This is a genomic window from Pseudomonas japonica, from assembly GCF_900188455.1.
Taxonomy (GTDB): domain Bacteria; phylum Pseudomonadota; class Gammaproteobacteria; order Pseudomonadales; family Pseudomonadaceae; genus Aquipseudomonas; species Aquipseudomonas japonica.
The window spans coordinates 1-55485 of sequence record NZ_FZOL01000010.1 but is presented as its reverse complement, the minus strand read 5'-3'; the positions used below and the strand labels follow the sequence as shown (position 1 = coordinate 55485).

The 55485-nt window shown below is 62.2% G+C and carries 55 protein-coding genes and 2 tRNA genes (1 of these 57 only partly in view); 15 read left to right on the top strand and 42 right to left on the bottom strand.

What is annotated here, in order from left to right:
• Positions 1–410 carry the 3' end of a YceB family lipoprotein gene (locus CHB99_RS14050; RefSeq protein ID WP_042121826.1) on the top strand. The gene continues 544 nt to the left of window position 1, outside the view, so the window shows 410 of its 954 coding nt (coding positions 545–954); the start codon falls outside the window, past its left edge; it ends in the stop codon at positions 408–410.
• A gap of 40 nt (positions 411–450) precedes the next feature.
• Here the strand turns inward: CHB99_RS14050 and dinB are convergent, their stop codons facing one another.
• A complete protein-coding gene (gene dinB, locus CHB99_RS14045; protein WP_042121828.1) occupies positions 451–1515 on the bottom strand; it encodes a DNA polymerase IV in 1065 nt (354 codons plus the stop codon).
• A 216-nt stretch (positions 1516–1731) separates the two neighbouring features.
• Here dinB and CHB99_RS14040 point away from each other — a divergent pair.
• From CHB99_RS14040 to CHB99_RS14025, 4 genes are all read left to right on the top strand, one after another.
• Positions 1732–1808, top strand: a tRNA-Met gene (locus CHB99_RS14040).
• Positions 1809–1942: 134 nt separating this feature from the next.
• A tRNA-Met gene (locus CHB99_RS14035) sits at positions 1943–2019 on the top strand.
• Between the two features lie 220 nt (positions 2020–2239).
• A complete protein-coding gene (mprF, locus tag CHB99_RS14030; protein WP_042121830.1) occupies positions 2240–4879 on the top strand; it encodes a bifunctional lysylphosphatidylglycerol flippase/synthetase MprF in 2640 nt (879 codons plus the stop codon).
• Positions 4879–6174: a virulence factor family protein gene (locus CHB99_RS14025; RefSeq protein ID WP_042121832.1), complete on the top strand. Its 1296-nt coding sequence runs from the start codon at positions 4879–4881 to the stop codon at positions 6172–6174. The genes mprF and CHB99_RS14025 overlap by 1 nt, the downstream gene beginning before the upstream one ends.
• Before the next feature lie 52 nt (positions 6175–6226).
• On the opposite strand, the gene CHB99_RS14020 is transcribed toward CHB99_RS14025, so the two are convergent.
• The gene (locus CHB99_RS14020) at positions 6227–8125 is read right to left on the bottom strand and encodes a potassium transporter Kup (protein ID WP_042121834.1); all 1899 of its coding nucleotides are present in this window, start codon (positions 8123–8125) and stop codon (positions 6227–6229) included.
• Between the two features lie 268 nt (positions 8126–8393).
• Between CHB99_RS14020 and rimO the strand changes: the two genes are divergently transcribed.
• From rimO to tsaA, 4 genes are all read left to right on the top strand, one after another.
• Positions 8394–9731: a 30S ribosomal protein S12 methylthiotransferase RimO gene (gene rimO / locus CHB99_RS14015; RefSeq protein WP_042121836.1), complete on the top strand. Its 1338-nt coding sequence runs from the start codon at positions 8394–8396 to the stop codon at positions 9729–9731.
• Positions 9732–9858: 127 nt separating this feature from the next.
• A complete protein-coding gene (locus CHB99_RS14010) occupies positions 9859–10569 on the top strand; it encodes an rRNA pseudouridine synthase (protein ID WP_042121839.1) in 711 nt (236 codons plus the stop codon).
• Between the two features lie 41 nt (positions 10570–10610).
• Complete coding sequence (locus CHB99_RS14005) at positions 10611–11072, top strand: YehS family protein (protein ID WP_042121840.1); 462 nt, start codon at positions 10611–10613, stop codon at positions 11070–11072.
• Between the two features lie 5 nt (positions 11073–11077).
• Positions 11078–11770 (top strand): tRNA (N6-threonylcarbamoyladenosine(37)-N6)-methyltransferase TrmO, encoded by a 693-nt coding sequence (gene tsaA / locus CHB99_RS14000; RefSeq protein WP_042121842.1) that lies wholly within the window; start codon positions 11078–11080, stop codon positions 11768–11770.
• Between the two features lie 195 nt (positions 11771–11965).
• Here the strand turns inward: tsaA and fpr are convergent, their stop codons facing one another.
• Positions 11966–12745 (bottom strand): ferredoxin-NADP reductase, encoded by a 780-nt coding sequence (fpr, locus tag CHB99_RS13995; RefSeq protein WP_003222277.1) that lies wholly within the window; start codon positions 12743–12745, stop codon positions 11966–11968.
• Positions 12746–12865: 120 nt separating this feature from the next.
• Between fpr and CHB99_RS13990 the strand changes: the two genes are divergently transcribed.
• Complete coding sequence (locus tag CHB99_RS13990; RefSeq protein WP_042121845.1) at positions 12866–13792, top strand: LysR family transcriptional regulator; 927 nt, start codon at positions 12866–12868, stop codon at positions 13790–13792.
• On the opposite strand, the gene CHB99_RS13985 is transcribed toward CHB99_RS13990, so the two are convergent.
• The 3 genes from CHB99_RS13985 to CHB99_RS13975 all read right to left on the bottom strand — a co-directional run bounded on the left by CHB99_RS13985 (position 13789) and on the right by CHB99_RS13975 (position 15841).
• Positions 13789–14151 carry a diacylglycerol kinase gene (locus tag CHB99_RS13985; protein WP_042121847.1) on the bottom strand — a complete coding sequence of 121 codons (363 nt, stop codon included), beginning with the start codon at positions 14149–14151 and terminating at the stop codon, positions 13789–13791. The genes CHB99_RS13990 and CHB99_RS13985 overlap by 4 nt on opposite strands.
• 78 nt (positions 14152–14229) lie before the next feature.
• Positions 14230–14880: a response regulator transcription factor ErdR gene (erdR, locus tag CHB99_RS13980; protein ID WP_042121849.1), complete on the bottom strand. Its 651-nt coding sequence runs from the start codon at positions 14878–14880 to the stop codon at positions 14230–14232.
• A gap of 250 nt (positions 14881–15130) precedes the next feature.
• On the bottom strand, positions 15131–15841 hold the full coding sequence (locus CHB99_RS13975) for a tRNA-uridine aminocarboxypropyltransferase (protein WP_042121851.1): 711 nt from the start codon (positions 15839–15841) through the stop codon (positions 15131–15133).
• Between the two features lie 214 nt (positions 15842–16055).
• Here CHB99_RS13975 and CHB99_RS13970 point away from each other — a divergent pair, with 214 nt between their 5' ends.
• Positions 16056–16478, top strand: coding sequence for a quorum-sensing-regulated virulence factor family protein (locus tag CHB99_RS13970; protein WP_042121853.1), 423 nt, complete (start codon positions 16056–16058; stop codon positions 16476–16478).
• 10 nt (positions 16479–16488) lie between these two features.
• Here CHB99_RS13970 and CHB99_RS13965 read toward each other — a convergent pair whose 3' ends face one another.
• Complete coding sequence (locus tag CHB99_RS13965) at positions 16489–16689, bottom strand: hypothetical protein (RefSeq protein WP_084702539.1); 201 nt, start codon at positions 16687–16689, stop codon at positions 16489–16491.
• Between the two features lie 428 nt (positions 16690–17117).
• Between CHB99_RS13965 and CHB99_RS13960 the strand changes: the two genes are divergently transcribed.
• Positions 17118–18239: an LOG family protein gene (locus tag CHB99_RS13960; protein WP_042121857.1), complete on the top strand. Its 1122-nt coding sequence runs from the start codon at positions 17118–17120 to the stop codon at positions 18237–18239.
• A gap of 6 nt (positions 18240–18245) precedes the next feature.
• Here CHB99_RS13960 and recX read toward each other — a convergent pair whose 3' ends face one another.
• From recX to CHB99_RS13845, 22 genes are all read right to left on the bottom strand, one after another.
• The gene (gene recX / locus CHB99_RS13955; protein WP_042121859.1) at positions 18246–18713 is read right to left on the bottom strand and encodes a recombination regulator RecX; all 468 of its coding nucleotides are present in this window, start codon (positions 18711–18713) and stop codon (positions 18246–18248) included.
• A gap of 8 nt (positions 18714–18721) precedes the next feature.
• Positions 18722–19789 carry a recombinase RecA gene (gene recA, locus CHB99_RS13950; protein WP_042121862.1) on the bottom strand — a complete coding sequence of 356 codons (1068 nt, stop codon included), beginning with the start codon at positions 19787–19789 and terminating at the stop codon, positions 18722–18724.
• Between the two features lie 104 nt (positions 19790–19893).
• Entirely contained in the window at positions 19894–20376 is a 483-nt protein-coding gene (locus CHB99_RS13945) for a CinA family protein (protein ID WP_042121864.1), read from the bottom strand.
• A gap of 40 nt (positions 20377–20416) precedes the next feature.
• Positions 20417–20914: a lysis system i-spanin subunit Rz gene (locus CHB99_RS13940; protein WP_042121866.1), complete on the bottom strand. Its 498-nt coding sequence runs from the start codon at positions 20912–20914 to the stop codon at positions 20417–20419.
• On the bottom strand, positions 20911–21462 hold the full coding sequence (locus CHB99_RS13935; RefSeq protein WP_042121868.1) for a glycoside hydrolase family 19 protein: 552 nt from the start codon (positions 21460–21462) through the stop codon (positions 20911–20913). The genes CHB99_RS13940 and CHB99_RS13935 overlap by 4 nt, the downstream gene beginning before the upstream one ends.
• Positions 21459–22514: a phage late control D family protein gene (locus tag CHB99_RS13930; protein WP_042121870.1), complete on the bottom strand. Its 1056-nt coding sequence runs from the start codon at positions 22512–22514 to the stop codon at positions 21459–21461. The genes CHB99_RS13935 and CHB99_RS13930 overlap by 4 nt, the downstream gene beginning before the upstream one ends.
• Before the next feature lie 58 nt (positions 22515–22572).
• Positions 22573–22779 (bottom strand): tail protein X, encoded by a 207-nt coding sequence (locus CHB99_RS13925; RefSeq protein ID WP_042121872.1) that lies wholly within the window; start codon positions 22777–22779, stop codon positions 22573–22575.
• Positions 22754–23599: a phage tail protein gene (locus CHB99_RS13920; protein ID WP_042121874.1), complete on the bottom strand. Its 846-nt coding sequence runs from the start codon at positions 23597–23599 to the stop codon at positions 22754–22756. Before CHB99_RS13920 ends, CHB99_RS13925 begins: the two co-directional genes overlap by 26 nt.
• 9 nt (positions 23600–23608) lie before the next feature.
• Positions 23609–26500 carry a hypothetical protein gene (locus tag CHB99_RS13915; RefSeq protein ID WP_042121876.1) on the bottom strand — a complete coding sequence of 964 codons (2892 nt, stop codon included), beginning with the start codon at positions 26498–26500 and terminating at the stop codon, positions 23609–23611.
• Positions 26501–26639: 139 nt separating this feature from the next.
• Complete coding sequence (locus CHB99_RS13910; RefSeq protein WP_042121878.1) at positions 26640–26939, bottom strand: phage tail assembly protein; 300 nt, start codon at positions 26937–26939, stop codon at positions 26640–26642.
• Positions 26940–26957: 18 nt separating this feature from the next.
• Positions 26958–27467, bottom strand: a complete 510-nt coding sequence (locus CHB99_RS13905; RefSeq protein ID WP_042121880.1) for a phage major tail tube protein — start codon at positions 27465–27467, stop codon at positions 26958–26960.
• Between the two features lie 13 nt (positions 27468–27480).
• Positions 27481–28647 (bottom strand): phage tail sheath subtilisin-like domain-containing protein, encoded by a 1167-nt coding sequence (locus tag CHB99_RS13900; protein ID WP_042121882.1) that lies wholly within the window; start codon positions 28645–28647, stop codon positions 27481–27483.
• A 91-nt stretch (positions 28648–28738) separates the two neighbouring features.
• Complete coding sequence (locus tag CHB99_RS13895; RefSeq protein ID WP_052419371.1) at positions 28739–29335, bottom strand: tail fiber assembly protein; 597 nt, start codon at positions 29333–29335, stop codon at positions 28739–28741.
• 7 nt (positions 29336–29342) lie between these two features.
• A complete protein-coding gene (locus CHB99_RS29940) occupies positions 29343–32021 on the bottom strand; it encodes a phage tail protein (RefSeq protein WP_052419372.1) in 2679 nt (892 codons plus the stop codon).
• A complete protein-coding gene (locus tag CHB99_RS13880) occupies positions 32014–32622 on the bottom strand; it encodes a phage tail protein I (RefSeq protein WP_042121884.1) in 609 nt (202 codons plus the stop codon). The genes CHB99_RS29940 and CHB99_RS13880 overlap by 8 nt, the downstream gene beginning before the upstream one ends.
• 1 nt (position 32623) lies before the next feature.
• Positions 32624–33505: a baseplate assembly protein gene (locus CHB99_RS13875; protein WP_042121886.1), complete on the bottom strand. Its 882-nt coding sequence runs from the start codon at positions 33503–33505 to the stop codon at positions 32624–32626.
• The gene (locus tag CHB99_RS13870) at positions 33502–33828 is read right to left on the bottom strand and encodes a GPW/gp25 family protein (protein ID WP_042121888.1); all 327 of its coding nucleotides are present in this window, start codon (positions 33826–33828) and stop codon (positions 33502–33504) included. Before CHB99_RS13870 ends, CHB99_RS13875 begins: the two co-directional genes overlap by 4 nt.
• Positions 33829–34068: 240 nt before the next feature.
• A complete protein-coding gene (locus CHB99_RS13865) occupies positions 34069–35853 on the bottom strand; it encodes a tail fiber domain-containing protein (RefSeq protein WP_042121889.1) in 1785 nt (594 codons plus the stop codon).
• Between the two features lie 180 nt (positions 35854–36033).
• Positions 36034–36594 carry a phage baseplate assembly protein V gene (locus tag CHB99_RS13860; protein WP_042121890.1) on the bottom strand — a complete coding sequence of 187 codons (561 nt, stop codon included), beginning with the start codon at positions 36592–36594 and terminating at the stop codon, positions 36034–36036.
• Positions 36591–37097, bottom strand: coding sequence for a hypothetical protein (locus tag CHB99_RS13855; RefSeq protein ID WP_042121891.1), 507 nt, complete (start codon positions 37095–37097; stop codon positions 36591–36593). Before CHB99_RS13855 ends, CHB99_RS13860 begins: the two co-directional genes overlap by 4 nt.
• Positions 37094–37429, bottom strand: a complete 336-nt coding sequence (locus CHB99_RS13850; RefSeq protein ID WP_042121892.1) for a phage holin family protein — start codon at positions 37427–37429, stop codon at positions 37094–37096. The genes CHB99_RS13855 and CHB99_RS13850 overlap by 4 nt, the downstream gene beginning before the upstream one ends.
• 473 nt (positions 37430–37902) lie before the next feature.
• Positions 37903–38637 (bottom strand): LexA family transcriptional regulator, encoded by a 735-nt coding sequence (locus CHB99_RS13845; protein WP_042122174.1) that lies wholly within the window; start codon positions 38635–38637, stop codon positions 37903–37905.
• A gap of 183 nt (positions 38638–38820) precedes the next feature.
• Between CHB99_RS13845 and mutS the strand changes: the two genes are divergently transcribed.
• Together mutS and fdxA are read left to right on the top strand one after the other, a co-directional pair.
• Positions 38821–41397, top strand: coding sequence for a DNA mismatch repair protein MutS (gene mutS / locus CHB99_RS13840; protein WP_042121893.1), 2577 nt, complete (start codon positions 38821–38823; stop codon positions 41395–41397).
• A 140-nt stretch (positions 41398–41537) separates the two neighbouring features.
• Entirely contained in the window at positions 41538–41861 is a 324-nt protein-coding gene (gene fdxA / locus CHB99_RS13835; RefSeq protein ID WP_042121894.1) for a ferredoxin FdxA, read from the top strand.
• 490 nt (positions 41862–42351) lie between these two features.
• On the opposite strand, the gene rpoS is transcribed toward fdxA, so the two are convergent.
• From rpoS to CHB99_RS13795, 8 genes are all read right to left on the bottom strand, one after another.
• Positions 42352–43359, bottom strand: coding sequence for an RNA polymerase sigma factor RpoS (gene rpoS, locus CHB99_RS13830; protein ID WP_042121895.1), 1008 nt, complete (start codon positions 43357–43359; stop codon positions 42352–42354).
• Between the two features lie 105 nt (positions 43360–43464).
• Positions 43465–44325 (bottom strand): peptidoglycan DD-metalloendopeptidase family protein, encoded by an 861-nt coding sequence (locus CHB99_RS13825; protein ID WP_042121896.1) that lies wholly within the window; start codon positions 44323–44325, stop codon positions 43465–43467.
• Between the two features lie 186 nt (positions 44326–44511).
• Positions 44512–45150, bottom strand: a complete 639-nt coding sequence (locus tag CHB99_RS13820; RefSeq protein WP_167335840.1) for a protein-L-isoaspartate(D-aspartate) O-methyltransferase — start codon at positions 45148–45150, stop codon at positions 44512–44514.
• 38 nt (positions 45151–45188) lie between these two features.
• Positions 45189–45938: a 5'/3'-nucleotidase SurE gene (gene surE / locus CHB99_RS13815; RefSeq protein ID WP_042121898.1), complete on the bottom strand. Its 750-nt coding sequence runs from the start codon at positions 45936–45938 to the stop codon at positions 45189–45191.
• Positions 45926–46984, bottom strand: a complete 1059-nt coding sequence (gene truD, locus CHB99_RS13810) for a tRNA pseudouridine(13) synthase TruD (protein ID WP_042121899.1) — start codon at positions 46982–46984, stop codon at positions 45926–45928. Before truD ends, surE begins: the two co-directional genes overlap by 13 nt.
• Entirely contained in the window at positions 46981–47454 is a 474-nt protein-coding gene (ispF, locus tag CHB99_RS13805; RefSeq protein WP_042121900.1) for a 2-C-methyl-D-erythritol 2,4-cyclodiphosphate synthase, read from the bottom strand. The genes truD and ispF overlap by 4 nt, the downstream gene beginning before the upstream one ends.
• 71 nt (positions 47455–47525) lie before the next feature.
• Positions 47526–48380: an S-formylglutathione hydrolase gene (fghA, locus tag CHB99_RS13800; RefSeq protein WP_042121901.1), complete on the bottom strand. Its 855-nt coding sequence runs from the start codon at positions 48378–48380 to the stop codon at positions 47526–47528.
• Positions 48381–48388: 8 nt separating this feature from the next.
• Positions 48389–49501, bottom strand: coding sequence for an S-(hydroxymethyl)glutathione dehydrogenase/class III alcohol dehydrogenase (locus CHB99_RS13795; RefSeq protein WP_042121902.1), 1113 nt, complete (start codon positions 49499–49501; stop codon positions 48389–48391).
• Positions 49502–49607: 106 nt separating this feature from the next.
• Here CHB99_RS13795 and CHB99_RS13790 point away from each other — a divergent pair, with 106 nt between their 5' ends.
• On the top strand, positions 49608–50504 hold the full coding sequence (locus CHB99_RS13790; protein WP_042121903.1) for a LysR substrate-binding domain-containing protein: 897 nt from the start codon (positions 49608–49610) through the stop codon (positions 50502–50504).
• Between the two features lie 160 nt (positions 50505–50664).
• Here the strand turns inward: CHB99_RS13790 and ispD are convergent, their stop codons facing one another.
• The 5 genes from ispD to pyrG form a co-directional block, all read right to left on the bottom strand.
• Positions 50665–51369, bottom strand: coding sequence for a 2-C-methyl-D-erythritol 4-phosphate cytidylyltransferase (ispD, locus tag CHB99_RS13785; RefSeq protein ID WP_042121904.1), 705 nt, complete (start codon positions 51367–51369; stop codon positions 50665–50667).
• Positions 51366–51644 carry a cell division protein FtsB gene (gene ftsB / locus CHB99_RS13780; protein WP_042121905.1) on the bottom strand — a complete coding sequence of 93 codons (279 nt, stop codon included), beginning with the start codon at positions 51642–51644 and terminating at the stop codon, positions 51366–51368. Before ftsB ends, ispD begins: the two co-directional genes overlap by 4 nt.
• 157 nt (positions 51645–51801) lie before the next feature.
• The gene (gene eno, locus CHB99_RS13775; RefSeq protein ID WP_042121906.1) at positions 51802–53091 is read right to left on the bottom strand and encodes a phosphopyruvate hydratase; all 1290 of its coding nucleotides are present in this window, start codon (positions 53089–53091) and stop codon (positions 51802–51804) included.
• Between the two features lie 153 nt (positions 53092–53244).
• The gene (gene kdsA, locus CHB99_RS13770) at positions 53245–54090 is read right to left on the bottom strand and encodes a 3-deoxy-8-phosphooctulonate synthase (protein ID WP_042121907.1); all 846 of its coding nucleotides are present in this window, start codon (positions 54088–54090) and stop codon (positions 53245–53247) included.
• Positions 54091–54093: 3 nt separating this feature from the next.
• The coding region (gene pyrG / locus CHB99_RS13765; RefSeq protein WP_089266540.1) for a CTP synthase at positions 54094–55485 on the bottom strand (1392 nt) is incomplete at its 5' end.

Here is a 55485-nt window from a genome sequence, read left to right as displayed (position 1 = left end):
GCAAGATGGTTCATGAGCTGACCACCGACCGTAATGGCATCCTGCGCCTGAACCTGCTGGACAGCCCGTTCAGCGAGCAGAACCTGACTCATATCGGCACCCTGCACCTGTCGGTGGCCGACGAGGACAGCGCCGTTCGTGCCGACGCCAGCCTGCTGGTCAGCGGTACCCTGCGCAACAAGCTGGTGGAAGCCCATGACCTGATTTTCGACGACCTTGAGGACGACGATGTCAGTCAGTGGGTGCATCGGGTCAAGCGCCTGTCCGATCTGGGCCTGGAAGAGGAAGCCAGCGAACTGGAGCAGAGCCTGATCGAGCTGACCCGCAACGATCCGGAGCTGCAGCAGGAATTCCTGCAGTCACTGAGAAAGGACGCAGGCCGACTGGTTGCCGATCCCGGCGCGCACTAACGCTTACGAAATTGGGGCCGCAACGCGGCCCCAAGACCTTTCAGGACGCGGGAAACAGCTCAAGCTGCTCGTGAGCCCCACGCAGATCCTGCAACCGCACACCGATCCCCAGCAGCCGAACCGGTCGACCGCCCCGCGCGAACGCCTGGCTGAGCAACTGCTGATAGCTCTGCAGATCCCGCCCTGCCCCCGCCTGTTCCAGGGTGGTCTGGCTGAAGTCGTGGAATTTGACCTTCACGAAGGGTTTGCCGGGGCGATAACTGCTGTCGATGCGGGCCATGCGGCCATTGAGTGAGTCCAGCAGTTCCGGCAGTTTTTCCAGACAGCTGGCCAGGTCCGGCAGATCCTGATCGTAGGTATTTTCCACACTGACCGATTGGCGGCGACTGTCGTTCTGCACCGGCCGCTCATCGATGCCCCGGGCCAGATTGAACAGCCGTTCGCCGAAACCGCCGAATTCGCGGACCAGGGCCAGCCGCTCCCATTGGCGAAGGTCCAGGCAGGAGACGATACCCAAGCGATGCAACTTGTCCGCGGTCACCTTGCCGACCCCGTGCAGCTTGCTCACCGGCAGTTGCGCAACGAAATCCTCCACCTCTGCCGGGGTGATCACGAAACAGCCGTTGGGCTTGCGCCAGTCACTGGCGATCTTGGCGAGAAACTTGTTCGGCGCCACCCCGGCCGAGACGGTGATATGCAGGCGCTGAGCGATCTTGCGCCGGATATCCTGAGCGATCAGCGTACCGCTGCCGGAACAGCGCTGGCTCTCGCTGACGTCCAGATAGGCCTCGTCCAGCGACAACGGCTCGATCAGATCGGTGTATTCGCGAAAGACGTTGTGAATTTCCCGCGACGCTTCCTTATAGGCATCCATTCGCGGTTTGACGATCAACAGATCCGGACACAGCCCCAGGGCATGCCGCGATGACATCGCCGAGCGCACGCCAAACGCCCGCGCCTCGTAATTGCAGGTCGCTATCACCCCGCGGCGCTCCGCCGACCCGCCCACCGCCAGCGGTCGCCCGGCCAGACGCGGGTCGTCACGCATCTCGATGGCCGCGTAGAAGCAATCGCAGTCGATATGAATGATCTTGCGCTGGAGCATGGCTGACCGTTAATGCGGAAAATTCGTACGCGCAGTATCTCACCCGGCCTGAACGACCGCATCAAACCTCTGCACAGCCCCCGAATAGCGCGGTCCGCAGCCTGACGCTGACTGGCAGGTCACCCTTCAGGAATGCTAAGCATTTGAAGAAAAAAGGATTTTTTTAAGTTTTCGCTTGACAGGGAAAGGCATCCCTGTAGAATTCGATCTCACAGGCGCGGGATGGAGCAGCCTGGTAGCTCGTCGGGCTCATAACCCGAAGGTCGTCGGTTCAAATCCGGCTCCCGCAACCAGATACAGAAAAAGGCCAATCGAAAGATTGGCCTTTTTCGTTTGCCCGCGTTTTCATCGCGACAGGTTTTTCAGGAAAATCAACAATTAAGCATTGACAGTCAGATTCAAGGCTGTAGAATGCGCACCCATCAGACGCGGGATGGAGCAGCCTGGTAGCTCGTCGGGCTCATAACCCGAAGGTCGTCGGTTCAAATCCGGCTCCCGCAACCAGATCAGAAAAAGGCCAATCGAAAGATTGGCCTTTTTCGTATGCGCTCGAAAAATCTCGCCTCCCCCTCCGGCCCTCAGCGGCAATGTGAATATTGTTTAACTAACATGACCGGCACGGATTCGCCTGAACGCTAGTAATATTCAGACATTATTATTCCATAGGGATTGGTAAATTGACCGGATACTCCCGTCCTGTCGCGCACAATCCCCGAGGTGATTGATGCGCCCAACCGCTGAAACCGACATTCCCGTTACCGCCGCCCAGCCCATCGCTCCCAGCCGCCTGCGCTGGCTCGATCTGCTCAGCAAGTACCGTCAACCGATCGGCCTGGCCGTGACACTGCTGCTGTTCGGGATTGCCCTGATCGCCTGCCGCCATCTGCTCAGCGAGCTGGATATCTATGCCCTGCACGACCAGATCCTGAGCGTGCCCGGGCCCGCGCTGGGCGGTGCCTTGCTGGCGACCATCCTCGGTTTCATCACCCTGCTCGGCTACGAGTGGTCGGCCAGTCGCTACGCCGAGGTGAAGCTGCCCGCCGGCAGCCTGGTGATGGGCGGCTTCTGCGCCTTCGCGATCGGCAACGCCATTGGCCTGTCGCTGTTGTCCGGCGGTTCGGTGCGCTATCGCCTGTATGCCCGTCAGGGTGTCGGCGCCGCCGAAGTAGCGCGCATGACCCTGTTCGCCAGCCTGTCGCTGGGTTGCGCGCTCCCCCCGCTGGCCGCCCTGGCCACGCTGAGCGACCTTCCCGCCGCCGCCGTGGCCCTGCGCCTGCCGGAAGGCGTGCTGGCAACCATCGCCCTTGCGGTTCTGCTGCTCACCGCGGCCCTGGCCTACGGCCTCTACCGCCGCCGCCTGCCAGAGCAGCCGTTTGCCCATGCCCTGCTCAGTCGTGTCGGGCGCCGTACCCTGCGTCTGCCGGGCGCCAGACTGACCCTGCTGCAACTGCTGATCACCGCGCTGGACGTCGCCGCCGCCGCGACCGTGCTCTACCTCCTGCTGCCTGAAGCGCCGCCCTTTGGCGCCTTCCTCCTGGTGTACCTGCTGGCCCTGGCCGCCGGCGTACTCAGCCATGTGCCGGGCGGTGTCGGGGTGTTCGAAGCGATCCTCCTGGCCGCGTTCGCCAACCAGCTCGGTGCCGCTCCGCTGGCCGCCGCCCTGCTGCTGTATCGCCTGATCTACGTGGTGCTGCCGATGCTGGTGGCCTGCGTCATCCTGCTGGCCAGCGAAGCCCGACGCTTGCTGTTCGCCCAGCAGGCGATCAAGGTCGCTTCCGGACTCGCCGCGCCGGTCCTGGCGGTGCTGGTGTTCCTGTCCGGCGTGGTGCTGCTGTTTTCCGGTGCCACACCGGAAATCGACACTCGCCTCAAGCACCTCGGTTTCCTGATTCCCCACCGCCTGATCGACGCCTCGCACTTCGGTGCCAGCCTGATCGGCGTGCTCTGCCTGTTGCTGGCCCAAGGCCTGCGCCGGCGCCTGTCGGCGGCCTGGATCCTGACCACCATTCTTCTGCTGGTCGGTGCCCTGCTGTCGCTGCTCAAGGGCTTCGACTGGGAAGAGGCCAGCATCATGGTGTTCACCGCCAGCCTGCTGGCCGTGTTCCGGCGCTCCTTCTATCGCCCGAGCCGTCTGCTGGAACTGCCGTTCTCACCGATCTATCTGATGGCCAGTGCGTGTGTGGTCGGCGCCTCGATCTGGCTGCTGCTGTTCGCCTACCAGGATGTGCCCTACAGCCATCAGCTGTGGTGGCAGTTCACCCTCGATGCCGACGCCCCGCGCGGGCTGCGTTCAGCCCTGGGCAGCGCGGTGCTGCTGGTGGTCCTGGCGCTGACCTGGCTGCTGCGCACGGCGCGCCCGGTGATTCACCTGCCGACGCCCGACGAGCTGCAACGTGCCAACCGTATCCTGCTGGCCTCGGAGCAGCCCGACGGCGGCCTGGCCCTGACCGGCGACAAGGCCCTGCTGTTCCATCCCGACGATGATGCCTTCCTCATGTACGCCCGCCGCGGCCGCAGCCTGGTGGCGCTGTACGACCCGATCGGCCCGGCCCAGCGCCGTGCCGAGATGATCTGGCAGTTTCGCGATCTCTGCGACATCCATCATGCCCGCCCGGTGTTCTACCAGGTGCGCGCGGAGAACCTGCCGTTCTACATGGACATCGGCCTGACCGCGATCAAGCTGGGCGAGGAAGCCCGGGTCAACCTGCAGCGCTTCGACCTGGAAGCCAAAGGCAAGGAAATGAAAGACCTGCGTTACACCTGGAATCGAGGTGGACGCGATGGCCTGAGCCTGGAAATCCACGAACCGGGTCAGGCGCCACTGGCGGAACTGAAAGTGATCTCAGACGCCTGGCTGACCGGCAAGAACGTGCGCGAGAAAGGCTTCTCCCTCGGTCGCTTCAGCGAAGACTATCTGCAACACTTCCGCATCGCCCTGATCCGCTTCCAGGGCCAGCCGGTCGCCTTCGCCAATCTGCTGGAAACCCATGGTCGGGAACTGGCCAGCCTCGACCTGATGCGCGCCCATCCGGACGCGCCGAAGCTGACCATGGAATTCATGATGATCGGCCTGATCCAGCACTATAAACAGCACGGCTACGCCCGCTTCAGCCTGGGCATGGTACCGCTGTCGGGCCTGCAACCGCGGCGCGGTGCCCCGTTGACCCAGCGCCTGGGCTCGATGGTGTTCCAGCGCGGCGAGCAGCTCTACAACTTCCAGGGTCTGCGGCGCTTCAAAGACAAGTTCCAGCCTGACTGGGAACCCCGTTACATGGCCGTCCCCGCCGGACTCGATCCGCTGGTCGCTCTGGCCGATACCGCCGCCCTGATCGCGGGCGGTCTTACAGGATTGGTGAAACGCTGATGATTCGACGTTACTGGTACTACCTGCTCGGCACGCTGATCGTGGCACTGCTGGCAGCCGCTGTTGGTTTCTGGGCATGGACCCGTCCCGCGCCCGCAGCCCACCTGGAGCACATCACGCTCAGCGATGGCAGCAGCCTGACCCGCACCACCCCCGGCAGCCAGGCCAGAGCCCGGGTGGTCATTGCCTCACCGCAGGAACAACTGCTGAGCGACAAGCAACTGCTGGACCTGAGCCAGAGCGGCGCTGCGCAACTGGTCCAGGTGGCGCTGCCACCCAGCGACTGCGCCCTGCAACAGCAGGCCGTGCAACTGGCCACGCAACAGCTCGCGGGCGCGCCAACGCTGGTCGCCGGTATCGGCCCCGGCGCCAACCTGGCCTGGGACTGGCTGGCGGCACAGAAGGACGACAAGGCCCAGGCCATCTCCGTGGACTTCACCCTGGAGCGCCCGGGCTGCTCCATCGCCGCGGCCAAATCGGCAGCGCACGGCCACTGGAACGTGGCCTGGAACGACAACCCGGATGACGCCAGCGCCGCCTTCGTGCGCGACCAGGCCAATGCCGAAACCAGCATCGCCGACTACGACATCCATCTGCCGCAGGTGCTCAAGGCCCAACTGACCCACGCCCTGGTAGGCCAGGACGGCAATGCCATGAGCATTCCGGTAGTGGAAGTTCCCGCAGGCCAGACCACCGACACGGTCACCCTGTTCCTCTCCGGCGATGGCGGCTGGCGCGACCTCGACCGCGACGTCGCCGGGGAGATGGCCAAGCTCGGCTATCCGGTGGTCGGCATCGATACCCTGCGCTACTACTGGCAGCACAAGACCCCGGAACAGAGCGCCGTCGACCTGTCCGAGCTGATGCAGCACTACCGGCAGAAATGGGGCACCAAACGCTTCGTGCTGACCGGCTATTCGTTCGGTGCCGATGTCCTGCCGGCGATCTACAACCGCCTGCCGGAAGAAGACCAGAAACGCATCGATGCGGTGATCCTGCTGGCGTTCGCCCGCAGCGGCAGCTTCGAGATCGAGGTGGAAGGCTGGCTGGGCCAAGAGGGCAAGGAGGCACCGACCGGTCCGGAAATGGCCCGGATGCCGGCAGCCAAGGTGCTTTGCGTGTACGGCGTGGAAGAGACCGACGAAAGCGGCTGCACCGACACCACCGCGGTGGGCGAGAAGCTCAAGCTGCCGGGCGGGCACCACTTCGACGAGAACTATCCGGCGCTGGCGCGCAAGCTGATCAGCGAGATCGAGAGCCGCCAGGGCAAGAACAGCGTCGCGGAACAGAACTGAAGTTGGCCTGAGGGCCCTATCGCTGGCAAGCGATGAGGCCCTCGGCAGCAACCTAGATCTCGACCTGGGTCCCCAGCTCGATCACCCGATTCAACGGCAGATTGAAGAACCGCAGGTTGCCGTTGGCATTCTTCAGCAGGAAGGCGAACAGATTCCCCCGCCAGCGCGACATCCCTTCCAGCCGTGACGCAATCACCGTCTCCCGACTGAGGAAATAGGTCGTGCGCATCGGGCTGAAATCCAGCTCGTCCAGATGACACAGGCGCAACGCCGCCGGCACGTCCGGCTCATCCATGAAGCCGAAATGCAGGAGCACACGGAAGAAGCCATCACCATAGGCCTCCACTTCGAAGCGCTCGTGCTCCGGCACCCTCGGGCGATCCTCGCTGACCACGGTCAGCAGCACCACCTGGCTGTGCAGGACCTGGTTATGCAGCAGGTTGTGCAACAGCGCGTGCGGCACCGCATCGGGCCGTGCGGTGAGGAAGATCGCGGTACCCTCGACCCGGTGCGGCGGCTGCACGCGAATGCTGCCGATGAACACCGGCAACGGCAGCGCACCTTCGTCGATGCGGTCCACGAGGATCTGCTTGCCGCGCTTCCAGGTGCTCATCAGCACCAGCAGGACAGCACCCGCCAGGACCGGGAAGGCCCCGCCCTGCAGCACCTTGGGCAGGTTGGCGGCGAAGAACAGGCCGTCCACCATCAGGAACCCGAGCAGGATCGGTACCGCCAGCAGCGGTGGCCATTTCCACAGCAGCAGCATCACCGTGGCCACCAGCAGCGTGGTCATCAGCATGGTGCCGGTCACCGCCACGCCGTAGGCCGCGGCCAGGGCACCGGAGGATTCGAAACCGATCACCAGCAGCACCACCGCCACCATCAGCGACCAGTTCACCGCGCCGATATAGATCTGCCCCTGCTCGTCACTGGAGGTGTGCTGGATCTGCATGCGCGGGATATAGCCGAGCTGGATGGCCTGGCGGGTCAGGGAAAAGGCCCCGGAAATCACCGCCTGGGAAGCGATCACCGTGGCCAGGGTGGCCAGGGCGATCAGCGGCAGCAGCGCCCACCCCGGCGCCAGCAGATAGAACGGGTTGCGTGCCGCGTCCGGGTTCTGCAGGAGCAAGGCGCCCTGACCGAAGTAGTTGAGTACCAGCGCCGGCAGCACCAGGGCGAACCAGGCACGGGCGATCGGCTTGCGACCGAAATGGCCCATATCGGCGTACAGCGCCTCGGCACCGGTCAACGCCAGCACCACGGCACCGAGGATCGCCACGCCCATGCCCGGATGCACGATGAAGAAGCGCACCGCCCAGACCGGGTTGAAAGCCTTGAGCACTTCGGGGCTCTGCGAGATGCCATGCAGCCCCAGCAGCCCCAGCACCACGAACCAGGTGACCATCACCGGCCCGAAGAGAATGCCGATCTTCGCCGTGCCGTGCTTCTGTACCAGGAACAGCGCGACCAGCACGATCAGGGCAATCGGCACCACCCAGTGATCGATACCGTCGAAGGCCAGCTCCATCCCCTCCACCGCCGACAGTACCGAGACCGCCGGGGTGATCATGCTGTCGCCGTAGAACAGCGCCGCGCCGATCAGACCACAGACCACCATCATCGCCTTGAGCCTCGGCCGCGACGCCGCCGCGCGCGTGGCCAGCGCGGTCAGCGCCATGACCCCACCCTCGCCCTGGTTGTCGGCGCGCAGAATGAAGGTCACGTACTTGAACGACACCACCCAGATCAAGGACCAGGCGATCAACGAGAGAATGCCCAACACACCATCATGGTTGACCGGCACCCCATAACCGCCGGTAAAGACTTCCTTCAGGGTATACAAGGGACTGGTGCCGATATCGCCGTACACCACCCCGACAGCTGCCACCAGCAGGCCCAACGACCGCGTCGCCCCCTGCCCCGCCGAGGCTTCACTGCTTGCCTGACCCATCAACCACTCCCACGAACGAGAACCGGAAACCGGTGAATTTCGTGCCAGACGCTATGATTTTTGTCGTCGGCAGAACCCTGTCGCGCCTGTCTGAAAATGATCGGGGCGCAACGCCGCGAAGCATAGCGCAGCGTTCGTCGTTTTTCTGCTGGTCAAGCAGACGAACGCTCGCTAGAATTGCGCACTTTTTGATCAGAGGCGCCTGGAAGCGCCCAGCAGGGTTGCCTTTCGTCATGCACACGGCAACCCCTCTACACCGAGGTTAGCCATGTCCACCACCGCAACCCCCACCACGCCAAAGGTAGGATTCGTCTCGCTCGGATGCCCGAAGGCTCTGGTTGACTCCGAACGCATCCTCACCCAGCTGCGCATGGAAGGTTATGAAGTCGTGCCCACCTATCAGGACGCTGATGTGGTGGTGGTCAACACCTGTGGCTTCATCGACTCGGCCAAGGCCGAATCCCTGGAAGTGATCGGCGAAGCCATCAAGGAAAACGGCAAGGTCATCGTCACCGGCTGCATGGGCGTCGAAGAAGGCAATATCCGCGACGTGCACCCGAGCGTGCTGGCCGTCACCGGCCCGCAGCAGTACGAGCAGGTGGTCAACGCCGTGCACGAAGTGGTGCCACCGCGTCAGGACCACAACCCGCTGATCGACCTGGTACCGCCACAGGGCGTCAAGCTGACCCCGCGCCACTACGCCTACCTGAAGATTTCCGAAGGCTGCAACCACAGCTGCAGCTTCTGCATCATCCCGTCGATGCGCGGCAAGCTGGTCAGCCGCCCGGTCGGCGAAGTGCTGAGCGAGGCCGAGCGCCTGGTCAAGGCCGGCGTCAAGGAGATCCTGGTGATTTCCCAGGACACCAGCGCCTACGGTGTCGACGTCAAGTACAAGACCGACTTCTGGAACGGCCGCCCGGTCAAGACGCGCATGCTGGAGCTGTGCGAAGCCCTGAGCAGCCTCGGCGCCTGGGTTCGCCTGCACTATGTCTACCCGTACCCGAACGTGGACGACGTGATTCCGCTGATGGCCGCGGGCAAGATCCTGCCGTACCTGGACATCCCGTTCCAGCACGCCAGCCCGAAAGTGCTGAAGTCGATGAAGCGCCCGGCCTTCGAAGACAAGACCCTGGCGCGCATCAAGAAATGGCGCGAGCAGTGCCCGGACCTGATCATCCGTTCGACCTTCATCGTCGGCTTCCCTGGCGAAACCGAGGAAGACTTCCAGTACCTGCTGGACTGGCTCAGCGAAGCCCAGCTGGACCGCGTCGGCTGCTTCCAGTACTCGCCGGTCGAAGGCGCACCGGCCAATGACCTGGGCCTGGAAGAAGTCCCGGACGAGATCAAGCAGGATCGCTGGGATCGTTTCATGGCCCATCAACAGGCCATCAGCAGCGCCCGCCTGCAACTGCGCATCGGTCGCGAAATCGAAGTGCTGATCGACGAAGTCGAAGAACAGGGCTCGGTTGGCCGCAGCTTCTTCGACGCACCGGAAATCGACGGCAACGTGTTCATCGACGGCGACCACGGCTACAAGCCGGGCGACAAGGTGCGCTGCCGGGTGGTGGATGCCGACGAGTACGACCTCTGGGCCGAACCGATCTGAGATCGGTCGCGCTGAACAGCCCCGCCCTCTGGCGGGGCTTTGTTTTTATCCCCGCGCGAAATGTAGCCGGACCCGAGCCCGCCTCGGCGGTTACAATGGACGCCTTTCCCTGCACCACGGCCCTGTCATGTCCGAAACCACCCGCCTGTCCAAATGCCTTGTCGCCCAGCTCGGCTGTTCCCGCCGCGAGGCCGAACTGTATATCAGCGGAGGCTGGGTCACGGTGGACGGCCAGGTCGTCGATGAACCACAGTTTCCAGTCGGCCAGCAGACCGTCGCCCTGCTCCCTGGCGCCAAGACCGAACCGCTGGACCCCGTCACCCTGCTGCTGCACCAGGAGGCCGGCCAGACCGCCGAGAGCGGCCGTCTCGGCATGCACGCCGACAACCTCTCGGCAGCCCACGCCGAGGGCCGGCGCGTGCTGCGCGGACACTTCGCCCGCCTGACCTGCCTGGCCGAACTGCAGGCCGGCGCCAGCGGCTTGCAGGTGTTCAGCCAGGATTGGCGCACCGTGCGCAAGATCAACGCGGATATCCAGAAGCTCGAACAGGAGTACGTGGTCGAAGTCCGCGGGGAGATCATCGGTACTGGCCTCGAGCGACTCAACCGCGGCTTCACCTGGAAAGGCCACGAACTGCCGAAGGTCAAGGCCAGTTGGCAGAACGAAACCCGCCTGCGCCTGGTGCTGAAGAATCCTCCGGCGGGGCTGATCGAGCTGCTGTGCCGCAGCGTCGGCCTCGAAGTGGTCAGCATGCGCCGCATCCGCCTCGGCGGTGTTGCCATGAGCAAACTGCCAGCCGGCCAGTGGCGCTACCTGGAAAGCAAAGAAAAATTCTGAGCCGCGCCGTGCTGGCGAGGCTCCCGATCAGGACAATCTTGATGATTCACAACGACGTACTGCGCAGCGTGCGCTACATGCTGGACATTTCCGACACCAAGATGGCCCAGATCACTCGTGCCAACGGCTTCAGCGTCAATGACGCGGACATGGCCAGCTACCTGAAGAAGGATGATGACGCGGGCTTCCGCCATTGCCCGGACGAGGTCATGGCGCACTTCCTCGATGGCCTGGTGATCTTCCGCCGTGGCCGCGACGAGAGCCGTCCGCCGCTGCCGATCGAACTGCCGGTAAGCAACAACATCATCCTGAAGAAACTGCGAGTCGCCTTCGAACTGAAGGAAGACGACCTGCATGCCGTGCTCAAGGCCGCCAATTTCCCGGTGTCCAAGCCGGAACTGAGCGCCCTGTTCCGCAAGGCCGACCACCACAACTACCGCCCGTGCGGCGACCAGTTGCTGCGCAACTTCCTCAAGGGGCTGACCCTGCGTATCCGGGGCTGAGCCGGATGGAGCACAGCGTCTCGCCGGTCGGTTTCGTCCGCTCCTGCTTCAAGGAGAAGTTCGCCATCCCGCGGCAGCCGCAACTGGCACCGGCGGCGCGCGGCGTTCTGGAACTGGTCCCGCCGTTCGACACGGGCGAGGCGGTGGCCGGACTGGAGCAGAGCAGCCACGTCTGGCTGCTGTTTCTGTTCCACCAGGCACTGGAAGACAAGCCGCGCCTCAAGGTGCGCCCACCGCGCCTGGGCGGCAATGCCTCGGTAGGGGTGTTCGCCACCCGGGCGACCCACCGGCCGAACGGCATCGGCCAGTCCGTCGTGCGTCTGGAGAAGGTCGAACCGGGGCGCCTGCTGCTGTCGGGCATCGACCTGCTGGACGGAACACCGGTGCTGGATATCAAGCCTTACGTGCCGTATGCCGACAGCATCGCCGAGGCCAGCAACCAGATGGCCAGTGCGCCGCCTGAGTCGATCGCCGTGGAATGGGGCGAAAGCGCCCTGCCCCAGGCCCATGAGCATGCGCTGCGCCTGGGCGAGCCGCTGGTGGAACTGATCGAGCAGTGCCTGGCCCAGGACCCGCGCCCGGCCTATCAGGTGCCGCCACCGGAGCGGGTGTATGGGGTGAAGTTCTGGGATGTCCAGGTGCGCTGGCACTACCCGACCCCCGAGCGGATCCGGGTGCTGGAAGTAGTGGCTGAGTAACTGTAGGAGCTGGCTTGCCTGCGAAAGGAGCGCGCAGCGGTCCCAAAATGGTGAAGACCCAGAGTTTTTGGGAGCGCTGCGCGCTCCTTTCGCAGGCAAGCCAGCTCCTACAGCGTCCGAGCCAGAACAACTTTTTGAATTTCAGGCATAAAAAAACGCAGACCAAGGTCTGCGTTTTTTGTGCTTCGCCGAAACTTACTTCTCGACGAAAGCGCGCTCGATCAGGTAATCACCCGGCTCACGCATGCGTGCCGAGATCTTCAGGCCGAAGCTGTCCAGCACTTCGCTGGTTTCGTCCAGCATGCTCGGGCTGCCGCAGATCATGGCGCGGTCGTCCTGCGGGTTGATCGGTGGCAGGCCGATGTCGCTGAACAGCTTGCCGCTGCGCATCAGGTCGGTCAGACGGCCCTGGTTCTCGAACGGCTCGCGGGTCACGGTCGGGTAGTAGATCAGCTTGTCACGCAGCGCTTCGCCGAAGAATTCGTTCTGCGGCAGGTGCTCGGTGATGAATTCGCGGTAGGCAACTTCGTTCACGTAGCGAACGCCGTGGACCAGAATCACTTTCTCGAAACGCTCATAGGTTTCCGGATCCTGGATGACGCTCATGAACGGAGCCAGGCCGGTACCAGTGCTGAGCAGGTACAGATGCTTGCCCGGGTTCAGATCGTCGAGGACCAGGGTGCCGGTAGGCTTCTTGCTGATGATGATCTCGTCGCCTTCCTTCAGGTGCTGCAGCTGGGAGGTCAGCGGACCGTCCGGCACCTTGATGCTGAAGAACTCCAGATGCTCTTCCCAGTTCGGGCTGGCGATGGAATAAGCACGCATGAGCGGGCGGCCGTTGGGCTGTTGCAGGCCGATCATCACGAACTGACCGTTCTCGAAGCGCAGGCCCGGGTCGCGGGTGCACTTGAAGCTGAACAGGGTGTCGTTCCAGTGATGCACACTGAGGACACGTTCGTGGTTCATGTTGCTCATGTAAGGAGGCTCCTGAGAAAAACGCAGCGCTAACCGAGAGCGCGATTGCGCGGTAGTTTAATGCGGAGGACAATATCTGTTAAATGAATTATCAAGATATGTCTTATCGGTTATATAGATATGCGATTTACACTGCGTCAACTTCAAGTCTTCGTCGCCGTCGCCCAGCACCAGAGCGTGTCGCGCGCCGCCAGTGTGCTGGCCTTGTCGCAATCGGCGGCGAGCACCTCCATCACCGAGCTGGAGCGGCAATCCAGCTGCCAACTGTTCGACCGCGCCGGCAAGCGCCTGAGCCTCAATGCCCTGGGCCATCAGTTGCTACCCCAGGCGGTGGCCCTGCTCGATCAGGCCAAGGAAATCGAGGACCTGCTCAACGGCAAGTCCGGCTTCGGCTCACTGGCGGTGGGCGCCACGCTGACCATCGGCAATTACCTGGCGACCCTGCTGATCGGCAGCTTCATGCAGGTCCACCCGGAAAGCCAGATCAAGCTGCACGTGCAGAACACTGCGCATATCGTGCAACAAGTCGCTCACTACGAAATTGACCTGGGTCTAATCGAGGGCGACTGCAATCACCCGGATCTGGAAGTGCAGCCCTGGGTCGCCGACGAACTGGTGGTGTTCTGCGCGCCGCAACATCGCCTGGCCCAACGTGGCCAGGCCAGCCTGGAGGAACTGACCCGCGAGGCGTGGATTCTTCGCGAAGAAGGCTCCGGGACCCGCCTGACCTTCGACCAGGCGATGCGTCACCATCGTTCGGAGCTGAATATCCGCCTGGAGCTGGAACACACCGAAGCGATCAAGCGCGCGGTGGAATCCGGCCTCGGTATCGGCTGCATTTCCCGCCTGGCGCTGCGCGATGCCTTTCGGCGCGGCAGCCTGGTGCCCGTGGAGACGCCGGATCTGGATCTGGCACGACAGTTCTTCTTCATCTGGCACAAGCAGAAATACCAGACCTCGGCCATGCGCGAATTCCTCGAACTGTGTCGGACCTTCACCGCTGGCGTGCAGCGCAGCGATGAAATCGTCCTGCCCAGCATCGCTTAAAGCAGAATCACGCCCCAGACCAGTGCCACCATGGTCAGCGCCACGAACTGCGCGGCGCTGCCCATGTCCTTGGCATTCTTCGACAGCGGATGGCGATCCAGGGAGATGCGGTCGATCGCCGCCTCCACCGCGGAGTTCAGCAGTTCGACGATCAGGCCCAGCAGGCAGACCGCGATCAGGATCGCCCGCTCGGCGCGGCTGACGTCCAGCCAGAACGCCAGCGGAACCAGGATCACGTTGAGCAGTACCAACTGGCGAAACGCCGCTTCGCCATTGAATGCCGCGCGCAGGCCGTCAAGGGAATAACCCGCGGCATTGAGAACACGTTTGAAACCGGTCTGACCTTTGAAAGGTGACATAGGTAGCAGCCACTTCGACTCTGGAAAGCGGTGCAGACTAGTGCACCGCGGGTAAAAAAACCGTGAAGGCCAATGGCCTTATCCGGCACCAACCGATTCGAGCTGTTGCAGGAGCAGCGCGGCCTGGGTTCGGGTACGCACACCGAGCTTGCGGAAGATCGCCGTGACGTGCGCCTTGATGGTCGCCTCAGAGACGTTCAACTCATAAGCGATCTGCTTGTTCAGCAGGCCTTCGCAGACCATGGTCAGCACGCGGAACTGTTGCGGCGTGAGGCTGGCCAGGCCTTCGCTGGCAGCCTTGGCTTCAGGGGAGACATCGACTTTCTCGAAGGCCTGGGGCGGCCACCAGACTTCACCGTCGAGCACCTTGCGCACAGCGTCCTGGATTGCTTCCAGCGGACTCGACTTGGGAATGAAGCCACTCGCGCCGAACTCCCGCGACTTGACGACGACAGACGCCTCTTCCTGGGCCGATACCATCACCACCGGGATCTGCGGGTACTGTCCGCGCAGCAGCACGAGGCCGGAGAAGCCATAAGCCCCCGGCATGTTCAGATCGAGCAGCACCAGGTCCCAATCGGATTTTTCAGTGAGGCGGGTCTCCAGCTCGGCGATGCTGGCGGCTTCCACCAGACGCACGTCAGCGCCCAGCCCCAGGGTCACGGCCTGGCGCAGGGCGCTGCGGAAAAGCGGGTGGTCATCGGCAATCAGGATTTCGTATGTGGCCATCGATCTAATGATCCTGTTCTGTGCAGGTACCGGAAGCGGCCGGAACCTGGCGGAGCAACTCAAGGCGCCGGCGGCAGTGCCGAACGCCAAAAAGGCACAGCGGGGCCAGTAAATACCGCATTCAAGCCCTCGACGTGCCCGAATCGGCGCCAAGGATGCCGAGGCGGAACCGGGTGGTCAAGTTCGGTCCCGGCCCGTTCCGGCGCCGACGTCATCATTATGAAGCAAAGTGCAAGGCTTGCCCCTTGGACTATAGGAAGGGCTTCAGGCGCTGATGGACGGCATCGTCGACATCCAGCGGCAACTGGAACTTGGCGCCCAGGTAATGCGCGCTGAATACATCCAGATAAGCATCCAGTGCCTGCGCGGCGCGTTGATCACCGGCCAGCTCAAGACACATGGCCGCCACCTCCGCGGTGCAGAAGTGATCGTCGCGCTTGGAGCGACGCAGGCGATAGCGTGAGATCTGTTCCGGTTCCAGGCTCAACACCGGAAAGCGATCCAGGTACGGACTCTTGCGAAACATCTTGCGCGCTTCGGTCCAGGTCGCATCGAGCAGAATGAACAACGGGCGCTTGCCCGCTGCCGGCCTGACCTCGGTCACCACCCGCGAAGGCTCCACGAACTCGCCAGGAAACACGATGTAGGGTTGCCATTGCGGTTGGTCGAGCAGCGCCAGTAACGCTTGGTCCACCACCGTGCGCTGCCAGCCGAAGGCGCTGGTGTCGTCAACCAGATCGGCGATCAGCCAGCCGGTATTGGTCGGCTTGAGCGGCTCGGTGTCGTGCATCAGCAGGCACATGGCCGACTCGGTGCTGACCCTCGGACGCCAGGCGCACAGGCAATAGTCGAAGATCACCCGGCAATCCGGGCAACGTGGAGCCCGGGAGCCACGCGCGACGAAGGGTTTGACGCTGCGGGCCAGGCGCTCGGCGCGCAGGCGCGATACGGCGTGACTCATGAGGGATTACGGCGAGAAAGAAGGAAAAGAAGCACAGCGCAGGCTCGGCGGGCGGAAGGCGCGGGAGTTTACGGCACATCGCTTTGCCGTGCAGGGAAATATCCCGCTCCACTATAATCCCCGACTTGTAATGGTTGCGACTGACCGCGCCACGTGACGGAACACAGCGCGCGGATGCAGGTCAAAGCGCCAGTCATCGAATCTGGAGAAATGAATGCTGCGTTTCATCGCCCCCACCCTTGGCCTGCTGCTGGCCTTGCCTCTTGCCGCCAATGCCGCGTCCAAGCAGGAATACGAACTGACCCAGATGCTGGAAAAAGTCGCCAGGGACAGCAGTGCCGGTACTCCTCGCGCCATCAACGAGGACATTCTCGACCAGGGCTATACCGTTCAGGGGCCGCAGTTGATCAACCACCTGAGCGTACGCGCCAGCCACGCGGAACAGATGCGCGCCAACCCGGAGAAAGTCCGCGACCAGCTGGGTGCCAGTGTCTGCAGCAACAATGGCTATCGCCAACTGATGGCCCGCGGCGCGGTGCTGACCTACCAGTTCACCGAATACAAGACCAACCGCCCCGTGGCCGTTCAGAACTTCAACGCCCAGAGTTGTGGCATCAACGGCAAGAAGAAAAAGTGAGTCGGCCGACTTACATCAATTGACTGCTTTCGCGCCGTTGTTCCTCATCGGCGCGCAACTCGGCGACCAGCGCCTGCAGATAGCGCGAACGTCTCTCGCCGCCCTCAAGCCGACGCAGGCATTCCTCTTCAATGCTCAGGTTATTGGCCCGAGCCGCATTTTGCAGAAGTCGGAACAGCTGGCTATCGACCTCAAGATTGACACGTTGCATGAGCAACCTCCCTGTACCGGTATCGCTACCGTTCAGTTAACCAGACCGTCATGGCTATTGGATCCGATCTGACGAGCGGCATGCCAGAGCGTCCGAAAGCGAATAAAACGATCGATTGTCATGACGTTGTGCGCACATGCCGAACGAAGCGCAAATACACGGCAGGGTCTAGATTGATTACAAAGACCTTTCACTTTCCGGACAGAACTAAGGAGGCTGTCCGCGACCATTGCGTGTGATACGAATACATCCCGAAAGCAGAATACAAGGGATCCAGATCATCACTGCGACGAGACCTTCATCAGGTCTACTGCAACGTCCGGGGCTATCCTCCCGGGCCTGCGCAGCCAGCGACTCAAGCAGGGTCGCGGCCAGGTCTGCGATCCTGACCTGGTCTGAGGTTTTGCTGCAGAAAGGAGATGTCTTTAATGCCTTACCTACCCAATGAGCTACTCGCCAGCCATTTCAAGAACCAGGGAATCGACCTCGAACACATCGACCGGCAACTCGGCCTGGTCGCCGCCAACAGCCCCAACCTTCCGCTCTACCGGGACATGATGCTCACCGTCCTGCGCATGGCCCATGACGACAGCAACCGCTGGAATGCCAAGATCACCCTGCAGGCCTTGCGCGAACTCGATCACGCCTTTCGCGTGATGGAACAGTACAGAGGTCGGCGCAAGGTCACGGTGTTCGGCTCGGCACGAACGCCGGTCGAGCATCCGATGTATGCCCTCGCCCGCGAACTTGGCGCCACCCTCGCCCGCTCCGGACTGATGGTGATCACCGGTGCCGGCGGCGGCATCATGGCCGCCGCCCATGAGGGCGCCGGTGTCGACAATAGCCTGGGTTTCAACATCACCCTGCCGTTCGAGCAACACGCCAACGCCACCGTCGATGGCACCGACAAACTGTTGCCGTTCCACTTCTTCTTCATTCGCAAGCTGTTCTTCGTCAAGGAAGCCGACGCCCTGGTGCTCTGCCCGGGTGGCTTCGGCACCCTGGACGAAGCCCTGGAAGTCCTGACCCTGATCCAGACCGGCAAGAGCCCCCTGGTCCCGGTGGTGCTTCTGGACGCACCGGGTGGCAGCTTCTGGCAGGACGCATTGAACTTCATTACCCGGCAACTGGAAGAAAACCGCTACATCCTGCCCAGCGACATGAAGCTGCTGCGCCTGGTGCACAACGCCGATGAGGCCGTCGCGGAGATCAACCAGTTCTACAGCAACTACCACTCCAGCCGCTGGCTGAAAAACCAGTTCGTGATTCGCATGCAACACCCGTTGAACGACGCGGCATTGCTCGACATGCAGGATGCCTTCGCGGATCTGCGCCTGAGCGGCCACTTCGTCCAGCATGCCTATTCCGGTGAAGAACAGGACGATGTCCAGTTCAGCCATCTGCATCGACTGGTGTTTGCCTTCAATGGCCGTGATCAGGGTCGCCTGCGGGAGCTGGTGGACTTCATCAACCTGGTGGAGAACTGGACAACGACCCAGCCCTCCCCGCAAGCACCACAGCGCACACGGGAACCGCTCAAGGTCACCTGAGTGCGATCAGTCGTCCAGGCATCGGCCGCTCAACAGGCGGCCGACCTTGTCCATCGAATAACCGCGGTAGACCAGGAAACGGGTTTGCTTGGCGCGCTCGCGAGGATCGCCAGGCAATTGCCCGGCGAACTTTCGCCGCCAGACATCCGCCAGTTGCTCCTGCCAGTCGATATCGGCTTCGCGCAGGGCCTGTTCCACATCACCCCGGGGCAAGCCACGCTGGGTCAGTTCCTCGCGGATACGCGCAGGGCCATACCCTGAACGCGCGCGGGAGCTGATGTAGCTTTCCAGATAACGGGCTTCGCTCAGCAGCCCCTCGTCCGCCAGGCGGTCGAGTTCGTGCTCGATCATTTCAGGAGAGGCACCGCGCTGACGCAACTTGCGCGTCAGCTCGGCGCGACCGTGCTCGCGACGTGCAAGCAGGTCCATGGCTGTCCGCCTTACGGCGACGGGGGTGTCGAGTATGGCGGACATGGGCGGGATCAGAAGTCGGCGTCAGCGTCGGCCAGGTCTTCAGCGGACTCGTTCTGTGCGGCCGCTTTGCCGGCGGCGTCGACAGCACCAGCGCTAAGCAGCTTCTCGCGAATCTGCTTCTCCAGGGTCTCGGCGATTTCCGGATTCTCGGCGAGGAACTTGGCCGAGTTGGCCTTGCCCTGGCCGATCTTGCTGCCCTGGTAGCTGTACCAGGCGCCGGATTTTTCCAGCAGACCGTGCAGCACACCCAGGTCGATGATCTCGCCGTTGCGATAGATACCCTTGCCGTAGAGGATCTGGAACTCGGCCTGACGGAACGGAGGCGCGACCTTGTTCTTGACGATCTTGACGCGGGTTTCGCTGCCGACCACTTCGTCGCCTTCCTTCACCGCGCCAGTACGGCGGATGTCCAGACGGACCGAAGCGTAGAACTTCAGGGCGTTACCACCGGTGGTGGTTTCCGGGCTGCCGAACATCACGCCGATCTTCATGCGGATCTGGTTGATGAAGATGACCAGGCAGTTGGCGTTCTTGATGTTACCGGTGATCTTGCGCAGGGCCTGGGACATCAGACGGGCCTGCAGGCCCACGTGCATGTCGCCCATTTCGCCTTCGATCTCGGCCTTCGGTACCAGGGCAGCCACGGAGTCGACGATGATCACGTCGACGGCGTTGGAGCGCACCAGCATGTCGGTGATTTCCAGGGCCTGCTCACCGGTGTCCGGCTGCGAGACCAGCAGGTCGTCGACGTTCACGCCCAGCTTGCCGGCGTACTCGGGATCCAGCGCGTGCTCGGCGTCGACGAAGGCACAGGTGGCGCCCATTTTCTGCGCCTGGGCGATCACCGACAGGGTCAGGGTGGTTTTACCGGACGACTCCGGACCGTAGATTTCGACGATACGGCCCTTTGGCAGGCCGCCGATGCCGAGGGCGATGTCCAGGCCCAGCGAGCCGGTGGAGATGGCCGGGATAGCCTGGCGCTCATGGTCGCCCATGCGCATGACCGCACCTTTACCGAATTGACGTTCGATCTGACCCAGGGCCGCAGCCAAGGCACGCTTCTTGTTGTCGTCCATTGAAGTCCTCACGTAATCGATAGGGCCTGACGGCCAGAAACAACTGTATAAGTACCCAGTATTATTCCACAGGGAATTGCTTCCGCCTACCCCCGATTCGTGAATTACTCCGCACCAAGCTGTAACAAGCCCTCTAGCGCGGCGATCACCGTTTGTCGGCGCACGCTCTCGCGGTCGCCGTCGAAGTGCCGGCACTCGCTGCTGACCCTGACCCCGTCGCTCCAGGCCAGCCAGACGGTCCCCACCGGCTTGGCCGGCGAACCACCATCGGGCCCGGCGACGCCGCTCACCGCCACGGCGAAACGCGCCCCGCTGGCAACGTGAGCGCCGCGCACCATGGCCTCGACCACCTCCTGGCTGACCGCGCCGACCTGGCCGAACAACGCCTCCGGTACCTGCAACTGGCGGGTCTTCTGCGCGTTGGAATAGGTCACGTAGCCGGCCTCGAACCAGGCCGAGCTGCCGGGGATGCGGGTGATGGCCTCGGCGATGCCGCCGCCGGTACAGGACTCGGCGGTGGTCACTTGGGCATTGAAACGACGCAGATGTTCCCCCAGCCGGGCGGAAAGCGCAGTGATCGGGTCCATGGCAAGCTCCTTGGAAAAACTGCCGCCTACCCTACACCACTCAGAACCGCAGCGCGCGGACATAGGCCTGGCAGGCGCGCAAGGCGATCAGTCCCTGGTCGCCGTCGTTGACGATGGTGACAATTCGTCGAGCATGCGCCGGGTCAAGTCGGGCTCGCGGGGGGTCATGAACCACGCCGCCGGCGCCGGTGGCGGCAGGCATAACGGGGACGGGGGCGTCGCTGGCGAGGAGGACTGACAGCCGCAGGTCAGCAGTAGCCAGCCGGTCACGCAGACGGGCTTGAGCCTGTTGAGCATCGATAAGCTCCTGGTAGTGGGTCTGGTCGACGGCCTGCAGGCGCTGCTCCAGCGCCAGCCGCTGTTGTCGTTCGTCCTGCAACTGCGTCGTGGCGATCTCGGCCAGTCGCTGGCGCTCGCGGGCATACGCTTCTTCACGCAGCGCTACCTGACGGTCGTGACGCCATTCCTGCACCTGCCAGGTCAGCGCGCAGGTCGCCAGCACCAGCAGCGCCAGGGCGGCGATCCGCAGGCGGCTCAACACAGCACCTCGCGCGCCCGGGCCCAGAGTTTCAGCCGGTCTTCGAGACCATTCAGGCCGCCATTGATATGTCGGGTGATGCGATTGAACTCGCCGCGATCCGCCAGCTGGTTGAGCCCGCGCGAATGCCAGAACCAGGCCGCCGACTCGGTAGCCCACTGTGGTTCCTCCAGCATCTGCGGGCGCGCCAGCAGGCGCTCGTCGTCGAACAAGGCCATGCTGCAGGCGCGGTAGTTGTTGCGCCCGGTGACCTGGATCAGGCCGCGGCCGCAATAGCGCTGGCCATCACCGTCGGCTTCCGGGGTATTGCCCAGACGCACGGCGAGGTTGCCGGTGTCATAGCGCGCCAGGTACTGCGCGGAACCCAGTTCCTTCACATAGCGCAACTGCCCCGATTCGTGACCGATCTGGGCGAGGAAGGCCGCCACGCGCCGCGGCGTGTCGATCGACCAGTGGGCCATGGCGGCATTCAGCGGCATAACGAAAACGCCCGCGGTAGCGCGGGCGTCGGGATAGATGCGAAACAATTCGGCTTCTGTCAGATTCATTTCCGGCCCTCGCTCTGCTCGGCCTTGAGCGGTTTGGTTTGCTTGGCTTTGCGCGTCTTCGCCGTGGACTTGCCCTGGTTGGTGCCATTGCACTGCACGGTGGTGTCCCAGCCGCTGTTGGTGAAGGTCTGGGTGACACTCTCGATCAGGTAGTCGCCATCGAGACCATCCTTGAAGCCCTGCACGCGCAACATGCGCTCGGCGAACAGGTCGGTGCGTCCGGCCATCTCCAGGTACACCGTGGCGGTGCTGCGCTTGAACGCCTCCAGGCGTGCCGTGGCGGCCTGCTCGGCGGCGGACTTGTTGGGGTAGATGTGGCGGTCGGTGAACACTGCGCTGACATCGTCGGGCTTGTTCTGGTTTTCCTTCTCGACCGTTTTCTGCTGCCCCGTCGCCGGGTCTTGATGACGGGTCTGCACCGCCTTGACGGCGGCCCGGTCCTGCAGATGAAACTTCCAGCGCCGGACATCGCTGATGGCCACATTGACCACCCCCAGGTCCTTGCCACTGGCGCTCTTGCCGCCCTGGCGCGGCAGCACCAGCAGCGCGCCATCGCCGATCTTGGCGGTACAGCCGTACTGCTGGGCGATGCGGGTCAGAAAGTTGAAATCCGATTCGTCGCGCTGATCGACCCGCGCAATCACCGTGGTCACCGGACACTGCGGCTGCCAGCCATTGCGCGCGGCGATATCGCGCACGATCCGTTGCAGCGAAACGTTCTCCCAACTGCCGCTGCGGATGGTCTTGCCGGTACCGCGCATGTCCGCGGCCTTGCCACGAATCTCCAGGGTCGAGGCCGGCCCGGAGATATCGATCTGGTCGACCGTGTAGCGTCCCAGGCGCGTCAGCTCCTGCCCGGCGTAACCGAGGTAGACCTCCAGTTGCGCACCGCGTTTTGGCAAGGCCAGGGCACTGTCGCGATCGTCGAGCTTGAGCTCGAAATCATCGGACTCCATGCCGGTCTTGTCAGTCGTGCGCAACAGTAGCACGCGGTCGTTGATCAGCGCGGTGATGTCCTTGCTGTCTGCGACGATACGAAACACAGGTTGCATGTTCAGGCTCCAGAAAAGACAGGCCCCGCACTGGGCGGGGCCTGTTGCTGCGAATGGCTCAGTCCCACAGCAGGACCGTGGGGTCGGTGACCGCGGACAATGCCGGCAGCCTGATCAGCACTCCTGCGCGAAACGGCTGGACCTCGTCGGCCAGCCCCTGGTTGGCATCCAGCACCATCTCGACACTGCCACGCAGATGCCCGTAGTAGTGCTGGCATAGGGTATCGAGCAGATCCCCTTCAGACGTTCTGCATGTCGTCGCCATAGCTCACGAACTCCAGTGTGAAAACTTGCTTTTGCGGAACGCCACCCGCCATCAGGGGTTCCTGGGTCTCGCTGACACTGACCAGACACCAGTTGCCAAGGACCTCCCCGTAACCGGTGGTCAGGCTCAGCGGTTGCAGTTGCTGGCCGATGCTGCGCAGGCGCTGCAACTGGCCCAGCCCGCCCTTGAAGGAAGGGAAGATCGCGCCCTCCAGGGTGATCTTGTCCTCGCCCATGGCGACGGCCTGCTGCGCCTTGCTGCGCGACAGGCGCTCCTGGCCGGCCCAGGTGAATGCCTTGGTGCGCTTGAACTGGTTGAACGCCGCGGTATCGAGGTTGAAGTAGAAGGCTTCCGCCCCGGTTCGCAAGGGTTGCATGATCAGCAGGTGGGGGAAGGGTTTGATCGCCTCCTCCGCCGGCGTGACCTGCGGAGCGAAGGCCCCGGTCGGCAGGATCGCGCCCAGGGATGGACTGATCTTGCCGGCCACCCGATTGATCGCGGTCGCGGCCTTGGCCGCCTGTTCCGAGAACGATTCCAGCCGGCGTTCGACCTCGCCGACCACACTGACCGCCTGGTTGTAGCGCGCGGCCACCATCCCCACCGTCGACTGCGCCACCTCGATGGCGCGCATCGTGCGCTGCAGTTTCTTGCCGATGGCTTCGCCCACGAAGGGCAGGTTTTCCAGCTCGGTGGCGGCACCGGTGACATCGCTGACGGCGCCATTCAAGGGCCCCAGCATGTCATCGGCACTGCGCCGCCCGGCCTCGCCCGCCGCGACCAGCGAGCGCAGGCCGGATTGCAGTTGTTCCATGTAGGCCATGGGATCTCCTTATGCGACGTAGGTGGCGGCCGGGTTGTCCCACATCTGGTTGCCGCGGTTCGTCTGGGCGGCCAGATCGGTGAACATCCGCTGAACTTCCGGCTGCAGAATCCGGACGAGCTCCGCAGGCTCGGTGATGGTGCCCTGGACGTTGATGGCGATCGTTGGAGAAACAGCGAAATGCTGTGGCGACGCCGCATTGATCGATACAGGGGTAGCCGAATTGGACTCCGGAAGCGAGATCGCTGCCGGGGCACCGTCTGCCAGGGAGCGAACAACGTCGCCACTTCGCACGGGGACAGGCCGTTGACTCTGGAGGGTATGTTCACGCCCGTACTGGACCTGCCCCCCTGGAGGACTTTCGAGCGCAGCTCCCGGCATGGCCACTAGCACTGCCGGAACACCAGTACTTGAATGTGAAACCACGTCGTCCGCATTGCCTGGCTCCTTGCGCAACAGGGCTCCGGGACGAATCTCTTTGATCACAGCGCCTGCTGCCACCCCACCCACGCCAGGCAATCCCGGCACGGGTTGCATGTGCAAGGCAGGTGCGTCCTGACCTGGGCGCAGCCCCCGGCCACCCGTTTCGCCCGGCTCCTTGAGCAACAGGATTGCGGGACTGGACTCCTTGACGACCGCGCCCACTTGCCCCGTACCCAGATCAGCGTTCAGTGGCACCGATTGCATCTTCGGCGCAGTGGCAGCCGGGCCTGAGTTCGAGCGTCCTCCCGTTTCGCCTGGAGCGTTCAGCAACAGCGCACCGGGACCGGGTTCCTTGATTACCGTGAGCAGCTTCCCTGCATCTGCCCGAGGCATCACAGCGCCTGCTGCCCCCATACCAGGCAATGCCGGCACGGGTTGCATGTGCAAGGCAGGTGCGTCCTGACCTGAGCGCAGCCCCCGGCCACCTGTTTCGCCCGGCTCCTTGAGCAACAGGATTGCGGGACTGGACTTCTTGATGACCGTGCCCACTTCCCCCGTACCCGGATCTGCTTTCACTGGCACCGATTGCATCTTCGGCGCAGAGACACCTGGGTCTGAGTTCAAGCTCCTTCCCGTTTCGCCCGGAGCTTTCAACAACAGGTCACCGGGACCGGGCGCCTTGACCACCGTGAGCAGTTTCCCTGCATCTGCCCCAGGCAATCCCGGCAAGGGTGGCGCGGTGTTCACGGTGCCTTCCTTGCCATCCTCTCCCCAGATTTCATTGATCTTGGCGCCGGCAAGTTTTCCAAGTTTGCCGCCGACATAGCCTACGGCAGCCGATCCCAGCGGCCCGAGGAACGCACCGAGCAGGCCACCCACAAGAGTACCGGCGGCCTCGCCGTAACCTTCGCTTTTCTCTTTGGCAGAACCGGCGTTCTGGTAGGTATCGACAGCCAACGACAGGCTTGCTATAGCCGCCAGGGATCCGCCCGCAACCTTCTGCCAAGCAGGTATTGTCGAAGGACTTCGCAGGGACTCCGGCAGAAGCGTCTTGACCTTGCCGGCAGCCTGAACGACGCGCCCCCGGACTCCCGGATCATTGGCCTGCGGCTTGAACACCGTCCTGGCAGCGTCAGCCAGGACCTTGCCTTGCGGGCCAGAAGCCAGCTTGGCAGCTTCAAGCAGCACCTTGCCTTTAGCTACGGCAGCGAGCGCGGTCACCACACCGGCAACGCCCACTACAACGCCGCCCAAGACCGTTACAACGCCACTCAACTGCTCGACCACAACACCAAGAATATTGGCTGCGGTGGTCATCAGATTCGTCCAGGTCGAATAGATCGGTGCCAGGGCGCCGCCTACTCCGACCGATACACGCTCGTTGGCAGACTCTCGCGCTTTCTGTTGCCACTCCAGACTCTGCTGACGCCCATCGAGCTTTTCTTCGATGTAGTTCGGGACAGGACCGTCAGCTTGCTTGGGCATGAACGCCTGGCCGTAGCGAGCAAGATCAGCCGCGCTGCTTCCTCCTTCACGCTTGTATTCGAGAAAGAGCGCCTTGGTAGCACTGACCACGTCGTTGTAATTCCCCGTTTTCTTCGATTCCTGCTGGAGAATCGCAGACAAACGGACCACATCTTCAGGTGCTCCCCCGACTTGCGGAAGCAGCCGGGTGATCGCCTCGGCCGTGGAGGTGATGCCAAGTTTTCCATCACCTGCCTGACCGATGATCGTGTTCAACAAGCGTTCGAGTTCCGCAGTCCCCTGCCCTTGGGACAGGGTACGAAACAGGCCGGCTGTAACCCCCTCGCTCACTTGCTGACCATCGGCGAACCTGGCCGCAAGACGCCCTTCGGGCACCAGATCATTCAGGTCCATGCCTGCGTTGAACATGCTCAAGAGCTGGTTGGCGGCCTCGGTTTTACTGAGGCTTGTGCCATGGGTCATCCTGGCGATCTGCGCCTCGACCCGTTCGGTCTGCGCAGCCCATTTCTTCGGGTCTTTCTCGCCCTGGCGTACCAGCTTGCCGACGATTCCTTCATAGCTGGCGAAGGTATCGACCGAACCGCCAGCCGACTTCAGCACTGCCCCGGATGCATCGACAACCTTTTCACGCGCTGCCTCTCTCTCGGATGGCTGAACGGCAGCCGGCAGCCGAACCGCCCCCATCGCCTTGCCTAAATCCTCGTAGGCCTTGGTCAGCTTGGGCAGCGTGTCCAACTGGGTAGCCAATTTCCGGCCAATGTCATCCAGCGATGCCTGCCACTTCTGTGCCGATTCCGCTGCCGTTTCGTTGGCCGTCTTGAATGCCGTGGCAAGAGGCAATGCGCTCTCGGTGGCCTGCCTCAAGGCGTCACCGATTCGCAGTGCCAGCATCTCGGTCTGACCGACCTGGGCGTCGATCTGACTGAACACCTGCCCCAGAATCGGATCGACTACCGCTTCGCTCCTCATCTCGAATTTCAGTTCGCCCGCCATCTCATCCTCCCTGCGTGCAAACCCGGCTCACTCTGTGAGCCACCAGACCATGTCGGAGTACGACATGGTCATGATCTCGGCGGCAGAGAAGTTCAGCTCTTTCGCGAGCCGCTTCGCTGCCGCCTTTTGCCTTGAGGGGTCAAAGCTCGTCGTCCTGCACCAAGCGAAAATAGCCAGCCTGCAGACGGCTGTAGTCTTTCAGGGCCAGCCCCTCGAGATCCTTGATGCCGACTTCGGCGAGGGAAGCGAACAGGTTCAACTCCCGGGTGGCATCGTCGGCGGTATCCGACTGCGCGGCACGCAGGTCACGCACTGTCGGCGCCCGCAGTGCCAGGCTGTCGACCTGCACACCGTTGGCCTCGGTGGGGCGGCTGAGCCTGACCACCACGCGCTCGGCGCTGACGGTCATCCAGGCGGGTACTTTCGTTGCTTGCGTCATACGAGCTTGCTCCTTGTGTCAGAGGCCGAGGGCGGTGCGCTGGGCGATGAGCTGGTCGACGCCGTTGATCACCCGCTTCATGCCCAGCGGATCGATCTCGTACATCAGCCGGCCATCGATCTCCAGCTTGTAGTAGGTCAGGGAGACGGTGTGCTTGACCGAGCTTTCGCTCGGCGTCTTCCACTCGCCCATTTCCACCACGGTCATCGCGCCGCGCAGGGTGACGATGACCGGCGTGATCTTGCCTTTCAGGCCTTTGAAGGCGCCGCGGAAGACGCCGTTGAACGCCGAGTTGTCGGCCAGGCCAAAGAACTTCAGCGACTCCGGACGCACGCCGGCGGTGGCGAATTCGGCGGTGATCTTTTCCATGCCCTGGTCGATATCGACCGGGACATCCATGCCGCCGAAGCGCTGCTCGGCAGCTTTCAGGCTGAGTTTCGGCAGGGTCAGACTGGAGACGTTGCCCTGGAAGCTGACGCCATCGACGAACAGGTTCAGGTTGGCGAGGGTTTCGGGAATCATTGCCATGTGTTGTTGCTCCTTAAGCGGCCTGGTCGAGGACTTCGGTCAACCACTGGTTGGTGACCTCGACACGGAAGTTGGGGTTTTCAGCGGGGGGTACGTCGGTGAAGCGGATGTTCCAGTAGACCTTGCCCTGCTCCAGCTGGCTGGCGGTGTTGAGCTCGGTGTCGGCGTACACCTCGAAGTTGATGATCGCGCCCTGCGCCTTGAGGTCGCGCATGAAGTTCTCCAGGCCCTCGGTCACGTCCTTGACGTAGGTCGCGGTGATCGAGCGGTCGACGGCCCACTTGTGGCCGTAGAGGATCGCGTCCATGACGATGTCCATGGTCCGCACGCGGGTGACGAAGGCCCATTTCGGATCGCTGGACAGCGTGCGGTTGCCCCACAGGCGGAAGCCGTCGTCACGGATGATGGTGGTGATGTTGGCGTTGTTCAGCAGGTTGGCACGGCAGCTCGCGTCGCCGTCGAGGAACTCCACCGCACGGGTGGTGCCGGTGATGCCGACGAACTCCTTGTTCGACGGGGATGCCCAGAAGCCGTACTCGCTGTCAGTCCAGGCGAACAGGCCGGCGACCCAGGCCGAAGCCGGGGCATCGACGGTGGCGTCGGCGCCGGTGTCCCAGTACTTCACGCCCGGGTCGACCATGAAGGCACGCTTGGCGCCGAAGTTTTCCGCGTAGGCCAGGGCGGCCTCGTCGGTGCTGTTCGGCCCATCGATGATGGCCAGGCCGCGCAGCTTGTCGGCCAGGGCCACCAGGGCGGTGCCGACGGCTTGGGTAGCGCTGTGTTTCGGGGTCACCAGCAGGCGTGGCTGGGCGTTGAAACGGCTCTTGCCGTCGAGCAGGGCCTGCAGGCCGGTGCGCTTGCCGTCGGCCTCGACGCTGCCGATGATCGCCGAGGTCTGCTCGGCGGCGTCGGTCAGCTTGGCCACGCCGCAGGCGACGATGACCGCCCTGGCCCGGGCAAAGACGGCCTGGCAGGCCTTGGTGATCGCGGCTTCGGCGCCGAACGCGGCGATGGCTTCACGCTCGCTGGTGATCAGCACCAGGTCGTTGGCCTTGGCCGTGACGGTCGAGCCTTCGGTGAAGGTATCGACCAGGCCGATGATGGACGAGGACGGCAGCGCGATGCTGCGGGCGCCGGTGTCGACGTTGGTTACGGTAACGCCGTGGAAGAATCCACTCATGGGTATGTCTCCAGAAATGAGAAGGCCCCGTCAGTGCGGGGCCGTTCAGGGGGTGTTGCGAAAAAGAAAAAGCCCCGGCGGTGCGGGGCTTTCAGTCAGTGGCTTTGTCGGTTTGCTCGCCATCGGGGCTTGGGGGCCACTCGAAGGCCAGCGGGAAACCGTCCAGTTGCTCGATGCGTCCGAGGTTCATGCGATATGTCTTCCAGGCAAGCAACTGCTCCTTTTCGGTCTCAGTCGCCCGCTGGAGGTACACCGCATCCTCCAAAGGCGCAATACGCATGGTTGCCAACGCCAGGCGTTCGTCACGGCTGGTCAATGCGTCAGCACGCGCGCCCACCAGTTGGGCAAGCTTGTCCAACTCCCAGGCCGTACCATTCCAGCGGTAGAACGCCGCTGGTCGAGGGTGCAGCGTCAGTCCTTCCGGAAGACTTCCCAACCGGGTGTACTCCTGGACCTCACCAGTGGAAGTGCTGTAAACCGGGCCCCGGTAGTCATCGACTACTTCCCAGGAGCTTTTGTCTCCCGAGCGCCTCGCCACTTTCAAGGTGGGCACTTCAGGCGGTGCGTCCAGATAGGCAAAACCTGGAATCAGCCAGTTTTCCTTATCCATGGGATCGGGATCAGCAATGCCCTGGCCCAGGTACTCACCCGTCATGGGGTGAGCATGGTAGATCGTCGGTGCAGTCATAGAGTCCTCAGTATTTGATGCAGGCGAGCAAAGCCAAGTTGCGAGGACGTGCTTCACTACCACCATCCGCATAGATGATCAGGCTGTGATCGTGCGCCCCGGCGTAGTCGGAACTGCCGGTGAAGGTGTGGGCGTGCTCACCCGTAACCGAGACGGCAGCTGCCGTCCCCGCATCCCCATAGGCGGTCGTCACCCTGTCAGCCAAGGCACCGACGCTGTTGTTCTGCGCTCGATTGACCGGGTGTGCATGGGCCCCGCCCGACGTGGTATTGCCGCTCACCAGATGTATGTGCGAGCCGCGAACATCCGTTACACCCGTGTGTACGTGGCTCAGGTTCTGACTGGACTGCAATGAGCCCAGGGCCCGATTGGCATCCAGTCCTCGTGCATCATCCCAGCCGCGCAGGAATTCGCCGCGAAGATCTGGCAGATGGAACGTCGTACTTCCGTCGCCTGCCCCAGCGTAGGTACCGATCGCCGCAAACAACCTGGCGTAACTGGTACGGCTGATTTGTGCTCCGTTTGCCTTGAGATACCCCGGCGGCGCCAGATTGGACAGGAAGTACACGATGGTTCCTGGCCATACTTGCTTATCCAGGCGGTCCCAAGCTGTCCACTGCCCATTGAAATAACTTCGCACATAGACTTCACTGCCGCCGTTGTATTGCACGGCCGTCTGTGCGCGATTCGATGCGGCATTGATGGCGTTGTAGAACGAGGTAGTGATATGCCAATAGAACCCGGAGACTGGTGCATTGGCGTGATTGGTCAGGATGACCTGGTTGACCGCGAGATTGGGATCCTGCGTGGTGTCGCTCGCAGCCAGGCCGGAAGCCAGATTGAGCGACGCAGCCAACCCCGTCACGTCGGCAATGGCATGAGCATGTGCGGACGACGCCTTGCCATTGAGCGCCGCAGTCAGCCCCGTTACCGCACTGACAGGAATCTCTCCGTCCTTGGCCAGCCCTAACGCGGGCGCCGATATGTTTCGGGAGTTCAGAACGACCGTACGCTCGGCTTTCACTTCACCAGCAATCGGGCTTTCGTAGACTTCGCTTGTCCAGTCCTGATAGTAAGCACGGTCCGCACCATACGTCCGGGTCCGAAGGGCTGTAATGGTCAGACGTGGAATGTAAGCGTTGAGACCAAGTTCCAGACGTATGTGGATAAGCCCATTCACCGGAATGAGGTAGGCATTGAATCCTGAGCCGATGGCAACCTTCGGTCCACTCACCTGCAACTTGGGTTGGTATATCGCATCTTCCCAGTAGTACCAGTTCAGTTGAGCTTCGAAAGGAGTTGTATACCCGTCCAGCGCGCCTTTGATGGTCAGCGTAGGCATGCCGCCGTCCCATGCAGGGAGTTTGGTCTTGATCAATATCCCTGACGCATACGGGTAGACAGAAATATCGAGGCATTCCATGGTGAATGCACCGATCAGGTTCTGCCCTCTGATCTGAGCGTCATCGGTTATCCCATAGCCTGCCAGGGTGCTTGCCTTGTCGGCCTTTGCGTTCAATCGATTGAGGATAGTGGTCGCGAAGTTGGGGTCATTACCCAAGGCATCCGCCAGTTCCTTCAATGTGTCCAATGCACCGGGCGAGCCCGCGATCAGCGTACTGATTGCGTCCGTGACGAACGCCGTGTTGGCAAGCTGCTGGGAATTGTTGCCTCGCGCTGCCGTGGGAGCGGTCGGGACACCGGCAAGAGCCGGACTGATCAGCGGCGACTTCAACGCCAGCTCGGTGTCTAGCTGGCTCCTGGTGTAGACATCGGTGAGCCCGTATCCGGCAACTGTCGTAGGATTGGTCGCTGCAACCACGCGACCGTACTTGTCGACCGTCACGCTGCGGTAGGTACTCGCCGCGACACCCGTTCGCCCAAATGCCATCTCGAACGACAGGCTGGTCACACCCAGGCTGATCGGCCCATCGGTGACCAGTTGCCAGGCGCTGTCGCTGTTTGCCGTACCCTTCTCCACGAGGACCATCAGTCCCGGCGTCACCTTGGCATTGCTGTCAGCGTCGGTGCTACGTCCCCATGCACCAGCGGCGACCACATACAGGCCGTTGTCCTTGGCGGCATTCTGATCCTTGACCAGTACCCGGTTGCCGGCCTGCAGCGCCACACCGTCGATCGTCTGCAAGCCGCTCAGCGTGACAGCAGTGGTGGTAGCAGCCAGCACCGAATGCTTGAAATCCTGACGAGCCAGTTCCTCGGTGACCCATTCGCGGGTAGCCAGCACAACACTGGGGTCGATGCGCAACTGCACGTTGCTGGCGCTACTGACGACCAGGCTCATACGCACCACTTGCGTACGCCCCGAGCCTTGGCTCAGGAGCGGCTTGTAAGTCGGGGCACAGTTGGCGACGGCCACCAGATCGCCATCCGCATCATAAAGACCGATTTCGCGAATCCAGCGTCCACCCACATCCGCCGGAATGACCTGCTCGGCAACGATGATGGCGCTGTCTTTTTCGTCAACCTTCAGCTGATTCAGCGGCGCACGGCGCCATTCACCAATCAAGGCAGTTTGAGTGGCATTGGGCGTCGGGTCGGTGCCGTTGGCATCACCTACACCCATCTGGGTGATTTTCCACGGGATGCCCAAGGCATCGGCGTTGGCCTGCTTGGCCGCCCCCACCGTCGTGAGAATGGCGTAAAACTGGGAGTTCTGGTCAACCATATGCAATGTCCAGAGTATCAATGGAGTGTTCACGGCCACCGCGTCCAATGCGGCCGGTGACCTCGATTTGACGCGGCGTTGGCGGGTACACGTCGAGCACTTCGCCCTCGCTCACCGAGCCGCGCACATACAAGCTGCCGACCGACTCCAAGCTGATTGCCAGAGCAATCATGTGCCGGCTGACCGGTCGGGCGTCGTCGATCAGCGCGGTGAGCTCTTCATAGGTCTCCTCGCTGATGCCCGACTCGGACACGCCGATCTTCAGGGCGAAGGTGCCAGGTACGCCTGGCGGCACGGTGTTGAACCATTCGGCGACTTCGATCAGGTAGCCGAAGGGCTCCACCACCCGGCGCAAGGCGCCAAGGGTGCCCTTGCGCGCATGGACCTGGAACGAGCCACGGATCACCGCGCGCTTGACCGCATCCGGCCAGCTCTCGTCCCAGCGATCCACCGACCAGGCCAGCGCCAGCTGGTGCAGCAGGTGCGACGGACAGGTGTCGGGGTTGTACAGGGTTCGCAGCGGAATCTGCGGAACATCCGCCGAGGCGGCCTCCACAGCCCGTTCCAGCAAGGTGCTGTTCAGTGGCAGGAGGCTGGTCATGTCAGCCTCCCAGGGTCACGTCGAAGCCGTCGCACCAGGCGGCCTGGCCCTTGCTCGGGCGGATGTCCTGCCAGTCACGCAGCTCGACCCGGGCAACCCCGCTGATATGCAATTGCGCATCGATGCCCGAGCGCGCCACTTCCACACCGAGGCGACGACGCGGGTTGATCCAGGCCTGCAAGCGGCGTCGACATTCCACCAGGGTCGCTTCGGTTTCCGGACCGTTGCCCGTCATGTGCAGCACCGCGTCGATGCGATACGGCAGGATCTCGGCGCTGCGCACGGTCAGGCGATCGGCCACTGGCCGCACCTCATCGTCGTTCAGATAGGCCGCGACCTGCGCCAGCAGCTCGGCACTGGCCACACCCCTGCCGTCGACGCCCAGCACCGTGACATCCACCACCGCCGGCGACGGGCTTTCCGCCGTCGCATCGGCGACCTGGCCGGAGGCATTGCGGGCATGCAGGATGTAGCTGTTGCGCGGCCCTGCCGTGGTCAGTCCTTCGTAGACCAGCTCGATGCGCTCGCGCAGGGCATCGTCTTCTTCAAGAATCTGCTCGACGGGAGGCACGGCGTTCGGGTCGGCGGCACGCACCAGCAGACGTCGCAACTGCACGTTGGCCGCCAGTTGATCCAGATCGCTGCCCGTGGCGTAGGCCAGCAACAGCGCCTTGGCGGCGTCGTTGACCCGGGCGCGGTTGAGCAGCGTGCGGTAGGCGCCGACTTCCAGCAGTTTGGTTACCGGATCGCTTTCCAACTGCGCGGTCCAGCTTTCGCCCATGTGCGACTTGAAGGTCGCCAGGTCGGCCTGGAAGATCTCCTCGAAATCCAGATCCTCCAGCACCTGCGGCGCGGGCAGCGCCGAGAGGTCCACAATGCTCATGCCGTCACCTCCAGGATCTGGCTGTCGCCCAGGTACTGCCCGGTGAGTTGCAGGCTGATCTGCCCGTCCACCACCGCCAGCACCCGGACCCGTTGCAGTTTCAAGCGCGGTTCCCAGCGCACCAGGGCCCGCGCCACTTCGGCCTGTACTGCGCTTTTCCAGCCCTCGTTGACCGGCAGGTCGACGAAGCGGCGCAGCTTGCTGCCGTAGTCCGGACGCATGCGCCGGCTGCCCAGCGGGGTACTCAGGATGTCCTCGATGGACTGGCGCAGGTGGGCGATGCCGGACAGTGGCTGGCCAGTGTGGCGATCCATTCCGATCATCGCGTCACTCCTGTATGTGGATGTCCGGCGGTAAGTAATCGCTGTGCACCGCGGCGCAGGCGCCGGGTGCGAAAGTCTTTTTCGGGGTCGCCATGGCGTTCCTCCTGGGCATGAAAAAGCCCGCCTGGCGGGCTGATGTTGTTCACTCAACTATTTGCGACTTGGCAAGGCGCTCACGACTGAATACGGGCACCCGATATCCGGGCAACACCGTGCGTCCAACGCACTCGCCAACAACAATCAAATAACGCTCAAGACAAACGCCTGCAGCTCTTCGTAGTTCACCGTGTAGACATTGCCAGCAGGCTGTCCCGGAAGAGTGATGGTTCCTTCCTTGTCAGTCACCGGCTCGATCTCATCCCACTCGTGATACTCGACAACCGAGTAGTCCATCGCATCAAGGCCTTCGGCTTCGAACGCGGCAATCACCCGCTGAGCCGAGGTGCCAAAGTGCCATTTCGCCTTGTCGCCCAATTTCGCGACCTGGTCGTTGAGCTTGTACTTCAAACCGAGCAGCAACTTGCACTTTGCAGCCACTCGCCGCTCCACATCAGAGATTTCCTGAAGCTGTTGCTTCTCACGCTCATCCGAGACGACGGTGAAAGCGACCTGTGTCGATCCGCCTGCCCATGATGCACCTGGCGCCCCGCAGGTCGTCGCATTGTTGACCATCGGCTGAAACGAGTTCTGTCCAGCATCATTTGCCAGCCTGACGCCAATGATCTTATTCAAGACCCCCGGCGAAGTTTTATGGTGATACTCCGAAACCCACCAGTCCGAGCGCGATACCGTCTGCCCGGCAGGACCATCGACATGATTGCTGTAAAAATTGAAACCGGAGCTCTGCAGAAACTTGGCACCCGGAAACTGAAAGTTTCGGACATCGAGAGCGGGATAGAAATTATTCGACCGATTGGGAAGATAGTTCCAGATATTCCGTGTCAGACCGGAACAATCGTCGAATACCAGGTTTGCATTGGGAGCATTTACAAATCCGGCATCGTACCGGTTATTGCTCGCGTGGATTACTCCTCGGCCAAAGGAGTCAGTTTCAAAATCGAAGCTATCGGGAAACAGCCTGCAACCGCGAACATGAATGATTGCCTCGTCCGCATAGACCTTCACCGCCGATATCGAGTGAAGGAAGCAATTTTCAAGCGTGATGGGACCGATAACCTTACCGGTGAAATCGCCAGTGGCCGCGCGAACAACGCTTACCTGGCACTGTTCGAAGTCAACGCCCGTGAAAACGATGGGGCCGTTACCGGCAGCGACAATAACACCGTAGTTAACCTTCTCGATGAAGCCACCCGACACATGGAAACCATTGCATTCTGCGTCTTTATCGAAAAGGATACCTGCGTTACCCGTCTTGAACTCACCCCAGAATCTCGGATTTACAATCGACATGCCGTTGCACGCAGAATGCGGCAAGCATCTCACTGCATAGTTGGAGAAGTTCTCGATAACTGGGGAATACATGGACATCCCCCAGCAATGGGGTCCGATCTGTACCCCCGAATCAGCTGGAAATTGAATTTCACAGTCGATCGTGGCGTACGTCATCCGTTCCATATATATGCCATTGTAAGCAGTATCGCGACAATCAAGAGTGATTCCCTTGCCAACCGCCGCACCGTTACGAACGACTCCCGTGGTGCTTCCCTTGTCACCATCGAGGAAGATCATCATGGAGCTGTTGACTTCCGTACCGCCCGCGGCAAGAGGAATGGTCTTTCCGGCAAACCCTTGAAGCGCAACGACTCGCACACCCTCGCCCTTGAATTTCAGTGGCAACCGCGTCGAAATCGGGCGAAAAATTCCATAATCCGCGCCGTGGTCAGGCAGAAAGATATCCGGCAAGGTGTATTGTTCAGTGCCCGCCACGGCCCTCGATTCGACAACAGCAATTACCCTGTCGAATGCGTCGGACCAACTGGCATCACCGGGTTGAAAATAGTCAGTTACTTCAATTCGCTCACAAGAACCGTTGGAGCCGGTCAGGCTCGCTGTTTCGTAGTGCATATAGATCTCCAGGAAACATCCCGCGCCAGTAATGGGTGCTGTCGTTCGGAGAGCTTGAGAAACTCGCCATCAGTTATCCGACAGTATTTTTGTATGGTCTTCAGCCATTTGCCGAATGGCCATAAAGAAGGGTCAGGGCAACAAGTCCCGATAACCCCCATTGGCGTCGCGATATTTTCTTCAGTGTTTGTGGTTAGGCGTATTGCCGGCGGTATCGATGATTGCCCCGCCGCCGTGGATATCCCCCGTCACCTGCAACGCGCCATTGATCCGCACCGGGCCATTCAAGGTCAGGCTGCCAGAGGTAAGCGTGATGGCATCGGGAGTGGCCACCAGCGTGCTGCCGCCGACCTTGAGGGTGAGGCTGCCGCGTGGCAGTTCGACGCTGTAGCTGCTGGCCTGCCAGTCGTAGATCAGCGAACCGCCATCGTCGAAGCGCCAGACCTCGACATGCTCGCGGTTGTCCGGCGGATTGCCGGCGTTGCCGTAAAGACCGGCGACGAAGGTGCCCTGGGCCGGCTCGCCGCTGGGACTGAGCAGCACGCCCTGCTCGTTCAGACTCGGCGCGCGCCAGTGTCGTGCCTTGCCGGCGGCCTGGCTGTGCCAGCGCACCCAGGCGCTGGTCCAGCCGGCGCCATCGGACACCCGCACCCGTGCCGCGGCCAGATCCACGGCGACCACCCGGCAGGGAATCAGCAAGCCGGCGATCATGCGGTCGTGCATCGCACTGGCATAGCTCATGCGAAATCCTCCGCAGCCTTGTAGTCGCTTTCATGTCCGGGGCCGGTATCGGGATCGAAGGACAACAGCAACGATCCCGGTGGCTGGTTCGGCCATGGCCATTGCGCCTCGCCCAGGTGCAGGACCTGCTCCCACTGCACCACCCAGGTAGTCGGTGCCGTGCTCGACGGTAACGCCTGGACGCCGCGGGCCTCTTCGACGAAGTCGATGTTCCAGTACTGCTTGCGCAGCAGCACCATCAGTTGCGCCGCCAGGCTGACGGTTTCCAGCACCGCCTGGGGGCGAGTGCCGTCGGTGCTGATCCGTGCCTCGAACGTGGCGATGACACGGGAGTGTCCATCGCCCGGATCGGTACCGGGCTTCAACCCGACGATGCCGTAGAACAGCGCCGGCAACGCCGTTTCCTGTTGCACGGCGGCATAGCTGCCGACCGTTGCGAGCTGCGGGAACGCAGTTTCGAGGGTCGCGCCTATGGCCTGATGCAATCCATTGAGGTCGCTCATGATCTCTCCTTGCTGTCACTGCCCAGGCCCAGGCGCTTGATCGCCCAGCGCTCGTACAGCCCCATGGTGATATCCGCACCGCCCACGGCGGTCAGGCAGCCCAGGGCACTGGCCGCCCATATCGAAAGGCCGCTGGCGTACAGCAGCATCATGGTGGATACGCCGCAGACCATGCAGGCCCCCGAGCGCAGTGCCAATCGTCTCAACAAGGCCGCACCCCGGGCGCCCGCCTTGTCCGCTCGCCACATCTCGCCGGAAACCCCACCCAGCAACGCCAGGACGATCACCAGCCAGATCGGCATTTCCAGCAACGTCTGTTGCTCGCTTGTCACGGTCCTGCCTCCTTTGTACTTCCCGCACAGCGACGGGCCGAACGGGGAATGGGACCGAGTGATCACTCGGCATTCCAAAAAGCCCGGGGCAGGCCCTGGGCTTTTCAGTAATGCGTCGTTGAAACGCCCGCCACGACTGGTGTGCTGGACGTCTCCGCTTCAAATTGTTCCTCCGACCGCGGCCACCTGCCCGCCGGATAACTGCTCTTGGTGCTTTACGCTGCACACCCGGGTCAGTTGCCAACCCTCTGAACAGTCGAGGCCTGTTCATCGCTGCCTTTCTCGCCGCCGGTGTCTGGCCGGCTTGGAACGAACTTTATGCATCAACGCATATGCAGTCAATGCATTTTTGGAAATATTTGCGCTGATGGATTTGCTTAAATGCATTGAACCCTCGTCCGCTCTGGCTCCGGCCAGTTTTCGACAAGCGAAAAAAAACCCGCCGAAGCGGGTTTTCAATGAGAAGGGAAGGCTCAGCGAGCGTACATGCCCCACCAGAACACATGGCCGAGAATGACGATCTGCTCGTCCTGCATCTGCTGGAAGCTGTAGTCCTCGTCGGGATGTTCATCGCGGTTGAAGCTGCGCAGACGGATGCCGACAGGCAGGCGATAGAGCTGCTTCACTCGCAGCTGGCCGTTGTGATTGATGGCATAGAGATCGCCATCGATGATGTCGCCAATGGAACACTTGCCCGTGTTGACGCCCACCGTGGCACCGTCACGCAACACCGGCAACATGCTGTTGCCGCGCACCGTCACGCACTTCGCCTGGTCGAACTGCACACCGTTGTGGCGCAGGCTGCGCTTGCCGAAACGCAGGCGGGCGCGCTCGCTTTCCTCGATGACGAATCTTCCTGATCCTGCTGCCAACTCGACCTCACGAAGAAAAGGAACGGAGACCTCGTCGTCCTCGACGGGGGTTTCGTCGTCCCACAGGCTGATGTCGCGCAAGTCGTCATGACCGGGCACACGTTCGGCTTCGCGGCTGTCGCCCAGGTCGACACGGCCACGCAACTGATCGGTACTCACTCCGAAGTACTCGGCGATCTTCGACACATGCTTGTCCGAAGGATCGGCGATCTTCTCGCTGAGAATCCGCGACAGGGTGGATTGGGGCACGCCGGTGCGGCGGTGCAACTCCGTGGGAGAAAGACCGTGGCGTTCCAGCAGTGACTTGAGGACGGTAGCTACATTGCGCTTTTGCATGACGTGCATACTGCCCCTGCCTCGATGGAAATGCAATTGCAAAAACGCATCAAGCATGACAACGCGCATGAATTGCAACGAACGAAGGCTGTTTACGCCGCGCCGCGCTCGGCGCCGCGGAACAAATCCCTGTACTATTAGCGGTTTCATACCTTTTAAAGACACCCTGCTGTAAGGCCTTGAATGTCTGATCTTTCCGCACACACTCCGATGATGCAGCAGTACTGGAAGCTGAAGAACCAGCATCCAGACCAGCTGATGTTCTACCGCATGGGCGATTTCTACGAGATCTTCTACGAAGATGCGAAGAAGGCCGCGAAACTGCTGGATATCACCCTGACCGCGCGCGGTCAGTCGGCGGGCCAGTCGATCCCCATGTGCGGTATTCCCTTTCATTCGCTGGAAGGCTATCTGGCCAAGCTGGTGAAGCTGGGTGAATCGGTGGTGATCTGCGAACAGATCGGCGACCCGGCCACCAGCAAGGGCCCGGTGGAACGTCAGGTGGTGCGTATCATCACCCCCGGCACCATCAGCGACGAAGCCCTGCTGGACGAACGCCGCGACAACCTGATCGCCGCCGTACTGGGCGATGAGCGCCTGTTCGGCCTGGCGGTGCTGGACATCACCAGCGGCAACTTCACCGTGCAGGAACTCAAGGGCTGGGAAAACCTCCTCGCCGAGCTGGAACGGACCAACCCGGTCGAGCTGCTGATCCCGGACGACTGGCCACAAGGCCTGCCCGCCGAGAAACGGCGTGGCTCACGCCGCCGCGCGCCGTGGGACTTCGATCGCGACTCCGCACGCAAGAGCCTCTGTCAGCAGTTCGCAACCCAGGACCTGAAAGGCTTCGGGTGCGACAAGCTGACCCTGGCCATCGGCGCCGCGGGCTGTTTGCTGACCTACGCCAAGGAAACCCAGCGCACCGCCCTGCCCCATCTGCGCAGCCTCAAGCACGAGCGCCTGGACGACACGGTCATCCTCGATGGCGCCAGTCGGCGCAACCTGGAACTGGACGTCAACCTCGCCGGCGGGCGCGACAACACCCTGCAATCGGTGATCGACCGCTGCCAGACCGCCATGGGCAGCCGCCTGCTGACCCGCTGGCTGAACCGTCCGCTGCGCGACCTCAAAGTGCTTCAGGCCCGGCAGAGCTCGATTCGCTGCCTGCTCGACAACTACCGCTTCGAACGCCTGCAGCCGCAATTGAAGGACATCGGTGACATCGAGCGGATTCTCGCCCGTATCGGCCTGCGCAACGCCCGCCCCCGCGACCTCGCCCGCCTGCGTGACGCCCTCGGCGCCCTGCCCGAGCTGCAGAACGCCATGGCCGAACTGGAAGCGCCGCACCTGGCGCGCCTGGCAGCCATCGCCGGTACCTATCCGGAACTGGCCGACCTGCTGGAAAAAGCCATTATCGACAACCCGCCGGCGGTGATCCGCGACGGCGGCGTCCTCAAGACCGGCTACGACGCCGAACTGGACGAACTGCTGTCGATCAGCGAGAACGCCGGGCAGTTCCTCATCGACCTCGAAGCCCGGGAAAAGGCGCGTACAGGCCTGGCCAATCTCAAGGTCGGCTACAACCGGGTCCACGGCTACTTCATCGAACTGCCGAGCAAACAGGCCGAACAGGCGCCGGTCGACTACATCCGTCGCCAGACGCTCAAGGGCGCCGAACGCTTCATCACCCCCGAGCTGAAGACGTTCGAGGACAAGGCACTGTCGGCCAAGAGCCGTGCCCTGGCCCGGGAGAAGATGCTCTACGACGCCTTGCTGGAAACCCTGATCAGCCACCTGGCGCCGCTGCAGGACACCGCCGCGGCACTGTCCGAGCTGGACGTGCTGAGCAACATGGCCGAGCGCGCCCTGACCCTGGACCTGAACTGCCCGACCTTCGTCGACGAGCCATGCATGCAGATCAACCAGGGGCGTCATCCTGTGGTCGAGCAGGTCCTGACCAGCCCCTTCGTGGCCAACGACCTGTCCCTCGACGACAGCACCCGCATGCTGATCATCACCGGTCCGAACATGGGCGGTAAATCCACCTACATGCGTCAGACCGCACTGATCGTGCTGCTGGCGCATATCGGCAGCTACGTACCGGCGGCCAGCTGCCAGCTGTCCCTGGTGGACCGTATATTCACCCGTATCGGCTCCAGCGACGACCTGGCCGGCGGCCGCTCCACCTTCATGGTGGAAATGAGCGAAACCGCCAACATCCTGCACAACGCCACCGACCGCAGCCTGGTGCTGATGGATGAAGTGGGACGCGGTACCAGTACCTTCGATGGACTGTCGCTGGCCTGGGCTGCGGCAGAGCGTCTGGCCCGGTTGCGCGCCTACACCCTTTTCGCTACCCACTACTTCGAACTGACGGTATTGCCGGAAAACGAACCGCTGGTAGCGAACGTGCACCTGAACGCCACCGAGCACAATGAGCGCATCGTCTTCCTGCACCATGTCCTGCCGGGGCCGGCCAGCCAGAGCTACGGCCTGGCGGTGGCGCAACTGGCCGGCGTTCCGGCGCCGGTCATTCAGCGGGCGCGGGAACATCTGAGCCGACTGGAGACCTCCAGCCTGCCTCACGAGCTGCCGACACCTGCGACCAGTAGCCGCAGCGAACCACAGGTCCCGCACCAGAGCGATCTGTTTGCCAGCCTGCCGCATCCGGCGATCGAGAAGATCGGCAAGCTCGATCTGGACAACATGACGCCACGCCAAGCTATCGAAATGCTCTATGAACTGAAGACTCTGTTATAACGCGCAGCCTTACAAGCTGTTAGAATCCCGCGCGGTTTGGCGGAGCGGTGAGTTATTAGCCTGGCTCGCCGCGAACCTGCCGAACCGAGCGGCCCTGACTGGAAGGGCACCGCTGCCGTCGCCTGAGGAGAGAATTAGAAATGACCTTCGTCGTCACCGACAACTGCATCAAGTGCAAGTACACCGACTGCGTAGAAGTCTGTCCGGTGGACTGCTTCTACGAAGGCCCGAACTTCCTGGTCATTCACCCGGATGAGTGCATCGACTGTGCACTGTGCGAGCCTGAATGCCCTGCCCAAGCCATCTTCTCGGAAGACGAGGTTCCTGATGACATGCAGGAATTCATCGAGCTGAACGCCGAGCTGGCGGAAATCTGGCCGAACATCACCGAGAAGAAAGACGCATTGCCGGAAGCCGAAGAGTTCGACGGCGTCAAAGGCAAGATCAAGGATCTGGAGCGCTGAGTCCCCGGCTCGTGACTGGATCAACGAAAAAAGGCCCTTGCGGGCCTTTTTTGATTTTCTGCGGGCAAAAAAAAGGGGCGGTTTGACCCGCCCACATTTTTTCCGTAGTCCCTGTATTCCCTTTCATCATCCTGATGAATCGCATCCTGCGATGTCCTTGGTCTTCATCCGTTGAAAACCTGTGTCAGTCCGTAGACACAGGACAAATATTAACGCGTACGACCATGGTCGCAACTGGCAATGGCTCTCAAAAAAAGACAACAGGGTTGCCGAAGCATAAAATAAAACTCTTTTATTTCAATGGCTTAACAATAAATCAGACAAGCAACAAGGCACTATTTACCTGAATTTACTACATTGGCTTACGCACAATGTAAGCGATTACCTACATCAAAAGACTCATCACCGACAGAATCCACTGATGCCCCAGGGCCAAATAAAAACGCCCCGAACCAGTCGGGGCGTTTTCATGCAAGGCTGATCGTTCTTGTTATTGAAACAGCGATTCGCTGGACAGGCCGTTCTTCTCCAGGATCTCGCGTAGCCGCTTGAGCCCTTCGACCTGAATCTGACGCACCCGCTCACGGGTAAGGCCGATTTCCAGCCCTACGTCTTCCAGCGTGCTGCTTTCATGGCCACGCAGACCAAAACGGCGGATGACCACTTCACGTTGCTTGTCGGTCAGCTCGCTCAGCCATTGATCGATGCTCTGGGACAGATCATCATCCTGCAACAGCTCGCAGGGGTCGGTCGGACGGTCGTCAGTCAGGGTATCAAGCAGCGTCTTGTCCGAATCAGGCCCCAGAGAAACGTCCACCGAAGAAACCCGCTCGTTGAGCCCGAGCATGCGCTTGACTTCCGAAACCGGTTTTTCCAGAAGGTTGGCGATTTCTTCAGGAGAAGGCTCGTGATCAAGCTTCTGGGTCAACTCCCGCGCCGCGCGCAAGTAGACGTTCAGCTCCTTGACCACATGAATCGGCAGGCGGATAGTGCGGGTCTGATTCATGATCGCCCGCTCGATGGTCTGCCGGATCCACCATGTTGCGTAGGTGGAGAATCGGAAACCACGCTCGGGATCGAACTTCTCGACCGCGCGGATCAACCCCAGATTGCCCTCTTCGATCAGATCGAGCAGGGAAAGCCCACGGTTCACATAGCGTCGGGCGATCTTCACCACCAGGCGCAGATTGCTCTCGATCATGCGTTTACGGCCCGCCGGATCACCACTTTGCGACAGACGCGCAAAATGGACTTCCTCTTCAGGCGTCAGCAGCGGAGAGAAACCGATTTCATTAAGATAAAGCTGAGTCGCATCAAGTGCTCGGGTGTAATCGATGTACTTGTGCTGTTTCAGCGAAGAGCCTTGTCTGGCCCTGGTCCGAACCGAAGGTACAGCAGGTTCGTCTGACACCACATCCGTTTCCAAAACGATGCCGGTCTCCATGAGGAGAACCTCATCGTCGATGTCAAACTCCGGCACTTCTTTACTGAGAGCCATTGTTATAGTCCTTTGCTGAGTTCGAACTCAGACTCGAGCGCACCTTTTCCATGGCATCGCTTGAGCCTGTCCCCATTACGCTAAGGAACAGGCCGGAACCAACAATCAACGATTTGGCAGGAACTGCAACGGATCTACCGGTTTACCCTGGCGGCGAATCTCAAAGTGAAGCTTCACCCGATCGGTGCCCGTGGACCCCATTTCGGCAATCGTCTGCCCAACCTTGACTTGCTGTCCCTCCCGAACCAAGAGCCTGCGGTTATGACCGTAGGCACTTACGTAGGTTTCGTTGTGCTTGATGATTACGAGTTCACCGTAGCCCCGCAAGCCACTACCGGCGTACACCACCGAACCATCAGAGGCGGCAAAAACAGGCTGTCCCAAATCCCCGGCGATATCAATGCCTTTATTCAAACTACCGTTTGAAGCGAATTTCCCGATCAGCACGCCGTTCGCAGGCCACGCCCAACCACCGCTGGAGCGCTCTGCGGCGGGAACTTGGGTGGGTGCTGTGGACGGTGTGACCATCGGTGTGGTGGCCGCCGTGCTGGTGCTCTTCGGCGGTGGCGGAGTACCCGCGGGACGCCGGGTCACCGTGGTCTTGCTCGAGGGTGAAGTCGAGGTCACCACACGGGAAGTGCCGGAAGAAGGTTCGTCGAAACGGATCGCCTGCCCCGGACGAATGGTGTAGGGCGGCTCGATGCCGTTGCGTGCGGCAAGAGACTTGTAGTCCCAGCCGTAACGGAAAGCGATGGAGAACAACGTGTCCCCGGGCCGGACCACGTATTGGCCGGAGGTCACCGCGGGCCGCTTGGGCGCGGCATTGTTGCGATCGACCACCCGCGCACTGCTGGAGGAGGAGGAAGTGCTGGAGCAACCCGTCACCAACGTGCCAAAGGCAAGTGCAACCACCAGAAGCCTGATGCTTGATAGACCCATACGCTGCCGAATGACTGTTTGACTCACCCGCCGCTCCCTTAATTGGTGATCGAGTTTGAAAATGCAATAACGTTGCAATTATAACCAGGCGCAAACGACTTGCGCGCGCTGAACGACTTAAAACGTGACGGGTTGCCGACCGGCAAGCACGACACCCGCCTGATAGACCCGGCGCAGCGCCGAGAATTCGCTACGCATGAAAATAAACAGTGCTCAGGACAGGGTGCCACTGAGTAAAGGGACGAAGCGTACCGCACCCAGTACTCGTCGGGAAAAACCATGCTCCTCGCGCACGATCAGCAACAACTGCTGGGTTTCTCCGACCGCGCCCACCGGAATCACCATGCGCCCGCCTGGTGCCAGTTGATCGAGCAGCGCCTGCGGGACTTCCGCAGCGACCGCGGTGACGATGATGCCGTTGTAGGGTGCCAGTGCAGGCCAGCCTTCGCTGCCGTCACCCCAGCGGAATACCACATTGCGCAGATTCAGCTCGGTCAGGCGTTCCTTGGCCCGATCCTGCAGAACCTTGATCCGCTCGACCGAGAACACCCGCTCCACCAGTTGCGCCAGCACGGCGGTCTGGTACCCGGAGCCGGTACCGATTTCCATGACCTTGTCCAGCGGGCCGGCCTCAAGCAGCACCTCGCTCATGTGCGCGACCATGAAAGGCTGGGAAATGGTCTGGTTGTGGCCGATCGGCAGTGCGGTATCTTCGTAGGCGCGGTGCGCCAGCGCTTCATCGACGAACAAATGCCGCGGCGTGCGACGCAGTACATCCAGTACCCGCGGATTCGACACCCCTTCCTCGCACAGGCGCTGGATCAGCCGCTCACGCGTACGCTGGGAAGTCATGCCAATACCACGGCGCATCATATCGTCCTGATCACGCATCAGAGCACACCCTCCAGCCAGCCACCCAGGCGTTCGAAGGCATCGTTGAAGGTACGGTCCAACTGCAACGGGGTTATCGACACATAGCCTTGCATGACCGCATGGAAGTCGGTGCCCGGCCCACCATCCTCGACGTCACCGGCAACCGCGATCCAGTAGCCTTCCTTGCCCCGCGGATTGACGTCCTTGATCGGTGCCGCGGCGCGCGCGCGGTGCCCCAGGCGAGTCAACTGCAGGCCACGAATATGATCCAGTGGCAGGTTGGGAACATTGACGTTGAGCACGGTCCGCGGCGGCAGTTCCAGGCGCGCGTGGGCCTCGATCAGCTTGCGCGCGACATAGGCCGCGGTGGGCAGGTTGTCCGGCAAGCGCGACAACAGCGAGAAGGCGAACGAGGTGTTGCCGAGGAAGCGCCCTTCGAGCGCCGCGGCGACAGTGCCCGAATACAGCACGTCATCACCCAGGTTGGCGCCCAGGTTGATACCCGACACCACCATGTCCGGGGTCTGCTCCAGCAGGCCGTTGAGGCCGAGGTGAACGCAGTCGGTCGGCGTGCCGTTGATGCTGATGAAACCGTTGGGCAAGGTTTGCGGATGCAATGGACGGTCGAGGGTCAGCGAACTGCTGGCACCGCTCTTGTCCTGGTCCGGAGCGATCACCACACAGTCGGCATAGTCCACCAGCGCACCGTGGAGCGCGGCGAGTCCGGGCGCGATGACGCCATCGTCATTGGAAATCAGAATACGCATGGGCTGTCCGTCTGCCCTGCCGGGACCAGATCGACGAGTTCGCGCACCACCACGGTGGCGAAACATCCGGCCGGAAGGACGAATTCCAGTTGCAGAATATCAGGCTCGGGATAATGCCACGTCAGCCGGGCAATGGGCAGTCGCAGAATGCGACGTTCCTGCTTCAGAGCGGCATTGCCGAGCCACTGGCAGAGCCGCGCCTGGTCTTCGCCGATACGCTGTTCCAGCGCGCCGGCCTCGCCCTGACTGGCCGGCAGCCCTTCACCCCACAACGGACCGGTGGGATGCAGATCGAGAATGCCCAGACGAGGATCGCTGCATTCCGACTCGCCAGCCGGAAAGAAGCTACGACTGTCCGTGAACGCCAGCAAATCGCCTACCTGGGCGCGCTGCCAGCTGCCATCGCCGACCCGCTCGGCGAGGACACGGTTGAACAGATAGCTGCGCGCGCTGGACAGCAGACGCGAACGCAGGTTGCGCTGCTCCGGCAGGGCCTGGCGCTCTGCCCAGTGCCGTGCTTCCTCGACATTGCCTCCCGCATGACCGAAACGCTGGGCGCCGAAATAGTTCGGTACGCCCTGGTCGCGCAGTTGTTCGAGGCGCGCGTCCAGCGCCGTGTGATCAGCCTGGAGCCGAGTGAGCCGCAGAGTGAAGCCGTTGGCCGAATGCGCGCCGCGCTGCAGCTTGCGCGAATGACGGGTGCGTTGAAGGATGCGCAGGCTTTCGTTTTCCGCCGCGGCCAGGTCCGGATCGGCCTTGCCCGGCAGGTGCAGACTGAACCATTGGCGGGTCAACGCCTGACGATCCTTCAGCCCGGCATAGCTGATGCCCTTCAGCGGCACACCGGCGGCACGCGCCAGACGGCGTGCTGCCTCTTCGGTATTCAGGTCGCGTTTCTCGACCCACAGCCACAGATGCTCGCCCTGCCCCGACAACGGAATGTCGAGCACTTCATCGACCTGGAAGTCTTCCGCGACCGCCTTCAGTACCGCGCTGCCCAGCGCCGGCCCGCTGGCACGCGGACCGAGAAGTTCGAGTTCGGTCATGCTGGCAACAACAAGGCGACAGCGTGTACCGCGATGCCTTCCTCACGCCCGGTGAAACCGAGTTTCTCGGTGGTGGTGGCCTTGACGTTGACCTGGTCGAGTTCGACCCGCAGGTCCGCGGCGATCACTTCGCGCATACGCTCGATATGCGGGGCCATCTTCGGTGCCTGGGCAACGATGGTGGCGTCGACATTGCCGACCTTCCAGCCCTTGGTCTGGACGAGGTCCACCACATGACGCAGCAGCACGCGGCTGTCGGCACCCTTGAACTGCGGATCGGTGTCGGGGAAATGGCGACCGATGTCACCCAGCGCGGCGGCGCCGAGCAAGGCATCGCTCAGGGCGTGCAGCAGCACGTCGCCGTCGGAGTGGGCCAACAGCCCGAATGTGTGCGCGATGCGCACGCCGCCCAAGGTGATGAAATCGCCTTCCGCGAAGCGGTGCACATCGTAGCCGTGGCCAATACGCATAAAAAAACGCCCTGATTGAGTCAGGGCGTGATTCTACCCGCTTTACCGGGCCTTGGGCTTGAATTGTCGCCTCAGCCGCGGCCGATTCCCAGCGCTGCGGCATGATGCCGCAAATGGTCGTCGATGAAGCTGGCGATGAAGTAGTAACTGTGGTCATAGCCCGGCTGCAGGCGCAGTTGTAGCGGATAGCCCGCCGCTTGCGCCGCCTGCTGCAACACCTGTGGCTTGAGCTGGTTCTCCAGGAAATCATCGCGATCACCCTGGTCCACCAGCAGCGGCAGATGCTCGTCGGCCTGGGCGATCAGCACGCTGGCATCCCATTCACGCCAGCGCGAACGGTCCTCGCCCAGATAACGACCGAACGCCTTCTGCCCCCAAGGGCAATCCATCGGGTTACTGATCGGTGCGAAGGCCGATACCGACTTGTAGCGGCCCGGGTTGCGCAAGGCGCAGACCAGCGCACCGTGGCCGCCCATGGAGTGACCACTGATCGCACGCTGCTCCGAAGCCGGGAAATGCGCTTCGATCAGCGTCGGCAGCTCGCTCACCACATAGTCGTACATGCGGTAGTTGCTGGCCCACGGCTGCTGGGTGGCATTGACGTAGAAGCCGGCACCGAGACCGAAATCCCAGGCGCCGTCCGGGTCACCCGGCACCTGAGCGCCGCGCGGACTGGTGTCCGGCGCGACGATGATCAGCCCCAGCTCCGCGGCGAGCCGGTGCGCGCCGGCCTTCTGCATGAAGTTCTCGTCGCTGCAGGTCAGCCCGCTCAACCAGTACAGCACCGGCAGCTTGCCGCCCTGCTCCGCCTGCGGTGGCAGGTAAACCGCGAAGACCATGTCGCAACCAAGCGCTTCGGAACGGTGACGGTAACGCTTGTGCCAGCCACCGAAACTTTTCTGACAGGAAATGTTTTCCAGGCTCATGGGCGACCTCAGAAATGGATGACGCTGCGGATGCTCTTGCCTTCATGCATCAAGTCGAAAGCCTTGTTGATGTCCTCCAGCCCCATGGTGTGGGTGATGAAGGTATCCAGCGGGATCTCGCCTTTTTCCGCCATGTCGACATAGCTCGGCAGTTCGCTGCGACCACGCACGCCACCGAAGGCCGAGCCACGCCAGACGCGACCGGTGACCAGCTGGAACGGACGGGTGGCGATCTCCTGGCCGGCACCGGCGACGCCGATGATCACCGACTCACCCCAACCCTTGTGACAGCACTCCAGCGCCGCACGCATCAACTGGACATTGCCCACACACTCAAAGGAAAAGTCCACGCCACCGTCGGTCAGATCGACGATCACTTCCTGGATCGGGCGGTCGTAATCCTTCGGGTTGACGCAGTCGGTTGCGCCGAGCTGACGGGCGATTTCGAACTTGCCCGGGTTGATGTCCACGGCAATGATGCGCGAGGCCTTGGCCTTGACCGCACCGATGATCGCCGACAGGCCGATGCCGCCCAGGCCGAAGATCGCCACGGTGTCGCCGGCCTTGACCTTGGCGGTGTTCAGTACCGCGCCGATACCGGTGGTCACGCCGCAGCCGAGCAGGCAGACCTTCTCCAGCGGTGCTTCCTTCTGGATCTTGGCCACGGAGATTTCCGGCAGCACGGTGTACTCGGAGAAGGTCGAGGTCCCCATGTAGTGGAACAGCTGCTGACCCTTGTAGGAGAAGCGAGTAGTACCGTCCGGCATCAGGCCCTTGCCCTGGGTCGCGCGAATCGCCTGGCACAGGTTGGTCTTGCCCGAACGGCAGAATTTGCACTGGCCGCATTCCGGGGTGTACAGCGGGATCACATGGTCGCCCACCGCCACCGACGTCACACCCTCACCCACGGCTTCGACGATGGCACCGCCCTCATGGCCGAGGATCGACGGGAAGATGCCCTCCGGATCCGCACCGGACAGGGTATAGGCGTCGGTGTGACATACGCCGCTGGCGACCACGCGCAACAGCACTTCACCCGCCTTGGGCATCGCCACGTCGACCTCGACGATCTCCAGGGGTTTCTTGGCCTCGAAGGCAACGGCGGCACGGGACTTGATCATCAATCTTCTCCAACGAAGGGACAGTTCAAGCCCGCAGTGTAATTCAAGCTAATTTGATGAATAATCCGGACCAAGACAAAACATTATTGCCATACAGGGATAATCGATGAGCAGCCGTTGGGAAGGGATCGACGAGTTCGTCGCCGTGGCCGAATCCGGCCAGTTCACCGCGGCCGCCGACCGTCTTGGCGTGTCGTCCTCGCATGTCAGCCGCCAGGTGGCGCGCCTGGAAGAACGTCTGCAGACCCGCCTGCTGTACCGCAGTACCCGCCGCGTCACGCTCAGCGAGGCCGGACAGACGTTTCTTCAGCATTGCCAGCGTCTGCAGGATGGCCGCGAGGAAGCCCTGCGCGCCATGGGCGACCTGACCAGCGAACCCAAGGGGCTGCTGCGCATGACGTGCGCGGTGGCCTACGGCGAGCGCTTCATCGTCCCGCTGGTGACCAGCTTCATGAGTCAGTACCCGCAGCTACGGGTGGATATCGAACTGACCAACCACACCCTCGACCTGCTGCACGAAGGCATGGACCTGGCGATTCGTCTCGGTCGCTTGCAGGAATCGCGACTGGTGGCGGCGCGAATCGCCCCACGACGCATGTACCTGTGCGCGTCCCCGGACTATCTCAGTCGATATGGCCGGCCACATAGCCTCTCTGAACTGGCGCGGCACAACTGCCTGATCGGCAGTTCGGACATCTGGGCGATGCAGCAGGACGGCCGCGAAATCGCCCAGCGCGTACAGGGCAACTGGCGCTGCAACAGCGGCCAGGCGGTGCTCGACGCGGCCTTGCAAGGGATGGGGTTGTGTCAACTGCCGGACTACTACGTGCTGGAGCATCTGGGCAGCGGCGCCCTGGTATCGCTACTGGAAGCCCACCAGCCGCCCAACACCGCGGTGTGGGCGCTGTACCCGCAGCAGCGGCATCTGTCGCCGAAGGTGCGCAAGCTGGTGGATCACCTGCGCGAAGGACTGGCCCTGAGGCCGGAGTATCAGGCGGGCTGAAAGATAATGCCGGTCGGCTAGCGCTTTGGAGCTGCTTCGCAGCCCTTCGCGAGCAAGCTCGCTCCCACAAGATTCGCGCAATCCCGTGGGAGCGAGCTTGCTCGCGAAGGGCCGCAAAGCGGCCCCAATTGGCTTAATCGATTGGTATCAGGCTGAAGGATCAGCGCTGGGACCAGCGCTGGCGCAGCCATTCCAGGTCTTCCGGGCGGGTGACCTTGATATTGTCGTTGCGCCCCTCGATCAACCGTGGCGCCTGGCCGGCCCACTCGATGGCCGAGGCTTCGTCGGTGATCGCCACGTCCGCGACCAGACTGTCAGCCAGGGCCCGGTGCAGGGCGCCGAGGCGGAACATCTGTGGCGTATAGGCTTGCCAGATGGTGCTGCGATCGACCGTTGCAGCGATCCGGCCATCGGCATCGGCGCGCTTGAGGGTATCGCGGGCCGGCACGGCGAGCAGACCGCCCACCGGATCCTCGGCCAGTTCGGCGAGCAGGTGGTCGAGGTCGGAACGGGCCAGGTTGGGCCGCGCGGCATCGTGCACCAGCACCCAGTCGCTGTCCGCCGCGCCGTGGGCGTGCAGCAACAACAAGGCATTGAGCACCGAGTCGGCGCGCTCGCGACCGCCGGCGGCGCGCTGGATACGCGGGTCGCTGGCACAGGCCAGAGCAGGCCAGTAGGGATCGTCAGCAGCAAGGCTGACCACCACCCCCTTCAGCGAGGGATGGTCTAGAAAGCAATTGAGGCTGTGTTCGAGAATCGTGCGTCCGCCCAGCTGCAGGTACTGCTTGGGCCGGTCGGCGGCCATGCGCGCACCCACGCCGGCGGCGGGGATCACTGCCCAGAAGGCAGGCAGCGGAGTATTCATCGGGCCATCTGGTAGAGGGTTTCACCCTCCTTGACCATTCCCAGTTCATGGCGAGCCCGTTCTTCGACGGTTTCCATACCTTTCTTCAACTCCAGTACTTCGGCATCGAGCACACGGTTACGCTCCAGCAAACGCTCGTTCTCGGCGTGCTGGTCGGCAATCTGCTGCTTGAGTTCGGCCACCTGGGCCAGGCTGCCGTTACCCACCCACAGCCGGTACTGCAGCGCACCGAGCAATGCGAGAAGGACGAGAAACAACCAATAGGGACTACGCATCAGGGCATCCAGTGGCAAAAGACCGCATCTGCGAAGGGCTGATGGCACGAAGCCTGACCGAAGCCAGGCTCTGTGATTTCAACACTTGCAGCGCCCGCGCCAGACAGATCGGAAAAACCTTGTCACAACGCGGTGCTGTCTTTTTACCATCTATCGCTTAGCCGCGAAACTCGGCACGACCGCGGTACACCGCCTTGGCGCCCAGTTGCTCTTCGATGCGCAGCAGTTGGTTGTACTTGGAGACGCGGTCGGAGCGGCACAGCGAACCGGTCTTGATCTGACCCGCCGCGGTACCCACGGCCAGGTCGGCGATGGTGGAGTCTTCGGTTTCGCCCGAACGGTGCGAGATCACCGCGGTGTAGCCGGCAGCCTTGGCCATCTGGATGGCTTCCAGGGTTTCGGTCAGCGAGCCGATCTGGTTGAACTTGATCAGGATGGAGTTGCCGATCTTCTTGTCGATGCCTTCCTTGAGGATCTTGGTGTTGGTCACGAACAGGTCGTCGCCAACCAGTTGTACCTTCTCGCCGATCTTGTCAGTCAGGATCTTCCAGCCAGCCCAGTCGGACTCGTCCAGACCGTCTTCGATGGAGATGATCGGGAAGCGCTCGGTCAGGCCTTTCAGGTATTCGGCGAAACCTTCGGCATCGAACGACTTGCCTTCACCGGACAGGTTGTAGTTGCCGTCTTCGAAGAATTCGCTGGCAGCGCAGTCCAGGGCCAGGGTCACGTCGGTGCCCAGCTTGTAGCCGGCATTGGCCACGGCTTCGGCGATGGCGCCCAGGGCGTCTTCGTTGGAGGACAGGTTGGGCGCGAAACCACCTTCGTCACCCACGGCGGTGTTCAGGCCACGGGCCTTCAGCACGGCTTTGAGGTGATGGAAGATTTCGGTGCCCATGCGCAGCGCGTCGGAGAAGGTCTTGGCGCCAACCGGCTGAACCATGAACTCCTGAATGTCGACGTTGTTATCGGCGTGCTCGCCACCGTTGATGATGTTCATCATCGGAACCGGCATGGAGTACTGGCCAGGGGTGCCGTTCAGGTTGGCGATGTGTGCGTACAGCGGCAGGTCCTGGTCCTGGGCGGCGGCCTTGGCGGCGGCCAGGGACACGGCGAGGATGGCGTTGGCGCCCAGCTTGGCCTTGTTCTCGGTACCGTCCAGTTCGATCATGGCGCGGTCCAGGGCTTTCTGGTCCAGCGGATCCTTGCCCAGCAGCAGGTCGCGGATCGGGCCGTTGATGTTGGCGACGGCTTTCAGCACGCCCTTGCCCAGGTAACGGCTCTTGTCGCCATCACGCAGTTCCAGTGCCTCGCGGGAACCGGTGGAAGCACCCGACGGCGCGCAAGCGCTGCCAATGATGCCGTTGTCGAGCAGTACATCCGCTTCCACGGTAGGGTTGCCCCGGGAATCGAGAACTTCACGACCTTTGATGTCGACGATTTTTGCCATTGTTGTAAGCACTCCAGAATTGACGAAAACAACGCAGCTTGAAAAATTCCGCTCTGTTCCAGGCTGGGGGCACGGGCAGGCCTGGCGCGGAGAAAAACCCCTGACCTTGAGGTCAGGGGTTGAACGGGGGGTACTTTACCGGAGAAACGCGTCTTATGCGGTTTCTACCGTCGGAAAACTCTTCACCAGATCGTCCAGTTGCTTGAGCTGGGTCAGGAACGGCTCCAGCTTGTCCAGGCGCAGGGCACATGGACCGTCGCACTTGGCATTGTCCGGATCCGGGTGGGCTTCCAGGAACAGACCGGCCAGCCCCTGGCTCAAGCCGGCACGGGCCAGCTCGGTGACCTGGGCACGGCGTCCGCCCGCAGAGTCGGCGCGACCGCCGGGCATCTGCAGCGCGTGGGTCACGTCGAAGAACACCGGGTACTGGAACTGCTTCATGATGCCGAAGCCGAGCATGTCCACCACCAGGTTGTTGTAGCCGAAGCTGGAACCGCGCTCGCAGAGGATCAACTGATCGTTCCCGGCCTCTTCGCACTTGGTCAGGATGTGTTTCATTTCCTGGGGTGCGAGGAACTGGGCTTTCTTGATGTTGATCACCGCGCCGGTCTTGGCCATCGCCACGACCAGATCGGTCTGCCGCGAAAGGAAGGCCGGCAGCTGGATGATGTCGCAGACCTTGGCGACGGTCTCGGCCTGGAATGGCTCGTGGACGTCGGTGATGACCGGGACGCCGAAGGTCTTCTTCACTTCCTCGAAGATCCGCATGCCCTCTTCCAGGCCCGGACCGCGGTACGAAGTGACCGACGAGCGGTTGGCCTTGTCGAAGCTGGCCTTGAACACGTAAGGGATACCGAGTTTCTCGGTAACCCGTACGTACTCCTCGCAGACCTTCAGGGCCAGGTCACGGGACTCCAGGACGTTCATGCCGCCGAACAGGACGAACGGCTTGTCGTTGGCGATCTCGATGTTTCCGACGCGAATGATCTTCTGGGTCATGGATCAGGCCTTGTTCTTCTGCGCCAGGGCTGCCTTGACGAAGCCGCTGAACAGCGGGTGGCCGTCACGCGGGGTCGAGGTGAATTCCGGGTGGAACTGGCAGGCGACGAACCATGGGTGGTCCTTGGACTCGACCACTTCCACCAGTGCGCCGTCGCCGGAACGACCGGAAACCTTCAGGCCGGCTTCGATCAGTTGCGGCAGCAGGTTGTTGTTCACTTCGTAGCGGTGACGGTGACGCTCGACGATCACGTCCTTGGCGTAGCAGTCGTGGACCTTCGAGCCGCTCTCCAACTGGCACTCCTGGGCGCCCAGGCGCATGGTGCCGCCCAGGTCCGAGGCTTCGGTACGGGTTTCCACGGCACCGGTGGCGTCTTCCCACTCGGTGATCAGACCGACGACCGGATGACCGCTGTTGCGATCGAACTCGGTGGAGTTGGCGTCTTTCCAGCCCATGACGTTACGGGCGAACTCGATGACCGCAACCTGCATGCCGAGGCAGATGCCCAGGTACGGCACCTTGTTCTCGCGAGCGTACTGGACAGCGGTGATCTTGCCTTCCACACCGCGCAGACCGAAGCCGCCCGGAACCAGAATGGCGTCGACACCTTCCAGCAGGCCGGTGCCCTGGTTCTCGATGTCTTCGGAGTCGATGTAGCGCAGGTTGACCTTGGTGCGGTTCTGGATGCCGGCGTGGCTCATCGCTTCGATCAGCGACTTGTACGCATCCAGCAGTTCCATGTACTTGCCGACCATGGCGATGGTCACTTCGTGCTCTGGATTGAGCTTGGCATCGACGACCTTTTCCCACTCGGACAGGTCGGCGCCATTGCATTGCAGGCCGAAGCGCTCGACGACGAAGTCGTCCAGGCCCTGGGCATGCAGCACGGCGGGAATCTTGTAGATGGTGTCGACGTCTTCCAGCGAGATGACCGCGCGCTCTTCGACGTTGGTGAACAGGGCGATCTTGCGACGCGACGACACGTCGACAGGATGGTCGGAACGGCAGATCAGCACGTCAGGCTGCAGGCCGATGGAGCGCAGCTCCTTGACCGAGTGCTGGGTCGGCTTGGTCTTGGTCTCGCCAGCGGTGGCGATGTACGGGACCAGGGTCAGGTGCATCAGCATCGCGCGCTTGGAGCCGACTTCGACCCGCAGTTGACGGATGGCTTCGAGGAACGGTTGCGACTCGATGTCGCCCACGGTACCGCCGATCTCGACCAGGGCCACGTCGGCATCGCCAGCGCCCTTGATGATGCGGCGCTTGATCTCGTCGGTGATGTGCGGGATGACCTGGATGGTCGCGCCCAGGTAATCACCACGACGCTCCTTGCGCAGCACGTGCTCGTAGATGCGGCCGGTGGTGAAGTTGTTGTTCTGGGTCATGGTCGTGCG

What these genes read in the sequence shown, in the direction of transcription:
- dinB (WP_042121828.1), bottom strand. Translation starts at nt 1,515, where the DNA reads ATGCTCCAGCGCAAGATCATTCATATCGACTGCGATTGCTTCTACGCG.
- mprF (WP_042121830.1), top strand. Translation starts at nt 2,240, where the DNA reads ATGCGCCCAACCGCTGAAACCGACATTCCCGTTACCGCCGCCCAGCCC.
- CHB99_RS14025 (WP_042121832.1), top strand. Translation starts at nt 4,879, where the DNA reads ATGATTCGACGTTACTGGTACTACCTGCTCGGCACGCTGATCGTGGCA.
- CHB99_RS14020 (WP_042121834.1), bottom strand. Translation starts at nt 8,125, where the DNA reads ATGGGTCAGGCAAGCAGTGAAGCCTCGGCGGGGCAGGGGGCGACGCGG.
- rimO (WP_042121836.1), top strand. Translation starts at nt 8,394, where the DNA reads ATGTCCACCACCGCAACCCCCACCACGCCAAAGGTAGGATTCGTCTCG.
- CHB99_RS14010 (WP_042121839.1), top strand. Translation starts at nt 9,859, where the DNA reads ATGTCCGAAACCACCCGCCTGTCCAAATGCCTTGTCGCCCAGCTCGGC.
- CHB99_RS14005 (WP_042121840.1), top strand. Translation starts at nt 10,611, where the DNA reads ATGATTCACAACGACGTACTGCGCAGCGTGCGCTACATGCTGGACATT.
- tsaA (WP_042121842.1), top strand. Translation starts at nt 11,078, where the DNA reads ATGGAGCACAGCGTCTCGCCGGTCGGTTTCGTCCGCTCCTGCTTCAAG.
- fpr (WP_003222277.1), bottom strand. Translation starts at nt 12,745, where the DNA reads ATGAGCAACATGAACCACGAACGTGTCCTCAGTGTGCATCACTGGAAC.
- CHB99_RS13990 (WP_042121845.1), top strand. Translation starts at nt 12,866, where the DNA reads ATGCGATTTACACTGCGTCAACTTCAAGTCTTCGTCGCCGTCGCCCAG.
- CHB99_RS13985 (WP_042121847.1), bottom strand. Translation starts at nt 14,151, where the DNA reads ATGTCACCTTTCAAAGGTCAGACCGGTTTCAAACGTGTTCTCAATGCC.
- erdR (WP_042121849.1), bottom strand. Translation starts at nt 14,880, where the DNA reads ATGGCCACATACGAAATCCTGATTGCCGATGACCACCCGCTTTTCCGC.
- CHB99_RS13975 (WP_042121851.1), bottom strand. Translation starts at nt 15,841, where the DNA reads ATGAGTCACGCCGTATCGCGCCTGCGCGCCGAGCGCCTGGCCCGCAGC.
- CHB99_RS13970 (WP_042121853.1), top strand. Translation starts at nt 16,056, where the DNA reads ATGCTGCGTTTCATCGCCCCCACCCTTGGCCTGCTGCTGGCCTTGCCT.
- CHB99_RS13965 (WP_084702539.1), bottom strand. Translation starts at nt 16,689, where the DNA reads ATGCAACGTGTCAATCTTGAGGTCGATAGCCAGCTGTTCCGACTTCTG.
- CHB99_RS13960 (WP_042121857.1), top strand. Translation starts at nt 17,118, where the DNA reads ATGCCTTACCTACCCAATGAGCTACTCGCCAGCCATTTCAAGAACCAG.
- recX (WP_042121859.1), bottom strand. Translation starts at nt 18,713, where the DNA reads ATGTCCGCCATACTCGACACCCCCGTCGCCGTAAGGCGGACAGCCATG.
- recA (WP_042121862.1), bottom strand. Translation starts at nt 19,789, where the DNA reads ATGGACGACAACAAGAAGCGTGCCTTGGCTGCGGCCCTGGGTCAGATC.
- CHB99_RS13945 (WP_042121864.1), bottom strand. Translation starts at nt 20,376, where the DNA reads ATGGACCCGATCACTGCGCTTTCCGCCCGGCTGGGGGAACATCTGCGT.
- CHB99_RS13935 (WP_042121868.1), bottom strand. Translation starts at nt 21,462, where the DNA reads ATGAATCTGACAGAAGCCGAATTGTTTCGCATCTATCCCGACGCCCGC.
- CHB99_RS13930 (WP_042121870.1), bottom strand. Translation starts at nt 22,514, where the DNA reads ATGCAACCTGTGTTTCGTATCGTCGCAGACAGCAAGGACATCACCGCG.
- CHB99_RS13925 (WP_042121872.1), bottom strand. Translation starts at nt 22,779, where the DNA reads ATGGCGACGACATGCAGAACGTCTGAAGGGGATCTGCTCGATACCCTA.
- CHB99_RS13920 (WP_042121874.1), bottom strand. Translation starts at nt 23,599, where the DNA reads ATGGCCTACATGGAACAACTGCAATCCGGCCTGCGCTCGCTGGTCGCG.
- CHB99_RS13915 (WP_042121876.1), bottom strand. Translation starts at nt 26,500, where the DNA reads ATGGCGGGCGAACTGAAATTCGAGATGAGGAGCGAAGCGGTAGTCGAT.
- CHB99_RS13910 (WP_042121878.1), bottom strand. Translation starts at nt 26,939, where the DNA reads ATGACGCAAGCAACGAAAGTACCCGCCTGGATGACCGTCAGCGCCGAG.
- CHB99_RS13905 (WP_042121880.1), bottom strand. Translation starts at nt 27,467, where the DNA reads ATGGCAATGATTCCCGAAACCCTCGCCAACCTGAACCTGTTCGTCGAT.
- CHB99_RS13900 (WP_042121882.1), bottom strand. Translation starts at nt 28,647, where the DNA reads ATGAGTGGATTCTTCCACGGCGTTACCGTAACCAACGTCGACACCGGC.
- CHB99_RS13895 (WP_052419371.1), bottom strand. Translation starts at nt 29,335, where the DNA reads ATGACTGCACCGACGATCTACCATGCTCACCCCATGACGGGTGAGTAC.
- CHB99_RS29940 (WP_052419372.1), bottom strand. Translation starts at nt 32,021, where the DNA reads ATGGTTGACCAGAACTCCCAGTTTTACGCCATTCTCACGACGGTGGGG.
- CHB99_RS13880 (WP_042121884.1), bottom strand. Translation starts at nt 32,622, where the DNA reads ATGACCAGCCTCCTGCCACTGAACAGCACCTTGCTGGAACGGGCTGTG.
- CHB99_RS13875 (WP_042121886.1), bottom strand. Translation starts at nt 33,505, where the DNA reads ATGAGCATTGTGGACCTCTCGGCGCTGCCCGCGCCGCAGGTGCTGGAG.
- CHB99_RS13870 (WP_042121888.1), bottom strand. Translation starts at nt 33,828, where the DNA reads ATGATCGGAATGGATCGCCACACTGGCCAGCCACTGTCCGGCATCGCC.
- CHB99_RS13865 (WP_042121889.1), bottom strand. Translation starts at nt 35,853, where the DNA reads ATGCACTACGAAACAGCGAGCCTGACCGGCTCCAACGGTTCTTGTGAG.
- CHB99_RS13860 (WP_042121890.1), bottom strand. Translation starts at nt 36,594, where the DNA reads ATGAGCTATGCCAGTGCGATGCACGACCGCATGATCGCCGGCTTGCTG.
- CHB99_RS13855 (WP_042121891.1), bottom strand. Translation starts at nt 37,097, where the DNA reads ATGAGCGACCTCAATGGATTGCATCAGGCCATAGGCGCGACCCTCGAA.
- CHB99_RS13845 (WP_042122174.1), bottom strand. Translation starts at nt 38,637, where the DNA reads ATGCAAAAGCGCAATGTAGCTACCGTCCTCAAGTCACTGCTGGAACGC.
- mutS (WP_042121893.1), top strand. Translation starts at nt 38,821, where the DNA reads ATGTCTGATCTTTCCGCACACACTCCGATGATGCAGCAGTACTGGAAG.
- fdxA (WP_042121894.1), top strand. Translation starts at nt 41,538, where the DNA reads ATGACCTTCGTCGTCACCGACAACTGCATCAAGTGCAAGTACACCGAC.
- rpoS (WP_042121895.1), bottom strand. Translation starts at nt 43,359, where the DNA reads ATGGCTCTCAGTAAAGAAGTGCCGGAGTTTGACATCGACGATGAGGTT.
- CHB99_RS13820 (WP_167335840.1), bottom strand. Translation starts at nt 45,150, where the DNA reads ATGACTTCCCAGCGTACGCGTGAGCGGCTGATCCAGCGCCTGTGCGAG.
- surE (WP_042121898.1), bottom strand. Translation starts at nt 45,938, where the DNA reads ATGCGTATTCTGATTTCCAATGACGATGGCGTCATCGCGCCCGGACTC.
- truD (WP_042121899.1), bottom strand. Translation starts at nt 46,984, where the DNA reads ATGACCGAACTCGAACTTCTCGGTCCGCGTGCCAGCGGGCCGGCGCTG.
- ispF (WP_042121900.1), bottom strand. Translation starts at nt 47,454, where the DNA reads ATGCGTATTGGCCACGGCTACGATGTGCACCGCTTCGCGGAAGGCGAT.
- fghA (WP_042121901.1), bottom strand. Translation starts at nt 48,380, where the DNA reads ATGAGCCTGGAAAACATTTCCTGTCAGAAAAGTTTCGGTGGCTGGCAC.
- CHB99_RS13795 (WP_042121902.1), bottom strand. Translation starts at nt 49,501, where the DNA reads ATGATCAAGTCCCGTGCCGCCGTTGCCTTCGAGGCCAAGAAACCCCTG.
- CHB99_RS13790 (WP_042121903.1), top strand. Translation starts at nt 49,608, where the DNA reads ATGAGCAGCCGTTGGGAAGGGATCGACGAGTTCGTCGCCGTGGCCGAA.
- ispD (WP_042121904.1), bottom strand. Translation starts at nt 51,369, where the DNA reads ATGAATACTCCGCTGCCTGCCTTCTGGGCAGTGATCCCCGCCGCCGGC.
- ftsB (WP_042121905.1), bottom strand. Translation starts at nt 51,644, where the DNA reads ATGCGTAGTCCCTATTGGTTGTTTCTCGTCCTTCTCGCATTGCTCGGT.
- eno (WP_042121906.1), bottom strand. Translation starts at nt 53,091, where the DNA reads ATGGCAAAAATCGTCGACATCAAAGGTCGTGAAGTTCTCGATTCCCGG.
- kdsA (WP_042121907.1), bottom strand. Translation starts at nt 54,090, where the DNA reads ATGACCCAGAAGATCATTCGCGTCGGAAACATCGAGATCGCCAACGAC.